This is a genomic window from Bacillus sp. OV322, assembly GCF_900112495.1.
GTDB lineage: Bacteria > Bacillota > Bacilli > Bacillales > DSM-1321 > Peribacillus.
Window position 1 is genome coordinate 115,343 of sequence record NZ_FOMA01000001.1, and the last position, 57,671, is coordinate 173,013.

A 57,671-nucleotide genomic window follows, 5' to 3' on the forward strand; every position below is an offset into this window, starting at 1 on the left:
CAGGAAAAAGCAGGTATAAGAATGTCCTGATCATACCTTATCTCCTGTTCACTGGAATATTAATGAAAACCATCCGCAGGTCAATCAGCACTCTATCACGAGATGCTGGCAAGCAGTTTATCCTTTGCAATTATCTCGGATATCATCCGAGGATTGGGGATATCCTGCAGCAGCGGGCAGCAGAGCGTTCGGAAGGAGCCTCACATGTTTCCAGTCATGCTTAATATATCCGGCAAGGAATGTGTGATTATAGGAGGAGGCCAAATAGCGTATCGAAAAGCGCTGCCTCTTGTTTTAGAAGGCGCCATAGTAACAGTAATCAGCCCGGGGCTGTGCGATGACATGAAAGAGCTGTTGAGCAGGGGGAAAATAAAGGTGCTGCACAAGGAAGCAGTAAAGGAAGATTATTATCATGCCTTCTTGTTAGTGGCTGCAACAAATTCAAAAATCTTAAATGAAGAAATCCTTTCGAACGCTCAGGAAAATCAGCTTGTGTCGTCTGTAAGCGATCATGAACTTGGCAATTTCCATATCCCTGCTTCTATCCATCGGGGGAAGCTTACGATTGGTATATCAACAAGCGGAGCAAGTCCTCATCTTGCTAAAAAAATAAAAAAAGATTTGCTGGACAGATTTGATGAATCCTATATTGAATATACGGATTTTCTGTGGAAAGCGCGCAAGAAAATTAATCAAAGCGAATTGGGTCATAAGGAAAAATCGGAGCTGCTTCAAAGCATAGCATGTGAAGAATATAAACATTCAGTACTGAAGAGGAAGGCTTTTATGGAGCTTTTTAAGAGCAAATGAGGGGAAGATATTGTGATAAAACCAATTATTAGGGTAGGTAAAGGAGGTATAACATGAAGAAACTTTTGATTTTAGCGTTTATCGGATTGCTTGCACAATTAATAGACGGGTCGTTAGGTATGGCATATGGAGTAACTTCATCTTCGCTGCTATTGGCATTTGGCATCACTCCTGCAGTTGCCTCAGCATCAGTCCATTTGTCAGAGGTTGTGACAACTGCAGCCTCAGGAATCTCGCATATCCGATTTGGAAATGTAGATAAAAAAATGGTTTTTCGCCTTATCATTCCTGGATCAATCGGGGCATTCACTGGTGCCTGTTTTTTAAGCAGCCTGCCGGGAGATGCTGTGAAACCATATGTTTCAGCCTTTTTATTGATCCTGGGAGCCTATATTATCATTCGTTTTCTGTTTCTGTTTAAGCCATCAGAAGAAAGGGAATTGCCTCCTTTGCCCTATAAGCAATCCATTCCCCTCGGTTTGATTGCCGGTTTTGCCGACGCTACAGGAGGCGGCGGCTGGGGGCCAATCTCCACACCAATCCTTCTCTCAAAGAAAGGGATGACGGCCCGCAAGGTAATCGGCACTGTTGATACCAGTGAATTTGCTGTTTCTATTTCAGCAACATTAGGATTTATTATTTCATTGGGCTGGGATCAGGTCAATTGGCTGTGGGTTGGTGCTTTAATGCTTGGAGGCATCCTTGCTGCACCGATTGCTGCCTGGCTGGTCAGAATTATTCCAGCACAGCTGATGGGAGTCTTTGTTGGAGGCTTTATCATAATCTTGAATGCAAGAACCCTCTTGAATACCTGGCTGCCGAACTATTCGAGCCATTATCCTTCCATTTATACTGGTTTTATCATTCTATGGGCGGCAGCTTTAATTATATCCATCAGAAAATTGATGACCTTTAATAAAAATAATGTCAGCAGCACGAATTAGAGAAACGAGTCCGAAACCGGGCTCTTTTTTTTATCCTCAAAAGAAAAAATGGAACTTTTCTACGAAAGTTGGCAGGATACAGGGTAGCAAGGCGCGAAAATAACAGATGAATTGCATCTTCAGAAGATTAAGGAGGCTAACAATGAATCAATTAAATAATGTAATTGCACTTAGATTTTATAATGAAAGATATAGGAGTGAAATAGAAAGTTTTTATTTGGATGGGGAGCAGCACCAATTTACAGCATTGCCCGCAGAGGCCTTGCAAATATGCGAAACTGACCATGAAAGATACCCGGTTATGATCATGGATGGCTCCACCCCAGCCGGTTTTTTCGTGCTTCATGAAAAGGAAGGGGTCAAACAGTACAGTAAAAATCAGGATAGCATTTTGCTTCGGGCCTATTCAATTAACACTCCGCATCAGGGCAAAGGAATAGCCAAAACGTCCATTAAGCTATTACCATCCTTTGTGAAGGAAAACTTCCCTGATAAAAATGAAATAGTACTGGCTGTAAATCACAGCAATCATGCTGCCCAGCATGTTTATAAAGCATGCGGTTTCGAAGATAGAGGAAATCGGGTGATGGGAAAAAAAGGGGAACAATTCATCATGCATATGGATCTGTAATCTTAAACAGGCTTAAAAAGGGAGGCTACGCCCCCCTTGGCCAGCTGTTTAATCCTTTAGAGAATTAAGAGCTCGTACACTTCATTCAGCTGCCCTGCTCTTTCGCTGTCTCCCTCTTGCTCGGAATAATCAATTGCTTCTTTAAGTACCTTATTCAAATAATCTCCTTCTGAACTTGATAAATCCCTGACGAATGCTTCTTCATCCTTATAGTTGTTTTTCACAAGTTTATGGTAAAGAATCTTTCCTGCATGGTCACTGTCTGTATGGCCGGACAAAATTTCTCTTAGATATCCTAGGGTTTGATCCATTGATACTCCTCCTTCTGCTTCATGTTATTGTGTTTAATTAATGCAAATACATACATGACTTTTTTAGCAGACTTTCCTGTTTTATAATTCACTGAAATTTCGATATGTTAAAATAAATACAAAAACACCTGGAGGGAAAAATGGAGTTTACCATCAGACAGGAAGTAATGCTAAAAGCCATCGCCGATGTGGGCAAGGCGGTTTCCGCTTCTTCTGTTCATCCTATAATAACCGGCATTAAGATATCTGCCGGACAGAAAGGCCTTACTCTCATAAGCAGCGATTTTGATATTTTCATCTCAAGATTTATCAATCAGACAATAGAGGCGCTGGAGATAGTGGAAATAGGAGAAATCATTGTGCCATTCAAACATTTTTCTGAGCTGTTCAAGAGATTGCCCGATGGTAATGTTTGGATCAAGAGTGATGGATTATCAATTGTTTTAAAAGCAGGTGAAATAGAAGTGAAATGGAAGGGAATGAATGCTGGCGACTTTCCGGAGTTGCCGGAGATGGACCCGGATTATTCTGTATCCATGGAAGAAAAAGTGCTTGCACGGCTTTTTAAACAAACAAAGTTTGCTGTAGCCAGTCAAATTAGAAACCCTGTTCTGGCAGGAGTGAACCTGATATTTAAAGATGGTTTTCTATATTGTGCAGCTACCAATTCCCACAGATTGGCACTGAAGAAAATTAAAATAAATGAACAGCAAATTGAAGGCTCATATATTATCCCAGGAACCAGTGTACATGAACTGTTAAAGCTGCTGGGGCGTGAAGACAGGATGATCATCATCCATATTTCACAGCAGTATATCAGGTTTGAAGCAGGCGGGCTCATGGTGTATACAAGACTTATTTCAGGGAGATTCCCGGATGTGCATCAGCTGGTTCCAGATCATCCTGAAACAGAAATTGCACTGAATGCGAAGCTGCTCCTGATGGGTATCGAGAGGTCTTATTTCCTGTCTTCAGATTCGCATAACCATAATGTTAAGCTGGAAGTTCAGGGACCATCGAGTTTGATGCTATCCGCAGCCGGTCCGCAGCTGGGAGAAATCATCGAAAAACAGCCATTGCTTGGCAGCAGCGGGATATGCAGGCTGAAAATAACAATGGATGGAAAGTACCTGCTTGATGCATTAAAAGAAATTGAAGAAGAAAATGTGAAGTTCTGTTTTTACGGAAATCTGAAACCGATAGTCATCCGCCCTCTGGAAAATGATACATACTTACATGTTATCTCTCAAGTCCGCGATTATTGAGCATACACATTTTTAATGCCTGGAGGTGTGCAGGCTGCAGCTTTGGACTGTTCAAAAAAGGTGAACGATATTTTAAGCAGAAAAGGTACAATGCAAATTAGGCAAAGGTGGATGGGGCACATTGTCCATATGAGAGGAAGGAATATAAAATGTTTAAAGAGCTAAAAACCGAACGGCTTGTGCTTAGAGAAATAAAGGAAAGTGATGCAAATGATTTGTTTGCCAGCTTTTCAAGAGACGATGTTACAAAATTTTATGGGCAGGACAGCATGAGGGAAATAGAACAAGCTAGAAAACTCATTGAATTTTTTGCAGAAAGCAGGAGAAATAAACGGGGAATACGCTGGGGCATCCAGCGGAAGGGTCAGAATGGACTTATAGGCTCCATAGGATTTAACAATATAGCCCTGTCGCATAAAAGAGCAGAAATCGGATATGAAATCCACCCTGATTTCTGGAGGATGGGTTTTGCTTCAGAAGCAATAGAAGCTGTCCTTTCGTATGGTTTCTTCCATATGGAGTTAAATAGAATTGGGGCGATTGTTTACATAGAAAATGATGCCTCAAACAGGCTATTACAGAAGCTTGGTTTTGAAAAGGAAGGTGTATTGAAGGAATATATGCATCAAAACAACCGTTTTTATGATGTTACTATGTATGGTTTATTGAAAGATCAATTTGAGGAAATCGGGAAGGTTCAGCATGAGAGAAACGCTAAGTTAGATTATGAGCATTTTAAATTGCTTCAGGATCGGTGATTACGTTAATTGATTTTCCATTCCTTCTTAATTTGTTTTATCCTATTTCGGGTCTTCAGGCCAAAAAGTGCCAGCGGGAAATTCACTTGGCGGAAGTGCTGTATTTCCTGTACCTGAGTCTTTGCCTCAAAGTTAACCTTTAGGATATGGGGAGGAACACGGATATAGCAAGGATGGTTGGACAAAAGAAGGATAATAACACAAAAAGCTGTTTTCTTAAAATGGAAATATCTTTTTGTTTGGCAGCAGTGATTTATGTTTATTTTAACCTCAAAGTAATAGGGAGGAAGCCGGAAACAAACAAGCTTAACAGAGCGTTTGTTCGAATAGCTTAGAGTATCGGACAGCGGGTGAAGGAGATTATTAAACATGATTATGGGGGATAAAGAAAGTAATCCATAGATAGGCAGCAAGTAAATTTTGCATGCTGCCTGAATCAAGATTAAAAGAAGGAAGGGACTTTCATGGATTATAAAAATAAGACCGTTATTGTTACTGGAGCTGCAAACGGCATTGGCCGCGGAATTGCTATAGCTTATGGGGAGAAGGGTGCAAATGTTGTCATTGCTGATGTAGAAGAAGCAATGGGTGAAGAGACAGCTGAAGAAATCCGCCAAAATGGCGGGGAAGCCAGATTCATTAAAACAGATGTGCGAAAAGAAAGTGAACTGGCCAGCATGATGGAGGAAGTGAAAAAATCTTATCAAACTATCGATATTTTAATCAATAATGCCGGAAAAGCTGCGTTTAAATCTCTTTATGAATTATCCATTGAAGAATGGGATGATGTAATAAATACGAATCTGCGGAGTGTATTTTTGGCATCACGCGAGGCATCCAAATATTTTAGGGAAAATGAGGATGGCGGATCTATTGTGAATTTGGCCTCCACCCGTGCTATGATGTCGGAGCCGGATTCAGAAGCATATGCAGCAACAAAAGGCGGAATAGTAGCTTTGACACATGCTCTTGCTGCGTCACTAAGCGAATTCAAGATTACTGTGAATGCCATTTCCCCGGGATGGATAGAGACAGGAGACTATTCAAGGCTCCGAGAAAAAGACCATGAACAGCATTTTTCCGGGCGTGTCGGAAAGCCGGACGATATAGCACGGGCCTGCCTGTATCTGACAGCTCATGAAAATAACTTTGTTACAGGAATTAACATGGTGATAGACGGAGGAATGACAAGGAAGATGATTTACGAGGAGTGAAAAAGGAAAGGATGCTGGCGGGGAATGGATTTGCCTACAACCTTTATTGATAATGTAATTTCCTCTCATGGTGAAAAGGGGCGAAAGTGGCTGGATGATCTTGATGGCTTATTGCAGGAATGTGAACGGCGCTGGTCCCTTAGGATTACCGGGATTTTTGATTTATCATATAACTATGTGGCATCTGCCGAATTTAAGAACGGAAAGGAAGCAGTTGTAAAGCTGGCCGTGCCGGGAGGTGAGGTTGTCAGTGAGCTGCATGCTCTTCAATACCTGAGGGGTCCTTATATAGCTGAGCTGAAGGGTTATGACGAAGACGGGGGCATACTCATTCTGGAAAAAATTACACCCGGCATTTCCTTAGCAGCCGCTTGTATGGATGATGATCAAAAGACTGAAATTGCAGCGGGTCTCCTTAAACAGCTTTGGAGAGCCGCTGAGCCAGTGTGGAAGGTAAATGCTGTGAGGGACAGAGAAAAAGAATTGATCATGGAGAGCAAGAAGCATAGTGGTGGTTTTGGAGAGATTTCCGCAGAAACTATTAAGGAAGCTTTACAGGTTTTTGCTTATATGAATACAACGGCGGGAGGATTATATTTTCTTCATGGAGATTTGCATCATGGAAATATATTGAAGAGAGAAAACGGAAGCTGGGCAGCAATAGATCCAAAAGGACTTTCTGGAGAAAGGGAATATGATACCATTCAGTTTCTGATCAATGAACTGCCATCAGTCAATGCTGAATTCACCATCAGGAAAAGGATAGATATATTTACGGAAAAACTGAACTTGAACAGGGAAAGAATCTTACTATGGGGATTCTGCCATGCTGTGCTGGCTTCCTGCTGGTCCATAGGCAGTTCCGGAATACCGGAAGATGGATTTATACGCAGTGCAAGGGTTTTTCAGAATCTGATTAGAGAAGACAACATTTGCTTTGAAAATACGATTTAAAAGTCGCCGGACTAATCCATCTTTTTGGATTTCCGGTTTTTATAACCCTCCTCAAAACCCAATTCCTGATTAAGCAAAAGTTCCATTTCCCTTAATTCTGCTTCATTTACAGCCGGATCGGGATAGGACCATTGGACATTATAAACAAAGTAGTAATTTCTGATTCGCCGGAATATCACAGGGGAATGAGGATAGATGTCAAAGCTTGTCTTTATCGTATTCCTCCTGAGGTATGACCATTTAAGCAGCTTCAATCTTACTCCTCCCGTTAGGCAATATATACACATATACCCTTTAAAACATGGACAAAAACAAGAGGACAGCATCCTGAAAATGAGCTGTCCTCTTGTTTTTACTGACGGGCATTTATGTTCATTATTGGAAAAGGCACCCGGATTCTTTACCATAATTCACAGCAGAATTGCAGGCAAGCTGTGCCAATATCTTCAATCTCCATCCAAAAGGTTGAATAATCCTTTAGCGATGCTCCCTTCATCTTTTGTGCCGCCATTATGCGGCATAGCTGCAAATACACGGCTTGCGAGCCTGCTGAATGGAAGAGATTGAATCCAGACAGCTCCTGGACCTTGCATTGTAGCCAAAAACAATCCTTCTCCGCCAAATAATGCTGTTTTAACACCTTTCACCATTTCAATGCTATAGCTGACATCTGATGTCATGGCAACAAGGCAGCCGGTATCGACCCGAAGTGTTTCGCCTTCCTGCAATTCTTTTTTCTGAATGGTTCCGCCGGCATGGACGAACGCCATTCCATCTCCCTCAAGCTTTTGCATAATGAAGCCTTCTCCGCCAAAGAAACCTGTTCCCAGTTTCTTCTGAAATTCGATGCCTACAGAAACCCCTTTGGCAGCAGCTAAAAAGGCATCCTTCTGGCAAATTATCTTTCCGCCTAGTTCACTCAAATCCATTGGGATAATTTTTCCTGGATAAGGTGAAGCAAATGAAACGTGTTTTTTCTCTGTGCCCTCATTGGTAAAGGCAGTCATGAAAAGGCTTTCTCCAGTCAGCATTCTTTTGCCTGCACTGAAAAGCTTGCCCATTAATCCGGTTGTTCCAGCTCCGTCGCCAAAGATGGTTTCCATGGCTATACGGTCATCCATCATCATAAAGCTCCCAGCCTCAGCTACCACTGTTTCCTCGGGATCTAACTCCACTTCAACAAATTGCATATCGTCTCCATAGATTCTGTAATCAATTTTGTGATTATTCAAATAAATACCTCCATTCCATTAGTTGAGTTATTTCTCTATTGTAAGATAAAAACAATCATTCTTCTATTACAATTCCATTATACTGGCAAATGTAAACCTGACGCCCGTTTTGAATGCCTTGCGTTTTGATAAAACTCTTAAATTAATGGAATACTATCTGTCAATCTTAAAGAATATGTTAAAATGAATATCAGCAAGTTTTTCAAATATCTGTAAAGGAAGATGAGTTTTTTGAAAAAAAATCCTGTTTTTGACGAAGTGCTTTCCTGGATTAAATCGGCGCTGATCGCTCTTATTATTGTAGTTATTTGCCGCACATATATTTTTACCCCAACTTTGGTAAAGGGAGAATCCATGATGCCCAATCTGCAGGATGGAAACTGTCTGATCATCAGTAAAATCGGTGAGCCTAAGCGGTTTGATGAAGTAGTGTTTCATGCAACAGACTCAAAGGACGATTATATAAAAAGGGTAATCGGCCTGCCTGGAGACACTGTGGAGATGAAAAACGATACGTTATATGTTAATGGTGTTGTCTATAAAGAACCATATCTCAAACTGGGAAAGAAAAAACTTCCTTTTAAAGAGAAATACACCGGTGATTTTACTCTAAAAGAAATAACAGGACGGACAAAGGTTCCCAAGGATTCGCTTTTTGTGCTTGGGGATAATCGGCCAATCAGCAATGATAGCCGGATCTTCGGCTTTATTCCCCAGAAGGCTGTAATTGGAAAGGTGAAATTGCAGGTGTGGCCATTAAGCGAAATAGGAATCCCGAAATAATACTCTTGTACTTGATCTCCTGCAGGGAAAAAGGCAGAGCTAAGGAGTATAATGGATATAGAAGGGGTGATTAGTATGCTAGTAAATGAAATTATGATTAAAAATGTGTTTACGGCACATCCTGAACAAACCATTAAAGAGTTGTTAACTATCATGATTGAAAATAAAATCGGGGGAGTTCCTGTAATAGATGAAAACGGGAAACTTCTTGGAATGATCAGTGATGGCGATATCCTAAGGCATATCTCTCCCAGGAAACAGACCATACATGATTACTTCCTGCACATCACCGTCATTCCTGATGTAACCTTGAGCACGGCTGTAAAAACCAGCTTGCAGCAGCCTGTCTCCCGGCTTTTAAAAAACAGAAAAATTGTCACGCTCTCACAGGAGGACGACCTGAGCGAAGCTGTATCCCTGATATCAAAGCACCATTTCAAGAAGATACCTGTCGTTGACACCGAAAACAGGGTGGTCGGGGTCGTAAGCCGGGGAGATGCCATACGTATGATTTATAAAGATATTATTGAAAAAATATAGATGATGGCCAAGACAGCTTTTTCAGTGTCTTGGCTGTTTCTCGTTCTGTTTTTGAAAGGCTGTTTTCGTAAACTTTGCTGCTACGGAACAAGGGGGTGATTTCCGCTCCAGGATGCTCGCTTTCCGTGGGGCGGGCGGTGAACCTCTAAAGCAAAGCTGGCGGGGTCTCATCTTCCCGCTAATCCCACAGGATCTCGCACCTTACACTCCAATCCCCGGCTTAACAACGGGATCGCTTCACAGAACATGTAAAAAACAACAATCTTTAAGAAAAGAGCCTTTTGTAGAAAACAAAAATAGCACTTAATACCGCAGCAGAGCAGGAATTATCATAGTTATGGGGCAGCGGAATGGGAAACGGGCAAAGACTCCGAAAGAAAGACAATCTTTCCAAAGCAGTGTTTAAGCTGTTCCCATTTTTCCGGATAAAGATCAGCAAATCGTTCAATGACAGAGTAAGAGTAGATAACGAGAATATCCAGGCTGTTTAGGCCAGACTTTTGGAGATCATAAAGCAGCGCATGAGGAATCGTGTAATAGCTATAAACCTGGTAAGGATTCAATTTAATTTCTTTGATGCGATATTCCTTGAGATAAGCAGCAGTAAGTATTTTTTGTATTTCGAAGAATTCTTCTTTTGTTGCTGTACTGTGAGAGCAGTTTGGGTTAATTAGTGAAAGGCCCCGCATAGTTCACCTGGTTTCCATTTTTAACTTCATCTTCGGCAAAAATTATTCGATATATACCAGCTTAATTTCAAGTGGAATGAATAGCTGGATGCAACATAAATTAGATTGTGTACGTTCAGCTTTTTCATGCACAGTTAGGGGTTCCTGTGTTTCGAATAATTTGAATAGTGTAAAAATGTAATTGACAATAACTTCTAATTGGGGTAATCTTACAAATATCTTGAAATTTAAAAGGGAGGCGAACGTTATGATTTTAGCAGATGTGAAAGATAACATTCTACAGTCCAAACATCAAATTCATACCGCAGCCTTGCAGCATTCAGCCTGAGTAAAGCCAGGGGAAGCTTAATTACCGCTTGAGTTTCAAGCGCAGGCTGCGTTTTGATGCAGCATGCGCTTTATATATGGGTTCATCTCAGTTAATGGGGTGGAAAACATAAAAAGCCTCCGCATGTTAGCGGAGGCTTTTTATGTTTTGGTGAAGCTTCATGCTAAATGGAGAGGAAAGTGAGCTCCTGACATGGCAACCCTCAGAACCTTATGTGAATAAAAACTTTTCAAGATGCAGCAGCTTCAGGGAATTAGGATGCATCATCATCCTTTCCAAATAATCAAAAGCAATGGAGGAATGAACGATGAAAAAGTTAAACACTGACAGGATGTTTCTAAATTTTACAGAACCAGAGAGCGGCTAGTGATAATGAAATGTTGACTTAAGGAGGAGAAACCATGTTTTCGATATTTAAAAAGCTATCATGGTTCTTTAAAGAACAATGGAAGCGCTATTTGTTTGCAATCATTTGTTTATGCATCGTAAATATCCTGGAAGTCATTCCGCCCAAGCTGGTGGGAATGGCAATCGATGATATCAATACAGGAACACTTACGAAAGAAAGTGTTGTTAAATATGCAGTCTATTTGGCTGCAGTAGGGATTTCCACCTACACATTCGGCTATTTATGGAGTTACCAGCTCTTTGGAGGGGCATTTTTAGTAGAGAGAAAAATGAGGTCCAGCTATATGGGGCACTTGCTGAAGATGACACCCTCTTTCTTTGAAAAAAATAAAACCGGCGATTTGATGGCCCGGGCAACTAATGATTTAAAGGCTATTTCAAACACCGCAGGATTCGGAATCCTGACACTTGCCGATTCCATCCTGTATACATGCACAATTCTGCTGATGATGGGAACGACCATAAGCTGGACGCTTACGATAACAGCTATTCTTCCTTTGCCAGTCATGGCAGTCATGATGCAGGTATACGGAAAGAAAATCCATAAGCGGTTTACTGAGGCACAAGATGCTTTCGGCGAACTGAATGATAAAGTTCTTGAATCAGTTTCCGGCGTCAGGGTCATAAGGGCTTACGTGCAGGAACGGCAGGATGAAACAAACTTCGATAGGATGACAGAAGATGTATATAAGAAAAACATTGAAGTTGCAAAAATAGATGCGCTATTCGATCCCACTATCAGCATCCTGATCGGAATCAGCTATTTAATTGGTTTAGGATATGGAGCTTATCTTGTTTTCCATCAGGTTATTTCGCTCGGAAGCCTGGTATCATTCAATGTTTATCTTGGAATGCTGATATGGCCTATGATTGCCATGGGAGAGCTTATCAATGTCCTGCAGAGGGGAAATGCTTCTCTTGACCGTGTACAGGAAACTCTTTCATATGAACAGGATGTCAAAAATGCTCCTGTAACAGAACATATTATTCAGCCAGAAGATATAGTTTTTGATTCTGTGAACTTCACCTATCCATCCTCTAAAGTGCCAAATCTAAAGGATATAACAGTAACGATTAAGCGTGGAGAGACTCTTGGTGTGGTCGGGAAAACAGGAAGCGGAAAGACCACTTTTGTTAAACAGCTCCTGCGTGAGTATCCTCTTGGCTCAGGCATTATTTCTGTAGCCGGCGTAGAAGCGGGCAGGCTGCCGGTTGAGGAGATGAGGGATTGGGTTGGATATGTCCCTCAGGATCATTTCCTATTTTCAAGGACAGTCAGAGAAAATATTTATTTCGGGAAGATTGAAGCAACAGATCAAGAATTGATGAAGGCAATCAGGCTAGCTGATTTTGAAAAAGATCTGGCCATGCTGCCAGATAAGCTTGAAACACTTGTCGGTGAAAAAGGAGTGGCATTGTCAGGAGGGCAAAAACAGCGGATTTCCATCGCAAGGGCGCTCATCAAAGATCCTGAAATTCTGATATTGGATGACTCTCTTTCTGCGGTGGATGCAAAAACAGAAACAAATATCATCAGCAATATCCAAAGAGAAAGAGCGGGAAAAACGACCATAATCACTACTCACCGTTTATCAGGTGTTATGCATGCCAATCATATCATCGTACTGGATCAGGGGAAAATCATTGAAGAAGGAAACCATGATGAACTTTTGAACCGCCATGGATGGTATTATGAACAATTTGAAAGGCAGCAAGTGGAAAATGGGCCGGAGGTGAGCGCATGAAAATCGTTAAAAAACTAAGCCAATATGCGTGGATGTATAAAAAGTTAATTATCGCGGCCCTAATCATGCTTTCTATTTCAGTAGCTGCAGATCTGACTGGCCCATTTGTGGCCAAAAATATAATTGACTCCCATATACTAGGAATACAATCTAAATGGCATCAAACGTCAAAGGGGAAGGATGCAGTATACTACCAGGGATCATGGTATAAAAGAGAAAGCTATTTTGCCAGACACGAGGAGAAGGGAAAAGAAGTGCGGATCATCCAGGCTGGAAATCATTTTGTTTTCACCGGTCAGCGCGTCCCGTTTGAAGGAAGCAAGAAATTAAAAAACAATACACTGCTAGTTGAAAATAAAGGGAAAAAGGAACAGTACACGGTAAAAGTTCTGACGACTAAAGAGCTGCTGAAGTTTTACCAGCCTGAAACGCCAAAAATCCTTAAATTGGTCTTTTTGTATTTTGGGCTTGTTATCTTATCAGCCATTTTTCAGTACGGACAGAGCTTTACCCTTCAGAAATCTGCCCACCGCATCATTCAGAGAATGCGCAATGATGCTTTTACACATATATCAAAGCTGCCTATCAAATACTTCGATAATCTTCCTGCCGGTAAGGTTGTATCACGCATAACCAATGATACAGAAGCGATACGCGACTTATATGTACAGGTGCTGGCTAATTTCTTTTCCAGCTCCATCAACATCATTGGGGTCGTAATTGCCCTGTATATTCTGTATCCTAAAATCGCGCTGCTTTCGCTCGCGCTGATTCCAATCTTAGTGCTATGGACCATTGTCTATCGCAAGTTCGCATCAGGGTACAATCAGATTATCCGGGCGAGAATCAGTGACATTAACGGAATCATTAACGAGTCGATTCAGGGGATGAATGTGATACAGGCTTTCAGGCGTGAAAAAGATACAAAGGAAAGATTTGAAAAGCTGAATCAGGAGCATTTTTCCTATCAGAATAAAATATTAAACCTAAACAGCCTTACAAGCCATAACTTAATCGGTGTTCTTAAAAATACGGCTTTTGTATCGTTCATCTGGTATTTCGGAAATATGTCACTTACAGCATCCTCTGTAATCTCTCTCGGAATGCTGTACGCCATTGTTGACTTCATCAGCAGGCTGCTGCAGCCTGTCCAGGGTATTGTCAATCAATTTGCAAACCTGGAGCAGGCGCTGGTCGCCGGGGAGCGTGTTTTCAGTTTGCTCGATGAGCCTGGCGCAGATGTCAGTGATAAGGAAATTCCACGATATAATGGAAACGTAGAGTTCAAATCAGTTTCCTTTGGCTACAAGGAAGATGAGTATGTTCTGAAGGATCTTACCTTCACAGCCAGACAGGGAGAGACGGTGGCCCTTGTCGGCCATACAGGATCCGGGAAAAGTTCAATCATGAATCTCCTTTTCCGATTTTATGATTCAAATAAAGGAGAAATTTTGATTGATGGCATGAATATTACAGAAATTCCCCATCAGACACTGAGAAAGCATATGGGGATTGTACTTCAGGATCCTTACTTATTTTCCGGGACCATTGCCTCTAACATCAGCCTGAACAGCAGTAGCATCACCAGGGAAATGATTGAGAAAGCATTGAAAGATGTCGGCGGGGACCGGGTCTTGAGCCATCTGGAAGAAGGAATTGATGCACCGGTAATTGAAAAGGGGAGCACCCTCTCATCCGGCCAAAGACAGCTCATTTCTTTTGCAAGGGCGCTTGCCTTTAACCCGGCGATTTTAATCCTGGATGAAGCGACCTCAAGCATTGATACTGAAACAGAGGCAATCATTCAACAAGCAATGGATGTTCTTAAGAAAGGAAGAACCACCTTCATTATCGCCCACCGCCTTTCTACAATCAAAAATGCCGACCAGATTCTTGTACTGGATAAAGGAACGATTGCTGAAAAAGGAAGGCATGAGGAGTTAATGCGCTTAAAAGGAAAATACTATCAAATGTATGAACTCCAGCAAGGACAGCAAAAGGGCATGGCAGTTTAATAAAACTGCCGAAGCTCATTTCAAAGAAAAAGTCCTCTATTTTGAAAATGGAGGACTTTTTTTGCTGGAATTTATTAATTTCTTCAATTTAGAAGGGATGGCGGGTGTTAAGGCAGAACAAGAATGTAAAACAGTTTGTAGGAGGGAATAGATGATACTGAGCAGAAATGAAACCTTTAAGGAATATATTTCTTTATATCCTGTCACATGCCTGATTGTTGCAGCAAATACGCTGGTTATGATCTTTTCTCTAAGTGCTGATGGCGGATTAACTCAAAGGGGGGGAATCAGCCAATCTGCCTTTGTAGAGGGTGAGTATTATCGTTTAGTGACGTATTCTTTCATACATAATGGCTTTTCACACTATTTTATGAATATGACGGCGACCATACTTTTGGCGCCGCCGATAGAAAGGATACTGGGCAAAGCAAGGTATTTTCTGCTGTTTGCCTTATCCGTTATACTATCAGGTCTGGCAATTGTCCTGCTGGCTTTTAACGTGAATTTAATGAACGCAGGTGAGTCAGGGTTCGGTTATGCCCTTTTGGGATATTATTTATATCTCATTTTGTTTGATAAAAGAAAAATAGATCCCGGTTCAGCTAAGGCAATCATGGTGCTGATTGCAGCTGGATGGATTACAACTTTTATATTTAGCAATATCAGTATTTTGGGGCATGCAGGCGGCTTTGTTTCTGGTTTTCTATTAGCGCCTGTTCTGCAATATACACAGAAAAATGGAAAACACCCTTTTAAAAGGCTGTTTACGTAAACCTTCCTGCTGTGGAACAAGGTGGCGACTTCTGTTCAGGGATGGGGGGCTGCATTAAGCTTTTTCTGCTGCACCTGCAGGTCTAGGGCCACCCTCCAATTCAGTATAATAACTGGATTTTTACCCAGAACACAGTTCTCGGTTGGAACCTATGTACCAATTCTTTCACCGGACAGTTTATCATTGGTTGAATTATGTTAAAATGTAAAAAAATACATAATTCTGGAAGGCTGAATATCATTGAAGATATGGAGATTAAGCGAAATAGCATCTGATATTAGTGACACAATACCGTATTACTTTTTATGTTTATCGTTCTCTAGTATCTCTTTTTCTGTTGCTATGATTATTTTAATTAGAGAACCATCTTGGCTGCGGCCAATGCCTATTGCTATTTATTCTTTTTATGTTTTTTTATCGTATTTGCTTTTTGCAGTGCCGCTGCAGGCTTTTTTCAATAAACACCCCAAAAAGTTCAGCTTTTTGTACTTATTATTTTATATTCTTTTTTCTTTTATTGCCTTGTTCATAGTTTATATATTAATAAATTTAGACTTTACTATGAATGTAGTAAAAATGGCAAAGTACTATGAATTCAGCCTTGCCGCAGCGGTTATTTATTGGATCTGGGACTCCGTTTTTTTACAAAAGAAAATTAATGATTATTGAATTATAGACAGCTCAATAACGCAGGGCTGTTTAGGCACTTTTTACTCCATTATATGTACATATTAAATGAAAGTAGTTCCCTTCAAATACAGTACAACATCCTAGCTTCCATGGTACATTGGACAGCATTGCAGGAAGAGGACTGCACCTGCTAAATGAAATCATTAAAAGCCTATCAAAGGTTGTTCTAAAGACTGCTAAGGTAACCAGGGATTTTGAAAACTACTAAAACGAGAAAGAACAAAAAGAAAAAGGATTGAGTGTTTTCTCTATCCTTTTAAGTTATAAAAAAATAAAACTAATAGAGAAGACAATAAAAAAATGAAAAAAAGTAAATGAGTAATTTCCTATTCCCCTCTATATATTGAGTATGTAAACTAACGAATCGTTAATCCAGGTGGAATTAACGCTTTTTTTTGGATTATCAAAAAAAATACTGCCGTAAACAAGATTTAATTTCAAAATAAAACACTATTCGAAATCAAATGAGCAGTAATTTAGAAAGCGAACAAGCTTCACAAAAGAACAGTACAACATACTAATACTTTAGAGATAATTAAAGGATAAGGTGATGATCTTTTTAAATGTATAATCCGACAGTTTACTCCTTTATAGACTATGATCAGCAATTGGTGCGTCAATTTCCAAGTTTACAAATGCCATCCTTTCCTGCACAATCAGGTTTCCCGGGTTTCCCAGGACCTGATTTTACGGGACCATCAGGTTTCCCGGGTCTACCCGGATCCCAAACTCAACAAGCTCCAACTGCTCCTCCTCCAGCATTTATTCCACAACAAGCAGCAGCTGCGCCATTTGCTGTTGACCCAGGGGCAATTAGATTGTGTATGTTTCGTAATACTTTTATATGGCTCAATAATGGAGATGGGTTTTGGTTTTATCCCATTTTCGTAGGTCCAAGATCTGTTGCTGGTTTTAGATGGAATGGCAGGTTTTGGACGATTTTTGGTATTGATACAAGGAGAATAGTTTCGTTTACTTGTTCATAGGAATATTGTTTTCGTGGGTGATACTTATAAAGGGTATCGCCTTTTGTTGTTGGATTACTAAGCAGATTTGTGAAGAATTATACGTATAGTCGTTCTTCTTATTTATAGAGGGATGCAGCCAAGTGAAAGCGGGGATCAAGCCTTTTTAGACAGAGATAAGCCTTTTGAATTTCAGACATAACAAGCTGGATTTAGATTTCTTTGTTTTCTCTCTAGAGAGGAATAGAAAAAAAGACTTGCATTCGACCAGCTGTAATACTTGAATTCCAGGACATTACCATACACCAAATATTTAATGTCTCGAAGGGAATCATTTTAACTTTATGGACCAAAGGTAAATAGCACCTTCGAGGGGACATACCGCGGGCTTCATAAGGTTACTTTATTGTAAAAACCTACACTCTCCCTAATTTAATTATAGCATATAAAAAATGGCAAAAATAGACTTTTTGTTCTCGTTTACAACTGCTAAAATGCAATAGAACTTTACTGAAATTTCTTGGGGAGGGAAATAGTATGAATTCTTTAGTTCTCGGTTTTCAGGAAATGGAAAAATTGCAGCTTATGCTCATTGGAGGAAAAGGGCTAAATCTAGGAGAATTGTCAAAAATTCAAGGAATACAAGTACCCGAAGGATTTTGCGTTACAACGGCTGGATATCAAATAGCCATTGAACAAAACAAAACATATCAAACATTGTTGGATCAACTAACAATGCTTAAGGTAGAGGATCGGGATCAAATTGATGAAATCAGCAGGAAGCTTCGGCAAATCCTGATAGAAGCAGAAATTCCTTCCGATGTTGATAGTGCAGTTACTAACTATCTTTTGAAATTTGGTGAAAAACATGCTTATGCAGTGCGTTCTAGTGCGACTGCTGAGGATTTGCCATATGCCTCATTTGCTGGTCAACATGATACCTATTTAAATATCATTGGAAAAGAAGCAATCATGCGGCATATTAAAAAATGCTGGGCTTCTCTATTTACGGAACGGGCGGTAATATACCGTATACAAAATAAAATTGACCACAGACAAGTTTATTTATCCGTAATCGTTCAAAAGATGGTTTTCCCCGAGGCTTCAGGGGTTTTATTTACTGCTGATCCGATTACTTCTAACCGTAAGCTGCTGTCAATTGAAGCCAGTTTTGGACTTGGAGAAGCACTTGTCTCAGGCTTGGCAGCTTCCGATTGCTACAAGGTACGTGATCAGAATATCGTTGAAATGAGGATAGCAACAAAAAAATTGGCTGTCTATGAGCGAAAAGAAGGCGGAACAGAAAGAAAGTTAATCAGCATTGACCAGCAAAAGACACAAGCACTTACTGAACAGCAAATTTTACAATTGGCACGAATCGGAAGACATATCGAAGGCTATTTTGGCTGTCCGCAAGATATTGAATGGTGTTTGGCTGATCATACATTTTATATTGTCCAGAGCCGTCCAATCACCACACTTTTTCCTGCCCCTGAAGTGAATGACCAAGGAAATCATGTCTATATATCTGTTGGTCATCAACAAATGATGACAGACCCCATAAAACCATTAGGATTGTCTTTTTTTCTGTTAACGACTCCCGCCCCCATGCGTAAAGCAGGCGGAAGGCTTTTTGTTGATGTCACACAACAACTGGCTTCACCTGCCAGCAGAAACATTTTTTTAAATGCTATGGGGCAACACGATCCGCTCATGAAGGATGCAATTATGAACATCATTGATCGGGGTGACTTCATCAAATCGCTGCCAAATGATCATATACCACCAAGTCCCCGCAGAGGAAATACAGATATGCCGGCAAACGTCGAACATAATCCATCTATTGTTTCTGAATTGATTGAGCGCAGTCAAATATCGATTAAAGAGTTAAAACAAAAAATTAATTACAAATCAGGATTAGATTTATTTGAATTCATCCTGGAAGATATCCAAGAATTAAAGAGAATTTTATTTGACCCGCAAAGTTCTGCTGTATTTATGGCTGCTATAAATGCTACAACCTGGATTAATGAAAAAATGAATGAGTGGTTAGGTGAAAAAAATGCAGCAGACACGCTTTCTCAATCTGTACCGAACAATATTACTTCAGAAATGGGTCTTGCACTCTTGGACGTTGCAGATATAATTCGTCCTTATCCGGAAGTAATTGAATATTTACATCAAGTAAATGATGATCACTTTTTGGATGAACTGGTAAAGTTTGATGGCGGTAAGGAAGCTAGAGAGGCTTTTAATGCTTTTCTCAGCAAATATGGAATGCGGTGTGCCGGAGAAATCGATATCACAAAAAACCGCTGGAGTGAAAAGCCAGTTACCCTTGTCCCTATGATTCTCAGTAACATCAAAAACTTTGAACCTAATGCCGGAAAGTGCAAATTCGAGCAAGGCCGGCATGCTGCTTTGAAAAAAGAACAAGAGTTATTAGAACGTTTGAACCAATTAACCGATGGTGAACAAAAAGCCAAAGAAGCAAAGCGAATGATCAGGCTTATCCGGAATTTCATCGGGTATCGTGAATATCCCAAATACGGCATGATTAACCGCTACTTCGTTTATAAGCAGGCTTTACTGAAAGAAGCTGAACAACTGGTGCAATCGGGCGTTATTCATGAAAAAGAAGATATATATTATCTCACATTTGAAGAATTCAGCGAAGCCGTACGCACAAAAAAGCTGGACCGCCAGAAAATCATAAAGCGGAAAGATGATTATAAATTATATGAAAAACTGACTCCTCCGCGTGTTATTACATCGGATGGTGAAATTATTACAGGTAAGTATCAAAGAGAAAACCTTCCAGCCGAAGCGATTGCAGGTTTGCCTGTTTCTTCCGGAGTGGTAGAGGGAAGGGCGCGTGTCATCTTAAACATGGAAGATGCTGATCTTGAAGAAGGAGATATATTAGTTACCGCCTTTACTGACCCCAGCTGGACACCATTGTTTGTATCCATAAGAGGCTTAGTCACTGAAGTGGGCGGATTGATGACACATGGAGCAGTGATCGCACGTGAATATGGCCTGCCAGCAGTGGTAGGAGTGGAAAATGCTACTAAACTGATTAAAGATGGACAACGAATCCGCGTTCATGGAACAGAAGGGTTTATTGAACGATTGTAATCGCTGAATACGTGAAATTGCACCTTTGCGCTGCTTTTAAAAGGAGACTTTTTAACAGTTTGTTAGTCCTCATGGAGGAATGTTAGAATGTCCATTTTGAATTCCAAAATATAGGGGAGCGAATTTTATATAATTTTAGAATGCTGGAAGTTCATTTATTGGATACGATTGTTCAGAGATGTATGGCTGCCTTATGCAGCCTTTTTTTGTACAAAAAGCCCTCATAAAAGAATACTGCATATGCTGCAGTATTCTAGGTCCTGTTATATTCAGCCTTCAATAACAGCTGTCTGTAAATACTCCTTTTCGCTTTGCTGCAGGGCTAAAGTGAAATCGCAGATTAAATCATCACAGTTTTCAAGTCCCAGGGATAACCGCAAAAGGCTTTTTGAGATTCCGCGCCTTTCTCTTTCCTCATCAGGCATTGCTGCGTGTGACATTTTTGCAGGATAGGAAAGGATGGTTTCAACAGCTCCAAGGCTTACAGCAAAAACGGGCAGCTGGAGCTGATTGACGAAGGAACGAAGCAGGCTTTCATTTTGCAGTTCGAATGATAACACGGCTCCTGCTCCCCTGGCCTGTTCGCTTTGAATTTTGTACTGAGGATGATCCGGGAGGCCTGGGTAATGGACAGCTTTAACAGAAGGCAGAGAAGTTAGAAATTCAGCCATTTTGTGTGCGGACTTCATGGAATGCGCCATTCTTACATGGAGGGTTTTGATTCCCCTCATGACCAGCCATGCATCCTGGACACCCAGAATTGCTCCAAATGAATTCTGCAAAAATGAAAGCTTTTCACCTATTTCCGGGTCTTTGACGGCCGCAAGTCCTGCAACAACATCGCTATGGCCTGAAAGAAACTTCGTTGCACTATGGAGAACAATATCAGCACCAAGTGAAAGAGGCTTTTGCAGAGCTGGAGTTAAAAATGTATTATCCACATATGTTAAGGCGCCAATTTCCCTGGCAATGGCACTGATTTCCCTTATATCGCTGACCTTAAGCAAAGGATTAGAAGGTGTTTCAATATAAAAAGCCCTTGTATTATGCTGGATTGCAGATCTGATGCTTTCAAGATTCGTCATATCGGCAAAAGTGTGCTGGATTCCAAACCGGTTCAAAACGTTTGTCACCATCCGGTAGGTCCCGCCGTATACATCTTCTGAAATGATGACATGGTCTCCTGAAGATAATAAAAGAAACGCAGTTGAAATGGCCGCCATTCCGGATGAGAAAGCAAAGCCTCTGGTTCCTTCCTCTAATTCAGCAATAATCTCTTCAAGTGCCTCCCGTGTCGGATTCAGGCTTCTGCTGTAATCATATTTGCCGAATTGATCAATATCGAATTGATGATAAGTTGAGGCATGCTGAATCGGAACACAGACTGCACCTGTTGCCGGATCAATTTTATGACGATTATGAATCAAAGAAGTTTCAAAAGCAAAATTTTCAGATGTCATAATAGGGCCTCCTGTTTTACATAGTTTAAAGAGTAATCCAAATCACTTATTAAATCGCTGGGATCTTCTATTCCGACTGAAAAACGCAATAACCTATTACAAACCCCATTCGCTGTTCTAATTTCTTCTGGAATGTCTGCATGGGTTTGTGTTGCAGGATACGTTATAAAGCTCTCAACTCCGCCGAGGCTCTCTGCAAAAGAGATAAGGGAAAGTCCTTTTAAGAAAGGATTGATCCATGACTCATCATTTAACCTGAAAGAAAGCATACCGCCTCTGCCGGGATAAAGGACCTCTGAAACGGACTCGTGATTGGACAGATATTCAGCAAGGATTTTTGCATTGGATTCATGGCGGGCCATCCGAAGAGACAGTGTTTTCATGCCTCTCATTAAAAGCCAGGAATCAAATGGGCTCAGCACAGCTCCTGCCCCATTATGATGAAGGGCGAGAGAATTGCAAAGATCTCTGCCTTTAGCAACGATCAGTCCTGCCAGCACGTCGTTGTGTCCGCCAAGATATTTTGTAGCGCTATGGATGACGATATGAGCTCCAAGCGGGATAGGTTTTTGGATCAGCGGTGTATAAAAGGTATTGTCGACGATTAAAAGCAAACCGTGCTGTTTCGCCAGCTGGCCGATAGCTTCAATATCCGCTGTTTCCATTAGAGGATTAGTGGGCGATTCTATAAAAATGGCTTTAGTCTTTGGTGTAATTGAATGTTCAATGCTCTGCAGACAGCTTGTATCTTTGTATTTACAGACTAACCCCCATTTTTTGAACCCCTGTTCCAATAATCGATATGTTCCTCCATATAAATCCTTAGATAAAATCCACTCATCCCCGGATTGGAATAATGACAATACCGTCAATATTGCTGCCATGCCTGAACTGCATGCAAAGCCTTGATCGCCGTCTTCAAGTTCAGCTATGGTCTTTTCTAGAATCTGCCTAGTGGGATTTCCGGTACGGGAATAATCGAATCCAGTGGACTGCCCAATTCCTTCATGGCGGTAAGCTGTTGAAAGGTAAATGGGAGCATTCACAGTTCCTGTTTCTTTTTCGCTTCGATTTCCGATCTGTGCCAGATATGTGTCAATATTGTACATAAGTTCACCACTCCTTAAGCTGAATAAAAATAAAAAAGCCTTCTTAAAGAAGAAGACTTTTAACAGTACATGGAAAGCCATTCTTCTTATCTTTCAAGTTATTAAAACTTGATGGAGTTAGCACCTTTTCATTGTTCCGGACAATGAAGGTTGCTGAGGCATCAACGGGCCAATTCCCTAAACCTCTCTTGATAAGAAATAAATTCTAATTATTCTATTAGTTTAGAATTTACTACACAAATGAAGTAGTGTCAACTAATATTGATAGTATATATTGCCTGTAATATAGTAAAGCGAATTCAGGCACTAATGCGGATTTTAAGTTTAACAGAAGGATGCAGATAGAAAGATTGAAAGGAGCGGGTTTTATTGAAAATTGTCATTGCCCCTGATTCATTCAAGGAAAGCATGACTGCAATGCAGGCGGCAGACTCTATTGAAAAGGGGTTCCGCCGCGTTTTTAGATCTGCTGAAATTATTAAGGTCCCATTAGCAGATGGCGGGGAAGGGACGGTACAGGCACTTGTCAATGCAACAGGAGGGAACATTATTGAAAAAGAGGTCACCGGGCCGCTAGGTGAAAGGGTGAATGCCAAATTCGGGATTTCCGGAAATGGAGAAAAAGCAGTAATCGAAATGGCTGCAGCTTCAGGCATCCATCTTGTTCCTTATGAAAAAAGAAACCCGCTGTATACGACCACCAGAGGTACTGGTGAATTGATACTGGCTGCCCTGGACGCGGGAGTAAAGCATATCATTCTTGGCATTGGCGGAAGTGCCACGAATGATGGCGGGGCAGGGATGGCAAAAGCGCTTGGAATAAAGCTTATGGATGAGAGGGGCAGGGAAATTGGAGACGGAGGTGGAGCTCTCGGAAAGCTTTGCTCCATTGATTTAAGCAATGCAGATCCAAGATTGCAGCATATCAAGGTGGAAGCGGCATGTGATGTAGACATTCCCTTAACAGGAGAAAAAGGTGCTTCTGCAATTTTTGGACCGCAAAAAGGGGCAGATCGGGAAATGGTTTCCCTTCTTGATAAAAATCTAGAAAGATATGCTGCGGTCATTGAAAAGGAGCTTGGAAAAAAGGTAAAGGATGTGCCTGGTTCCGGTGCAGCCGGAGGCCTTGGAGCAGGATTGCTTGCCTTTTTGCCTGCTGAGCTTAAAAGAGGCAGTAAAATCATAATAGAAGCGGTCAATCTGATGGAACACATAAGAGATGCTTCAATCCTTATAACAGGTGAAGGCAAGATTGACAATCAAACCCTGCTCGGAAAAACACCAATCGGTGCAGCTCGTCTTGCCAGAACTTTTAACGTTCCTGTGATTGCAATTGCCGGCAATGTTTCATTTAGCAGCGAGGAGTTTACTCAGCATGGAATAAATGCCGTTTTCAGTATAGTTCCGGGAATTATCAGCAGAGAAGATGCCTTTATAAAGGCAGAGAGGCATCTTGAAGAAACTGCAGCCAATATTGCAGCAGTGTTAAAAATGTCAGAAGCATGCAGCCGGTTTAACTAATGATGTTTTTTATAGGCTCTTTTTTTAGAGATTGATGTTTTTTAATAAGTTTTGCAAGGCTATCCTATTGTTAAGCCAGGCTGATTAGAGTGTAAGGTGCGAGACTCCTGCTTAGATTAGCGGGATAGGTGAGATCCCGTCAAAGCGAGCATCCTTGAGCGGAAATCAACCATCTTGTTCCATAGCAGCAAAGTTTACGAAAAAAGCCTTTTTATACAATAATGGAAGTGAGAAGACAGGGTGTAGCTTTGAAATGTAAAATACATGTTCGTTTATGCTTATTTTTGGGAAAATAAGTAGAGTAACTTTTTTTGGCAGGATATATATAAATTATTTAACAGTGGAGACGGGAGGAAGTTCTATGAAGTTCAGAACAGAGAAAGACACTATGGGTGAAGTACAGGTTCCTTATGATAAATATTGGGGAGCACAGACTGAAAGAAGCAGAAATAATTTCAAAATCGGGAATGAAAGAATGCCGATAGAGCTCATCCAGGCTTTTGCATATGTAAAACAAGCCTCAGCTAAGGTCAATCATGAGCTGGGAGATTTATCGCAGGCAAAAATGAAAGCGATTGTAAAAGTCAGCGGTGAAATTCTAGAGGGAGCACTTGATGACCACTTTCCCCTTGTTGTCTGGCAGACTGGAAGCGGCACTCAAAGCAATATGAATGTGAATGAAGTAATTGCTAACAAAGGGAATGAGTGGCTGCGGGAAAACGGCGGAAATGAGCAGGAAATCCTGCATCCTAATGACGATGTCAACAAGGCTCAAAGCTCCAATGACTCATTTCCAGCGGCGATGCATATAGCGGCATACCTGGCAGTTGCAGACATCCTGCTGCCGTCTATTTCTGCATTAAGAGATACTTTGCTTGAAAAGGAAAAGGAGTTCATGAATATTGTAAAAATCGGCCGCACCCATTTGCAGGATGCTACACCGCTCACACTAGGGCAGGAAATCAGCGGATGGAGGGCAATGCTTGATAAAGATCTTCAAATGATTGAAGAAAGCAGCAAGCATTTAAAAAGCCTTGCACTTGGAGGAACAGCGGTAGGCACCGGAATTAATACAAAACCGGCATTCGGCCATATGGCCGCAGAACAAATAAGCAAGGATACCGGACATTCATTCCATACATCACCGAACAAGTTTCATGCGCTTACCAGCCATAATGAAATTGTGCACGTGCATGGTGCTATGAAAGCTCTTGCTGCAGATTTGATGAAAATTGCCAATGATGTCAGATGGCTTGCAAGCGGACCCAGAAGCGGTATAGGCGAGCTCTCTATTCCGGCAAATGAACCTGGAAGCTCAATCATGCCTGGTAAAGTAAATCCCACACAATGTGAAGCATTGACGATGATTTCCGTTCAGGTATTCGGAAATGACTCCACTATTGCTTTCGCAGCCAGCCAGGGGAATTTTGAGCTAAATGTATTTAAGCCTGTTATCATTTATAACTTCCTGCAGTCTGTAAAGCTTTTGAGTGAAGGAATACAATCATTTAATGAGCATACTGCAAAAGGAATCATGGCAAACACTGAAAAAATCAAGGAAAATGTTGAGCGCTCTCTAATGCTTGTGACTGCCCTAAATCCGCATATCGGCTATGAAAAAGCAGCAGAAATTGCAAAACTGGCCTTCAGCGAACACACAACCCTAAAAGAAGCCGCCCTAAAACTCGGATACCTGACACCCGATGAATTCGAAAAATGGGTGAACCCGGAAAAAATGGTTAACCTATAAAAAAAGCGGAAGCGACTGTTTAGCTCGTGAAGCAAATAGGGTTTGATCCTCAGAAGGCGTTCTTTGTCTTCAGAGGATCAAACATCTTTTGCACAGCGAGCTAGGAGCTGAAGCTGGATTGGAAAAAAGCGGAAGCGACTGTTTATAGGATCAAAGACTAAGAACGCCGCGTCCTGCGGCAACGTCTTTGTGACCCCCGTCCTGGGGGCCAAAGCAAATAGGGTTTGATCCTCAGAAGGCGTTCTTTGCCTTCAATTCTTGGGTGGCTTATGACCTCGAGGGGCTAGGAGCTGAAGCTGGATTAAAAAAGCGGAAGGCGGTGAAGCAGCATGGATGTATGTCCGCTTTGCAACGGATTAAGGGGTCTTAGTGCATCCTGTCCAAGCTGTACAGCAAAAATGGAGGATAAGGGAAAGGTCATGGATTATTATGACGAATATAGCGCGTATATGGATACAGATACATTAAAACAAATTGATGGTTTTCCCCGTTCATTTCAACAGGGGAAATGCCCTCATTTAATAAACTGTCCAACCTGCGGGCATGATGAAATTATCCTGGTTCAAGAGTAAATAAAAGGCGAGTACAGTATTTGTAACGGGTTCTCTTTTGGAGTACAAAATCAAAAATAACATCACATATAGGGTACAAAATCGCATATGATTTTGTACCCTTATTTTTGTTGTTCATGAACATTAATAGTGTTTTAGCAAATGAATTCGCATATAAAACCGCAAGTTGATTAATATTCTCCAACGAAACTTGATAAAAGATGAACAATTTATCGAGTGGATTAAGTCCAAACAGAGTAATAAACGTATGCTCAAAACCATCGGAATAGAGGAATAGGTTGGAGGTGTATTTATGTCCAAATTAAAAGATATTGGAATATGACCTTAAACCAAAAGAGAACACATTATGGTACAGGGATGACCATGTAGATTCATTTTGTCGTAAGAATGACCGATTACGTTTTTCAAATTATCCAATCGAACCTACTAAAGAAGACGACCAAGATTATGCCAGTTATAGCAATGAATTATTAAAGGTAAGAGAACGTGAAAATTTTGCTGATGGACTGCATGTAAAATCACAGTATACTTCTATCGCCCATTTTTGGTTGATTCAACAAATGATAAATGCAAAGGAATGGCGTTTTGTTACTGATGAAGACCATTCACTTATGAATGGTATGTATCGAGTTTTTTTAAAAGATTTTCGTTTGTATAATGCCCATCATTTTGTTTGCAAAATGGACAAAACTAAATCAAGAAAACAGACATATGAAGAACATAAAGAGGCAAAGAAGATCTTAAAAGATTGGGGAGATGCTAAAGGAATCCACTCTTCATTGTACGGAATAGCCAGAGTCAATTTAACTGAAAGACTAAAGACTCACCGTTTTTGTGAGGAAATTATTCTTCCAGATAAACGAGCAATGGTTTGGCTCAATAACCCCATACAACATCCGCTACCGCCAATTGATAAAGGGGATGTGACGATTGACTGTAGAACTGATGTAAGTGCATTTGAAAATGATGAATTAGCAGATATGATACTTTCAGTAAATGACCATGCGACTAACAGTTTTATTCAACAAATAAGAAGACGTATATCTATTTTGGATCGCTCATTGGTTACAGCAAGAGGTAAAGGGAAAAGTTATATCTACGCCAATTTCAATCCAAAATACGCTCAATATGCTATCACTATCCTACGTACATATTACAATTTTTGTTTGCCATACAAAGGTAGTGATACGAAGATGTTGACTCCAGCTCAACGGATTGGACTAACAGATAAAGTGTTTGATTTAAAAGATATTATTTATATGTCCTAAAAACTATAATTAGCACACAAACCAATTGGTTGAGATGTTCCAAACGGTTTGTGTGTGCTAAATAATATTAACAAACAAATCATAAAATGAATGCAATAATACAACCGACCATAATGAACCTGTCTTTTTATAAACAAATCCAAAGATTAGCCCAAGTAGAAAAATATAAACGTGAGTCCAAAAATGAAAAAATTCTCCGTTATGAATCCAAATCGGATAGTGTATAAGCAAGAATAAAAATGATGTGATTCCATTTGCTTTCCAAAAAGACATTCGTTTATTAAACTCTTTAAGTAGAAACCCTCTAAACACCATTTCTTCCGTAATTCCAACCACAAGAAACCCATCAAGATAGCTGTCTAATGGCAGTACAAAGTGAAATGATTCTTTATTAACGAGATATATTTCAATAAAAAAACGCAAACCAACGAGTGTAGAAAGAATGATACCCCAGAATAATCCTTTTCTTACATTGATGTTCATATTAAAGTAACTCATAGGGCTTGTATTTAGATAGTATTTTACATAAATCCAAATTGGAACTATCCAGAGCAAGACCTTTACTAATGCTTCCAGTAAGGCATAGGTTGTCTCACCAAATGATTGAAAGAAATTAATTAACCACAACTCTTTTAAAGTCCAAATAAAGTAAAAGAAAAGAAGATATAAGATAAGTGTTTGCATGTTACAAATTATAGTGTTGTTTTCAGTCTTTAAATTTAATTCCATCTCTCCTCCTAATATCGCAGATTTACTCATTTTACATTACTAATTTATTTCCTATTAGAGAAACATCAGTGGTTTCACGTTGTTACTAAATCCCATTATACTAGTATAAAAACATTTGACATACCACTTTTTGGCTTTATATGGGTTAAAAGAAATACAAAAAGCATGGTGAATTCCTTTGCGAATTACCATGCTTTTTTGTATGTTATTTACTGTGCTTTTTTACTTTTTGTACCTTAAAAGAGAACCTGTTACAGTATTTGTGCTCGCCTTTTGTTTTGCTTAATTATTCACCTTTTGCGCGAATGCGGAATTCTGTTTCTTTATCGAAGAAATGAGCTTTGTTCATATCAATTGCCATTCCTAAAGTGTCACCTGGCTTCACGATAGTACGGGCATCTACACGGGCAACAAAGTCCTGGCCGCCAATTGTAGAATAAAGCATAAACTCAGCACCCATTAATTCTGCAACATCGATGTGGGCAGCGATTGTTGTATCAGGAGATGTTTCAAGGAATAATGGTTCATCATGGAAATCTTCAGGACGCACTCCAAGGATGATATCCTTGCCTATATAGCCCTGATCGCGAAGAACCTTCATTTTTCCTTCCGGCACTGCAATGGACTGGCTGCCAATTAGGACTGTACCATCCTGAAGCTGTCCGGATAAGAAGTTCATAGCTGGTGATCCAATGAAACCGCCTACGAAAACATTTTCAGGCTTTTCATAAACTTCCTTAGGGGCACCAACCTGCTGAACGATTCCATCTTTCATAACGACAAGACGTGTTGCCATTGTCATGGCTTCTGTCTGGTCATGTGTTACATAAATGGTAGTTGTATTCAGGCGTTTGTGAAGCTTTGCAATTTCAGCACGCATTTGTACGCGAAGTTTTGCATCCAGGTTGGATAATGGTTCATCCATCAAGAATACCTTAGCGTCACGCACGATTGCGCGCCCAAGAGCAACACGCTGGCGCTGACCGCCTGATAATGCTTTAGGTTTACGGTCAAGATACGGCTCAAGACCAAGGATTTTTGCAGCTTCCTTAACGCGTGTATCTATTTCTGATTTCGGCATTTTTCTCAATTTTAACCCAAATGCCATATTATCATATACAGACATATGCGGATAAAGTGCATAGTTTTGGAAAACCATTGCGATATCACGGTCTTTTGGAGGTACATCATTTACACGCTTGCCGTCGATGAAGAAGTCTCCATCTGAAATTTCTTCCAGGCCGGCAATCATTCTTAGAGTTGTTGATTTCCCGCAGCCTGATGGGCCAACGAAAACGATGAATTCTTTATCTGCAATATTTAAATTGAAATCTTCTACAGCAGTAACTTTATTGTCATAGACTTTATAAATATGATCGAGTACTAACTCTGCCATTTGTAAAAACCTCCATTACAATATGTATTTCATGCTTTTATTGTAGCTTTTGATCCGCAAAAAGAACATGTACACCCTGCACAAAAATGAAAGCGTTTTACTGTGCAGGGTGTACATGCTCCATTATTCTTCCTTTTTTAATAAACACAAATAGGCAGGAAAGGCATGCTGAAAGGTCCTTATGTCGAGTCCTGTCTTTTCTATAAATTTATCAATGCGGTACTGGAGGCTGTTCCGGTGGATATAGAGTTTTTTAGCGGCAAGGCTGGCATTTGAATTGCACTCAATATACGTTTTAACAGTGCCGATCAGCTCTTCATCTTTTCCGGCATCACCGAGCAGCTCCTCACAAAACCAAGTAAATTCTTCAGGAGCGAGTCCATCAAGTACTGCAAAAGGAAACACATCCGGCAATGTGAACATCCGAGTATCAAGAGAATGCTTTTTAGCCAGTTCAAAGCTCTTCTGTTCCATCTGAAAGTGTGTTTGGAGATTTTCATCCATAAGATGATAATGTCCGCTGAAAGCCTGTATTTTCACATAAAAATCACTTTCAAGTGTTTGGACAATGGAAAAAAAGTCAGGATCATCTAAGCTGCTGTCTGATTCGCCCTCAATAATCGCCCCTCTATTTTCATCCTCCCAAACAATCACGGAATCCCCCGAAACAAGAGAAGTGAACGCTTCTTCAAAGTCCAGGTAAGAAAAATCAGAAGTTGGGCTGCTGAAGTGAATAAACCGCACCTTCTTCCAGCTTGTTACAGGCAAACTGCGGTCATTTTGATATAAAAATTCACTCCACTGCCTTTTCATTTCTGATGCGTTTCTGCTTAGGAAAACTTCTTCATTGTGAGGGAATAGAAGCTGAAGGAGGGATGCTTCCGCTGAACTGATTTCCTCTTTAGGAATTCCGATTGTCCCGCTGCTGTCACGGAACCAAAAAAATTCCCCGTCGCTTTGCCGCGGCTCGTTTCCAGAAACCGCGTTTGGATATTTTACCTTCAATTTATCTAACATGAATGATTTCCTTCTTTTCAATTATTTGTTTTGATTATACCGAAATGATTCTCTGATAACTATTATGAGCTTTTTTGCAGGAAAAGGCAGTGCACATTCAAAGCACTCAGATAGTTTAGTGCAGATAGGGAAGGGTAAGTTAGTAAAATGTACATCTACTAAACTATTTAAAAGGGAGTGGTGATTTTCATGGAAAACAGCCAAAAAACAGCCATTATCACTGGAGCAAGCAGCGGGATCGGACAGGCGACAGCCAAAGAATTGGCAAGCAAGGGAATTTCAGTCATGCTTGCTGCACGCCGGGAGGAACGCTTGCAGGAGCTAAAAAGGGAAATCGAAGAAAGCGGAGGAAAAGCGGAATATAAGGTTACGGATGTGACATCCGCAGAAGAAATGGAGGAATTGGCAAAAGCAGCAGCAGAAAAATTCGGAGCCATTCATATTTTAGTGAATAATGCAGGACTAATGCCGCTTTCCTACTTGAATAAAAAGAAGACGGATGAATGGAATAAAATGGTGGACGTTAACATTAAAGGAGTATTGAACGGAATAGCAGCTGTGCTTCCATACATGGAAAAACAGAAACAAGGGCATATCGTAAATATTTCTTCAGTAGCCGGCCATGTGATTTCCCCGGGAAGTGCAGTTTATAGCGGAACAAAATTTGCGGTCCGCGCAATTACTGAAGGACTTAGAAAGGAAATCGATCCTGAGCTGAACATCCGTGCAACAATCATATCGCCGGGAGCTGTGGCTACAGAACTAACCAATACCATTACAGATGAAGATATCCTGAATAAATTCAAAGGGTCCAATATGAAGCCTTTAGACAGCGAGGACATCGCAAGAGCCATTGCATACGCCGTTGAACAGCCGGAACATGTGGATGTTAACGAAATTATCATCCGTCCGACCCAGCAAAAGGGATAATCCATACTCCTTTTGACATTAGCTATATTAGAATGGAGGAATGTTTGCATGAATACAGACTTCACTAAAATTTATATAAATGGCGAGTGGCGCAAGGGAAAAAGCGATAAGGAATTGATTGATAGTAATCCTTTTACAGGTGAAGAGCTGCTTCGCATTCAAGCTGCAAGCAAGGAAGAGCTGGATGAAGCCTATAAATCTGCAGCACAGGCACAGGTTAAATGGGAAAAGGAGCTTCCGCAGGCAAAGCGCGCTGTCATTGAAAAAGCAGCTTCTATCATGGAGGAACAAAAAGAAACCATTATCGATTGGCTGATCAAGGAAGCAGGAAGCACTTTTATAAAAGCTTCTGCCGAATTTCAGGCTTCTGTGAATATACTAAAGGAAGCTGCAACCTTTCCGTTCCGTCTCGAAGGAAAGATTCTTCCGTCGCAGACTCCAGGCAAAGAAAATAGAGTGTACCGCAAACCGCTGGGTGTTATTGGGGTAATTTCTCCTTGGAATTTCCCGCTTCATTTGACCATCCGCTCTGTTGGCGCAGCACTTGCCATCGGAAACGCAGTGGTTGTTAAGCCATCTACAGAGACACCTGTGACAGGCGGCCTGATTTTTGCAAGCATCTTTGAAGCGGCCGGCCTTCCTAAAGGCTTATTAAATATAGTGGCGGGCAAGGGTTCGGAAATTGGCGATGACATGGTAACCAACCCGATTCCGCGCCTTATCTCGTTTACAGGGTCAACCGAAGTGGGCCGGCATATAGCAGAGCTTGCAGGCGGATCCCTGAAAAAAGCAGCACTTGAGCTCGGCGGCAACAATGTCTTCATTGTTAGAGAAGATGCAGATATTGAAAAGGCAGCTGAATCGGCAATCTTCGGCAAATTTTATCATCAGGGACAAATTTGCATGGCGATAAACAGAATTTTTGTTCATCGCAATATCAGCCAGGAATTTACCGATGCCTTTAAAAGGATCACTGAATCGTTAAAGTACGGAAATCCTGAGGAAAAGGACACCAATGTTGGTCCGCTTATCAATGAGAATCAGTCAAAACGGATTCAAGAGGATATTGAAAAAAGCATCAGCCAGGGAGCAAAATTAGTATACGGAGGGAATATTGAAGGAAACGTCCTTCAGCCGGCTATCTTGACAGATGTTACAAATGACATGCCGATTGCTAAGAACGAAATATTCGGACCCGTTGCAGCCATTATTACTTATGATTCTGAAGAAGAGGCTGTGGAAATGGCGAACGCCCATCCTTATGGATTAAGCGGTGCGGTGCATACTTCTGATATCGAAAAAGGAACCCTGCTTGCCCACAATATTGACACAGGGATGATTCATGTGAATGATCAGCCAGTCAATGATGAAGCGATTATGCCATTTGGCGGGGAAAAGAATTCAGGCTTGGGCCGTTTTAACGGTGAATGGGTCCTTGAGGAATTCACTACAGTGAAATGGCTATCTGTTCAGCATCAGCCCCGGTCATACGATCCTTTTATCAAGAAATAAACACAAGGCCCGGGTCACTGACTCCGGGCCATTTCTCTGTCTCTTGACCTATCATTGAATGATTGGCGGGAAGGAGGGTTTTAGGCATGTAAAAGAGAATCAAATAAAGAAAGGAGGGAGAATATGATTGAACTTACATCTGTGCACGATGTGACATGTGCTAAAGGAATTGTTTCTTATGGTGATGTCAAAATGAATATTTATGCCTATTTAATTGATGCGCTCCTGATAGATTCAGGGCCAGCTTCGCTTCTTAAGGATTTCATTCCTTTTTTTGAGAAGGAGGATATTCAGCAAGCGGCAATGACTCATTATCATGAAGACCACACAGGAGGTGGACGCTTTCTTAGTGAAAATAAACATATTCCCGTCTTTATTCATCCTATGTCCATGGAAATTTGCTCAGAGAATGCAGAGTATCTTCCATACCGCCATCAGCTATGGGGAGATAGGGAAGGATTTCAGGCGAAGCCATTGGAAGCAGAGCTGCATTCAGAGAATTACTCCTGGGAGGTTCTCCATACCCCTGGCCATTCGAAGGACCATATGGTCTTTTTGAACCGTGAAAAGGGGATGCTTTTTTCCGGCGACCTATATGTTTCCCCTAAAACAAGGCTTATCCTCAAGGAAGAATCAATTCCTGACATCATTCAGTCCATCAAACATGTGCTGAGATATGACTTTCAGGAAGTATTTTGCGGCCATGCAGGCTATGTCAGACATGGAAAGAAAATGTTTCAGAAGAAACTTGATTATCTCGAAACACTAAAAGGAGACATTCTTTATCATAGCAGCAAAGGGCTTAGTGAAGAAGAAGTCCATTCCCTGCTTTTTTCAAAAAAATATCCTCTTATTGAAATTTCGCAGCATGAATGGGATACCATGCATATTGTTTCTTCTGTTATAAGGGACAAATATACGCAGGTTCCCAAGTAAAAAAAAGAGAGCGGACATTAATGCCGCCTCTCTGATCTGACTTGTGTTTAATTATTCTGCTCTTCGCCGTCGATATCATGTGATTCCTCAATGTTCACTTCATGCTCTGCCTGAAAAACATTTCCTCCAGCAAGACCTTCATTTATAATGCGGTCTATTATCCAAATAGGCTGAATTTTTTCCTTCGTTTGGTGTATCTGGAATAAAAGATGCTTTTTTATCTTTCATGGAAGTACCTCCTGCATTTGTTTTTCTTACTTTGGCTCTGTTAAGCTCTGCTGCTTTCATCTCCGGCAAGGGAGCCTGGCGGGCTCAGATATTCCTGCCTCTATGACGCTGTCCGCTTCAATGAGCAAAGAGCTTTAATAGAACTATTATTTTAAGCAAAATAAAGCAGGATGATGTAAGCGATTCATGTTATATCTGTCATGATTCATAAACATGATATAACATAAGCTCATGAATCAAGGCTGAAATATTCTTTTCCTCTTCTTCATCAGGGTGTGATCCGGTCCATTCAATTCTGCCTTCAGGATGATAAATCCCCTGAAAATGCTGTTTTTTATAATAAAACGAAATCCGCCATCCTGGCAGTTTTTCATCCTCGAATAACGGTTTCCATTGAAAGTGTGTAATCACGGCTAGCCCTCCATTTTTTTCTATTATCACAAGTATAATGGAAAAATGGGAAGCTGCGATAGTTCAATTATCGCTGTACTTAGAAATATCTTTAAATAGGGAGCTTAACTGCTTGAGCCGTTTCTTTTCAATAGCTGTTTCATCAAATTGCATAGGCTTGGAATTGACTTCATATAAGTATATATTTCCTGTCTCATCTTCACCAAGATCCATTGAAAATTCTCCGAAAAAACCAAAATGCTCTGATAATATTGTCCCGCACCTCTGTGCTATATCTTGAATCGTTGCATCCAGCTTACCCGTCCGCAGCAATTTATAGGGGTATAGCTTGCCGCCGTTTGGCACATGTGTCGTAATTTCTTGGGATTGGGACATACGGACAGTTTTGCCGCTGATCGAATAAACACCAAAGCTGTAATGTACAAGCACCCGAAAATCGTATCGGTGGCCATCAATTTTTTTCGACATAATGGCTTGCTGGGCAAGATAGTTTTTCTTTTTAAACTGCTTTGAATAATGTTTCCAAAAAGCTTCGAAACTTTCATAAGATGTACTGCAATGAGGTTCATTGGCTGTAATGCAGCCATCATGATGCAGGGCAGCTAGGAAAATCCCGCTTCCTCTATTGCCTTTTTTGGGTTTCAGATAGATGGTTTTATGATTTTCGATAAACTTTTGAAGCCTTGTTTCGCTTCCAGCCATGATTGTATCCGGTAAAAAACATTGCAATGCGGGATCTTTGCTGAATGTTGTATGCATCTCATACTTATCAAGGAAGCAAGGATTAAACATAACAATGGATTGGGAACCAAACCATTCTTTAACCTTTTTAAAGCGGGAAGTTGCCTCGATGGAGCGGGAAGGTATGCGGTTATAAACAATATCAGGAAGCGGAACTTGGACTTCCTCCCATTTTCCTGTATGGGGTACAATGATATATCCTTTATTGTTTTTTAATAAAACATCTTCAATTGTCATAACAAAGGAAAAAATCCCTTCTTCAGCAAGATGCTTATGAAGCTCGCAGAATAAGGGGACATTTCCTCCGATACTGGTCTCATGTTTATTGTTTTTGCATGTTAAGATTCCGATGGATAGTACATTAGTTTTTTTGAAGGGCACAACATGGACCGGATAATTTTCTGCACTGTCAATGTGCTCACTATAAAGGATCTCAGCAGAATCCTTGCTGAAATATAGCTTTTGATTTCCTTCCTGGTGAAGCCAGGCCCTTTTTTCAGGAACATAATAGATGTTCATTCCCTGTTGCCTGCAGAAGTAGTGAAATATTGTTCAGCAAGATAAACGGCGTAATCCAGGCTCAGCTTGCGTGTGAGCAGTTCAAATTCCTTTAATTTTGGATGAGAGAAGATGGACCGGCCTGGTTTCGAATTTGCTTCAAACATCCAGATTCGGCCTTTTTTATCGATTCCGAGATCAAAACCAATCTCCGCAATGATGCCATCCAAATGCTGCTCGATACAATCGCTGAGGACCAGTGCGGCATATGAGAGCTTTTCCTGTACTTCCTGAGATACTTGCGGATTTTCAAAGAGCTCATCGACTGTCCTGATTTCTCCGCCATTTTTCACATGTGTGGTTACACTTCCTTCACCGCCCACTTTAGCTGCAATCGCGGTAACCTGCCAGGCTCCATGCTGGTCTTTATTCGTATGCACACGAAAATCAATTGCCCGGTTATTGGACCGCAGAAGGGAAATGCCTTGCTGGACAATCAGGTTTTGTACTTTTTTGTTTTTAAAAACATAATCAAACATAGATTCAAGAGAAGGAAAACGCTGGAGCTTATTTTCTTTTTCATCGTTTTTATAGCGGCAATAGTAAGCATTGCTGTGTTTATCATAAAGGATTTGATGAATGCCAAGACCAAGGCTGCCATGGACGGGCTTTATGAAGACCTGCCTGTATTTAGAAAGCAAGGCCTCAATGGCAGATAAAGATTGAAAAGGATACGTTTCCGGGAGATACGGAATGGCCCGCTGGTCATCTGTCAGCCTCTGATAGATATCCCATTTGTTGAAAAAACCAGGATTATACCAGGGAATCATGTACTCCTCCTGGAATTTTCTTTTGACTTCCTTCGGCCCTGATTTATTTTCAGTTTTTCTATTCGGCAGCCGGTCATAGACTACATCGGGGAAGGGAAACTCCTCGACACTCCATTGATTATCCTGGAAGATATACCCTTTAATCCTTTCCTTTTCCCAGTCTATTTGATTTTCTCCAAACACAAACGGTATGCATCCTGTTGTTTCATTCAAAGAAAGCAGCCTGGAAAAAAACTGCGATCGTTCCCCGAGAGGTTTATTGAAGAATGTAGTGAAGCCAGATGTGAAGATGCCCACAAGCGGCCCGATATGGATGCTATTTCCATATACAAAAAGATGAAGGGGAGCAGTGCTTTCGGGAAATTGAAGAGATTCAGCCAAAGACTCTGATAGGATAATCGATTGCCTTTTGAATGGGCTTGGCTTTACTTCAGCATTTTGGCGGCATTTCCCAAAACAGATTTGTTCGATTTTATCCAGATTTCCCATCTGGGAAGGATATAACAAGGTGTGACTCTTCATGACGACTATTTCTGCAGGATAGGTTTTTTTCATTTATTCACCTGCTTTCATTTTTTCTGCAGTCCGGGCCAGATACCCGGAGTACACGACAGGTGCTTCGTACAGGGCTTTCATTTTTTCCGGGTAAAGCTTTTCAATAATTTTTCTGCCGGGTTTTGAGTTAATATCCAAAATCCATACCTGCCCTTTTTTGTCTATGCCAAGATCCAGCCCTATTTCAAACAGCCTTTGGAAGTTTGCTTCAAGTTCTCCTGGCAGCTGAGTGATAATCGTCTGGATTTTTTGTTCATATTGATCCTGCAGCGAAGGGGGGATGGTCATATTAAAGGTTTGAAAGGCTTCAGCTTTTCCGCCGGATGCAAGATTTGCCGTTATGGATTCCTTCATCCCCGTTCGTATTCCTCTCCCTATTTCTTCCCAGTCATTCTCTTTGTTTTTTTGAAGAAGAATCCGGACATCAAAAGGTTCATTATTGTCATTTGACAGTTCAAGATAAGGCTGGACAAGAAGGGTGTATTTTCTCATTATAGAATCAAGCCAGAAAAGGCTGTCTCTCTTAGTTTCAATCAGTCTGTCATATCTCTTTCCTTCTTTGTTCATTGAGATGTTAATTCCTTCTGCTGTCTGCTCCAAAAGATAAATTCCTGCGCCTCTTGATCCGAATTCTGGTTTGATTATTACTTTTTTATAGGTTTCAAGGCTCCTCCATATGTCTCCTGGTCCATACGCTTTTTCAGTAGGAGGCAAAAAGGCGGACAGGCGCGGGTGGTTTTTTAAAGTGTCATAGACATCCTTCTTTCCCGGAAGGCCATAGCCAAGGAATTCAGATCCTTCCTTTAGCCAGTTGATGTTCTGCCTTGCTCGTGTATTGGACCGTGAAAGACCATGAAAGCTGCGGTCATATACATAGGCAGGAGGCGGGAAAAGGGCAGGAAGCCATCTGCCTTCGCTGTGAACATACGATTCACCTTGAATCATTCCAGAATTCGCATCAATACCTTCTGGGCAAAATTTCACAATCTTTGCCTGGAGATTTTTTGCGCTTTTGGCAATTTCGGAAAAGTATTTCTGTTCCTTGGATATATGTGATGTTAAAATTCCAATTGATAGCATACGGCATCTCCTTTCAGGTTTCATGTAATTCTCCCTTGGTGCACAGGTAATTCATATATTCAATGACAGACTTTACTGAGGGACGGAACTTTTCATAATTTCCCTGGAATTTTTTTGACGGCTTAGAATTCACTTCAATGATCCATGGATGGCTTTCGGTATCAAGGGCAAGGTCTATGCCGAGTTCCCCGAAAAGATCTTCCCGGCTGTCAGAAAGTGTATGAGCTGTCTTGAGGGCAATCTCCTTCAGTATCCTGCACAGCCTTCTTGCTTCTGTTTGTTCGAATATGGAAGATAAAAATTCCATGCCATTTTTCATTTCTCCGCCTCTTGAGAGATTGGAAACGATATGCCCGGCATAACCAATTCGTGCGACCATGGAAGTCACTTTCCACATGCCATGTTTATTTTTATTCATAAGAACCCTGAAATCGACTTTCTTATCATCAATTTCAAGCAGTGAAATCCCTTTTTGGGCAATATAAGAAGTTTTCCTGCTGATTTTACTAAGCATGCGAAATAATTCTTCAGCTTCTGCCAAATAAGTATCCTTAATGCCGTCTGAATGCTCAACAACCCATCCTTCTTCAGTTTTTGAAAGCTTAATAATGTTTTTGCCCTGGCTTCCGAAGGCAGGTTTGACATATACACTAGAAAATTTCTGCAGAAAGGATGCAAAGCTTTCTTCCTCCTTTAAAGGAATGCAGTCAGGAAGATTTGGAAGCAGGTCTGCGTTACATCTCAAAAGCTCATGAACCTCCCATTTTGAAAGGAAACAGCCGTTAAACATTGGAATTCTCCTCTTTTTAAGCTGATCGGAAAAATCCTGGAACAGGGCAGAGCGTTCAAGCTTCCTCGATCCTATCCGGTTATATACAGCGTCAGGCAAGGGGAATTGGGAGGTCTCCCATTTGCCGTTGAACCAATAACCTTCCAATGTTTCTCCAGGGGTTATTCTTTGAAGCTTTGCTGCATAAAAGGGATATCCATGTTCCTTGCAATATTCGGCCATTTCTCTCAGAAAATCTCCATATTCTCCAAAGGGTTCTGGTCCGCTGCTTGAGGAACTGGTAAGAATGGCTAAATAAGGCCCTATTGAAAGAGTTTTTCCTTTCGGGCAGTAAGCCATTTGAACAGGAAAGCCGAAAGGGGCCAAACAAAGAATCTGAGCAGAGTTTTCGGATATCAAGGCAGTGCTGCTGCTGCCAGATAATGTGCGGACTGTTAATGTTACTTTTTTGCAGCCGGCTATTAGGTTCAATGAATCCCCCTCTTGAATTTCCCAGTGTTTAAGCAAATTATTATCAATGAAAATAACTGAAGAATTCTGGTTTTTGACGAAATGCATGGTCACTTTGCGGTAAATTGCCTTCATTGTCATTCCCCGTTCGTGCAAGGCTTCATGTATATAAAAGAGGATATTAGCTGATACTAGCATGATATGCCCATATTCGGCGGAAAGTGTTTGACTTATGCAATTCATTATTTTTAAGGAATGAATCTGCATTAATTTTAAACATATTAAGACACGGTAAAGAATATTTTAAAAGGGTGAATGCAGAGAGCAGAAAATCCTTTAATCAGCATCTGAAATATATAAGGGATTTAAGTGTAATTGCAGCTGTGTTTTGTTATAGTTGAAAAGATATGGCATGCCAAAGCATTTCCAGCGCATTTACCGGCCCGCAAGCATCCGCTTGGGAGTCAGGAACGATGAAGCTTGCAAGGCAGTGCCCAGTTCATCCAGCGGACCAGCAGTACGGGATGAAAACCCCTGCTGCACGAAGCTTTACATTTAGGAGGGAAAAAATATGAGTGGAAATTTATATGATGTAGCATACGAAATGGAAAGAGCTATCCGAAACAGCAAGGAGTATGCGGATTTGCGCAGCCTGTATGACCAGGTCAATGCAGATCCTTCCGCACGCGGAATGTTTGATAATTTCCGCCAGCTTCAAATGGGGCTGCAGCAAAAGCAGATGATGGGACAGGAAATTACCCAGGAGGAAGTGGATCAGGCACAGAAAACTGTAGCACTTGTACAGCAGCATCCAGCCATTTCGCGATTAATGGAAAGTGAACAAAGAATGAGCATGGTAATTGCGGAATTAAATAAAATTATCATGAAGCCACTAGAAGACTTATATGGAATGCCTGAACAGGGATAATAATGAATGTTTGCTCTGCCGATACTGGCAGGGCATTTTTTTATACTGGCAGAACTTATTAGGCATAGCTGATTCCTGAATTGATGCAAGGCTGTCACTTGAGTTCTATTATCCGCTTATTCTTCATAAGTTGGAATAGGACACTACAGATAGGAGAGATCAGCATGGTATATCGTTTACTGGCAGTCAATATCGACGGAACCTTGCTTCAATCTAATGGCCGTCTAAATAAATTAACCAAAGAAGCGATTGAATATGTCCATCATAAAGGTGTCAATGTAACGCTCGTAACATCCAGAAGCTTTCATTCGGCTAAAAAGGTTGCCAAGGCTTTAAAAATAGATCCCATGATAATTGCACACCATGGAGGATATATAGGCACAGCTTCAGGAAAGCCTGTTTTTGTTAAAAGGATACCAGAAAAGCTGACATTGGAAATTGTGCAGCTGCTTGAAAAAACATCTTGCCAAATTTCACTCGTCCATGAAAAATATATGCTTGGAAACAGGGTGGATTTGCCGGAAAATCTGCTTGGGAAAGCTGTGCTGCATCATAATGAGCAAAATTTTTACTCGCAAAGCTTCGTGGATTCGATCAGCGGGGAATTAAACAATCACCCTATTGCTCCAACAAAAATCACAGCGTTGTTTCAAAATGAACGTGATAAGAGGGACATCATGAAGCTAATCAAGGAACTTTTCCCTGAAGTGATGCTTTCAGGACACAATGCTCAGGGATTAACCATTCTTCCTAAGGGTGTATCCAAATGGAACGGAATTTTGTATCTGGCCGAACAGCTTGGCGTCAAGAGAAACGAAATCGTAGCAATAGGCGACGAATACGATGATGTGGAAATGATTGAAAGAAGCGGACTTGGAGTTGCTATGGGCAATGCGCCGGCTGAAGTTAAAATCGCTGCCAAATGGGTTACCAGGACTAATGATGAAAACGGAGTAGCATATATGCTCAAGGAATTTTTCAGAAAACAGCATCCACTAGAGTTTTTAGAAAAAATGAACATGCTTAAATAATGTTAAAAGGCTTCCTGCGACTGCGCATGAAGTCTTTTCTTCGTGGCTGCCTCATAATAATTCATTTAAAAGGCAGACTAATAAAAAGCCTGAGAGGATGAAGAAAATGGACACGATAGATCCCAAAGATGTAAAAGCTGGAGATGAGGTATATGTGATTTACAATAATCCGCATACTCCGAGCGTTTCAAATGTGCGTGCCGCAGAGATTGTGCAGCATCCTAAAGATCCGGATGCAGTAGCGTTATTTCTTAATGAAACTTTCCATGTAATTGAAGATGACGATGCGCTATTCAGCTCAGAAGAAGCAGCTGAACGGGCATACAGCGAACATTTTTTGACTGAATAGCACGAGCTGCGGGCCGTTTCCTGAGATGGAGACGGCTTTTGCTGTCCGTTTTATGCAAAGGCTCTATTCTTAAGGCTCTTTTCTTAAAGGTTGTTGTTATTTAATAAGTTTTCAAGGCAAATCTATTGTTTAAGCAGGTTGATTGGAGCGAAAGGTGCGAAGACTTCAGTGGGGTTAGCGTGACAGATGAGACCCCGCAGACGCAAGTCGAGGAGGCTCAGCGCACGCCCCGCGGAAAGCGGAGCATTTGTAGCGGAAATCAACCCCTTGTTCCATAGCAACAAAGTTATGAAAACACCCTTTCTTAAAGATTGTTGGTTATTATTGTGTTATGTGAGGCGATCTTTGTTAGTCCAGGCTGATTGGAACGTAAGGTGCGAGACTCCTGCTTAGATTAGCGGGAAGGTGAGACCTAAGCAGGCGCAGCAGAGGATGCTAACCGCCTGCGTGGAAAGCGAGCATCATTGAGAGAGAAAATGCCGCCTTGTTTCATAGCAGCAAATTTTACGAACATAGCTATTATGCAAAAAAAGCAATAAATCAATGTTTGTTCTTCATTCATCTGTAAGATTGACCGCAGGATGCCAATTGGTTACACTTATAGTGATATTTTTGAAAGTATAAAAATCAGCATACAGATGGGTGATTATCTTGCACATAGAAATAACAGGGATAGAAGATGAGCGGTTCCACAGACCGCTTCAAAATATAGCAAATTTGTTTTTTGAAGAATCCAATGTGAAATTGGGTGGCGATGCTTCAGGAGACCTTCACATACACATGACCTGGAGTGCTTCAGAACATATTGCAGCATCGGCCACCCTGACGGAAAAAGCATCTCAAAAAACCTTTAAAGCGAGCCATCAAGAAGCATCGATGCTGCATGGCAGTGAAAAGGAGCTTTTTAAACAGGTAAAAAGAGCTGTGTCACACGTTTATCTTGAAGTACTTCAGAAGCTTACCGGTATAAATCAGAAATGGGGCATATTGACGGGTATAAGGCCAACAAAGCTGCTGCACAAAAAGCTGCAGCAGGGGATGGAAGAACATATTGCCCATCAGGAGCTGAGGCAGGATTATCTGATTTCGGATGAAAAAATAAATTTGATGCAATCCATTGTTTCCCGTCAATTAGCGGTTGTCCCGGATCTATATGAATTAAAGAATGAAGTGAGCATTTATATAGGCATTCCGTTTTGCCCGACTAAATGCGCGTATTGCACGTTTCCAGCTTATGCGATAAACGGGAGGCAGGGCTCTGTGACTTCTTTCCTTGGCGGGCTTCATTATGAAATAAGGGAAATTGGCAAGTGGCTGAAGGAAAAGGATATTAAAATTACGTCCATTTACTATGGAGGGGGAACCCCGACAAGCATTACGGCTGAAGAAATGGATATGCTGTATGAAGAAATGTATGCCTCATTTCCCGATACAGAGAATGTGAGAGAAGTAACGGTTGAAGCAGGGCGGCCAGATACAATTACCCCTGAAAAATTAGAAGTCATGAAAAAATGGAACATTGATAGGATCAGCGTGAACCCGCAGTCTTATATTCAGGAGACTCTAAAGGCAATTGGCAGGCATCATACCGTTGAAGAAACCATTGAGAAATTCCATCTTTCCAGAAATATGGGGATGAATAATATCAATATGGACTTGATTATTGGTCTTCCCGGGGAAGAGCTGCCGGAGTTTCAAACAACGCTGTCGGAAACAGAAAAGCTTATGCCGGAATCCCTGACTGTCCATACACTATCTTTCAAACGGGCTTCCGAGATGACAAGGCATAAAAACAAATATAAAGTGGCTTCAAGAGAAGAAGTGGAGAAAATGATGTCAGCAGCTGAAGAGTGGACAGCTGGACATGGGTATCATCCGTATTATCTGTACCGCCAAAAAAATATCCTTGGCAACCTGGAGAATGTAGGGTATTCCATTCCAGGGCAGGAAAGCATCTACAATATCATGATTATGGAAGAGCAGCAGTCAATTATTGGCCTTGGCTGCGGGGCAGCCTCCAAATTCCTGCATCCTGTTACAGGGAAAATTGAGCATTTTGCAAACCCTAAAGATCCTAAATCTTATAATGACAATTTTGTTTCGTACACAAATAGGAAAATCGAGATATTAGAGGAACTATTTGCGAAAAGCAGTTCTGGACAATGAGATAAAAAAAGGCAGCCTGAAAGGGGGATATGTCCCGTTCAGGCTGCCTTTTTTCTTTATGCTTGGTCTGGTTCACGGAATAACGGCATGGTGCAGCAGCGGAAGGAGCCGCCTGATTTAATGATTTCCGTAATATCTACCTCGATGACATCATATCCGCGCCTGCGAAGCTCTTTATTTACGTTTTTATTGACAGGCAAGCTCAGCACCTTTTTATTTCCGATGGAGAGGACATTCGTTCCTAGCGTAAACTGCTCTTCTTCTGAAATTTCAATTAAATCATACCTCTTTGACAGAAGTTCTCTTTCGGTCTTTGAGATTACATTAGGAAAAATAATCGCTTCATCCTGAGACAAAACATTAAAAACACAATCCAGATGCAAGTATTTGGCTGCAAATGGAACAGGCATGACTTCTTTTCCCGGAAGAAGTGATTGCAGATGGCGGATAGACGCTTCATGCGTTCTATTTGATACTCCGACATAAATTGTATTGCGGTCAACCACTACATCTCCGCCTTCAATGCGCTCTTTGGTCAAGTTATGATATTGCACGGAGCGGTCTTGAAGCCATGATTGAAGGATGGTTTCTTCACCCTGACGGATGGGGCTTGCCATTTCTGCAACAAAAACGGTATCTCCGATTGTAAACCCGATATCCCTTGTGAATACCTGCTCAGGATAGGCAGAAAGCGACGGCAGCTTAATCACATTAATTCCCTGTGACTCCATTACTTCAACAAATTCATTATGCTGTTTCATGGCACGTTCGATATGGATATTTTCATTTTTAAAATGCTTTTGTGTTTCATTAATTACTTCCCGGATGCTCATGTACTGCGGTTCGCAGACGATTACTTCCTTCAATGTATCATACTCGCTGGCACAAAATGCCTTGGCATCATTTTTAGGTGCATTTATCATAATTATCCCCCTGAATATTCATTTATTTATCTTTTTCCCTTTTTTCTATAACTCTATGTAATAAAGCCGCTGTTTTTTTAAGTCCGCAAAGCTTGCCAGTTGTTTTCAGAGCCGCTGGTGCTGCACTCCAATCAACTGAAAAATCCAGCCATGAACTTAACCAAAACTTATTTAGGTATAATACCCTCTCAAAATTATGCGAAAACCAGAAAATCATCGATTTAATTATTAAATAACGGGATGGGTGAAGGTATTTGCAATTGATAATCGAACATATTAATGAGAAATATTACCTAAAAACTCCGGGAGGTTTTGTATATGATGAATACACCTTTAACCATGCCGCAGATGATGGAAAGGGCAGAGAGGTATTTTCCTTCTAAAGAGGTGGTTTCAAGGACAGAAAGCGGGACACAAACATTTACATATGCACAGATTGCCCAAAGGACCCGCAGGCTTTCAAGCGTCTTTGAGCGGCTGGGGCTAAAACAAGGGGAGAGGGTCGGCACTCTTGCGTGGAATCATCATAGACATCTCGAAGCCTATTTTGCCATCCCATGTTACGGAGCAGTCCTGCATACCATCAATCTTAGGCTTTCCCCCCAGCATATCTCATTCATCATCAATAACGCCGAGGATCAGCTTCTGCTTATTGATCCAGATGTAATCCCCCTGATTGAAAAAATCCAGCATGAGCTGAAAACTGTCCAGGGATATATAATCATGACGGATGCTGAGAATCTTCCGGAGACTAGCCTTTTCCCCGTTTATCATTATGAGAAACTGCTTGCTGAAGGAGACCCGGAATTTTCTTTCAGGCATGATTTGGATGAAAATTCGCCTGCAGGCATGTGCTATACATCCGCTACAACAGGAAATCCAAAGGGTGTGCAATATTCGCACCGCGGAATCGTCCTGCACAGCATGGCCCTTGGACTTGCTGACAGTACGGCCATAAGTGAAAGGGATACAGCCATGCCTGTTGTGCCTATGTTTCATGTGAATGCCTGGGGCCTTCCGTTTGCAGGTGTATGGTTCGGGGCGAAGCTTGTCCTTCCCGGTCCCTACTTCACACCGCAAATTCTTTGTGAGCTGATTCAATCTGAAAAAGTTACCATCTCTGCAGGTGTGCCTACCATCTGGATGGGCTTATTGAATGAACTGTCTGAAAAGCAATATGATACGAGCAGCCTGCGGGCAGTTTTATGCGGAGGATCTGCAGCCCCAAAAAGCATGATAGAAACCTTTGAAAAAAAACATGGAATTCCATTTTTGCATGCCTATGGTATGACAGAAACGAGTCCACTGGTATTTGTTTCTTCGCTTAAAAGCTTCCACGATAACCTGCCGGAAGAAGAACGCTATGAAATCAAGGCAAAGCAGGGAATGGCTGTGCCAGGTGTGGAAATAAAAATACTCGGTCAGAATGGTGAAGTGAAGGCGGATGGCCGGGAGATGGGCGAGCTTCTGATCAGGGGCCCCTGGATTGCAGATGAGTATTTCCGGGATGAGCGTTCCGGACAGGCGTTTGAGGATGGATGGTTATATACCGGGGATGTTGCCACTATTGACCAGGAAGGTTATGTGAAGATTGTGGACAGGACAAAGGATCTGATTAAGAGCGGAGGAGAATGGATTTCGTCTGTAGATCTGGAAAACGCACTAATGGCCCATGATGCTGTATTGGAAGCGGCGGTAATAGCAGTCCCGCATGAAAGATGGCAGGAAAGGCCGGTTGCATGTGTTGTTTTGAAAGATAAATATAAAAATGAGATACCAAAAGAAGAGATTATTGAATTTCTGAAGCCTCTATTTGCCAAGTGGTGGCTGCCGGATGATGTAATATTTATGGATGAAATACCAAAAACTTCAGTAGGAAAATTTCTTAAAATGGCGTTAAGGAACTCATTGCAGGACAAATATCTGAATTCGGGAAAATAACGATAAACCTGCAATTCTGATATTTCTGTTTTTTGCTTTTAATTTGTTTAAGGAAACATGTATAATAGACTAATAGTTAACCAAGGAGGCAGGACACATTGGTATATGAAACAACTTCAGCAGAGCAAAAAACGGTATTGGCAGCATATTCCGGCCGTACAGCAACAATAGAATTAAACCGTCCGGATGCTATGAATGCAATGAATCTGGAAATGCTTCAGGAACTAGTCAGCATCCTGAAAGAGATTACAGTCAATGAAGAGGTCGATATCGTCATTTTGCGCGGTAAAGGGAAAGCGTTTTCAGCTGGTGGAGATATCAAAATGATGCTTTCTGCATCAAATGAGAATGAGTTCCATTGTGTCATGGATTGCATCAGTGAACTGGTTTCTGTCCTGTATTTCATGCCAAAGCTTGTAATATGTGCGATTCATGGTGCAGCAGCAGGACTCGGCCTAAGCGTTGCCCTTGCAGCCGATTATATAATTGCTGATCCCGAGAGCAAGATTGCGATGAATTTTATTGGCATCGGACTCATTCCTGACGGAGGGGGACATTTCTTTCTTGAACGAAGATTGGGAGAAGTAAAAGCAAAAGAACTGATTTGGGAAGGAAAGGTACTGGATGCCCGCCAGGCCCTCGAAAAAGGCCTGATCCATGAAGTCGCAGGTGAAACCCTGGACAAAGCAGCAGATAGAAAAAGGCAGGAGTGGCTTGCCAGCCCTATTCAGGCTATGATTAAAACAAAAAAAATTCTCAGTGAAAATAACAGGCCAACGCTATTGAAAATCTTAGAACTCGAAAAAAATGCTCAGCTGAAAATGAGAAAAACGAATGACCACAAAGAAGGCGTCAAGGCATTTCTGGAAAAAAGAAAACCTGTGTTTACAGGGAAATAAAGATATAAATATTTAAGAGGCGTTTTTTGTTTGCGCTTTCTTTTGCAAGCGGAATGCCTTTTCAGGATTTCAAAGCGGTATTGGAGTAAGTTTTTTGCTCTTATAAGATGTTTCGGCCACAGAAGGCAAAGAGCCGGCTGTGGCCGAAATCCTATTTGCTTAGGCCCCCAGGACAGGTTCACAAAGACGCCGCAGGACGCGGCATTATTAGTCTTTGATCCTCTGAACAGGCGATTTCGCTTTTTATTGAATCCAGCTATAGCGCCTAGCTCGCTGTGCAAAAGATGTTTCGGCCACAGAAGGCAAAGAGCGCCTTCCATGGCCGAAACCCTATTTGCTTAGGCCCCCAGGAAGGGGGTCACGAAGACGTTGCCGCAGGACGCGGCATTATTAGTCTTTGATCCTCTGAACAGGTGATTTCGCTTTTTATTGAATCCAGCTGCAGCGCCTAGCCCCTCGAGGTCATAAGTCACCTAAGAATTAAAGGCAAAGAGCGCCTTTTATTCTTAGGCGCCTTATGCTGGTCGAGGCTGAACAGGCGATTTCGCTTCTTATTACCGGTGGAATAGTATTAGTTTTCCTGTTGGCGAGGTGCAGCGGTGTGTTTGTTCTAAGAGATTTTTTTCTTTTAATAAAGATTCACCTGTTATTTTTGCCTGCTGATCATTTTCCGCGCTAATGGATTCATCGAGAAGTTTTTCTCCAGAAGCAGCAAATGCCGTTACTTTATAGACTTTGCCCATCATCATTCTCCTTCTATTTATACTCAAACAAACATAGCTTTTGAACTGTCTTTCAAGTTGTCCCTTATCCCGCTTTAGCAGGCAGCAAAGCCTTCCTGAGGGAAGTTTCACCTTATCATTATTTTTACATAATATTCAATCTTTTGTAAAGATTTAATCTTTCATAGAATATATATAATTTGTCCTTGAAGCAGCTTGATGAATGACCTATGATTAATGAGATTGCTAATTAATTCCAAATAATATTTTGGGGATTAAAGAGGAGGAATGAAATTTGGCATTGCAAATTAATCATGTTACGAAGCGTTTTGGGGAATTTACAGCAGTTGACTCCCTGGACTTTACAATTCCTGAGAAGGAAATGTTCGGTTTTTTAGGTGCGAATGGAGCAGGGAAGACCACTACGTTCCGGATGATCCTTGGACTATTGAACCCGACAGAAGGCCAAATACTATGGAATGGAAATAAAATTGGCTATTCCTCCAGTTCAGCTATAGGCTATTTGCCGGAAGAGCGGGGACTTTATCCTAAGCTTAAGGTGCGCGATCAGATTGTATACCTCGCAAGGCTGAGAGGGATGAATAAGCATGATGCGCTTACTGAGCTTGAATATTGGCTAAATCGATTTAAGGTGCCTGAATACCTGGATAAAAAAGTGGAGGATCTTTCCAAGGGTAATCAGCAGAAAATCCAGCTTATTGCTTCTGTTATACATAAACCGTCATTGCTTATATTAGATGAGCCATTTAGCGGTCTGGATCCAGTGAATGTAGAAATGCTAAAGGAAGCAGTCATTGAGCTTCGCGACAGAGGAACGACTATTGTATTCTCCAGCCATAGAATGGAGCATGTAGAGGAGATGTGCGAGCACTTGTGTATTATGCATAGGGGAAAACCAGTCGTCTCAGGAAAACTAAGAGAGATTAAACGGTCCTTTGGCAAAAAGAATGTTGCCATCCATGCAGATTTTGATTTGAGCTTTTTGGACGGCTACGAGGGTGTAACAAAAGTGAAGACAGTGACTGAAGGAAGGATTGTGCAGGTTACAGGTGAGGATATTGCCCAAAATATCCTTCAGGATCTTGTTCCCAGGGGATTTGTCAGGAAATTCGAACTTGAAGAACCTTCCTTAAATGATATTTTCATAGAAAGGGTAGGTGCTGAATATGAATAAATTCTGGATTGTTTTATTCCATACATACCTCACGAAGCTAAGAACAAAATCCTTCATAATTTCTACCATTGTAATGCTTCTATTAACCATAGGGCTTACAAATCTTCCAAAATTGCTGGACCTATTCGATAAGAAAGACAGCGATGTGATAGGAGTCATCGACCTTAAGGGAAGTTTATATGAACCATTCAAGGCACAGGTTAATACCGTCAATCATGATTTGAAGCTGAAGGTGATTGAAGATGAGACAAAAGCCAAAAAACTTGTGGCTGATAAAAAACTGACAGGCTTTATCATTCTTGATCAAGATGCTTCAAATATGCCTCAAGGGTTTTATAAAGCAAATTCACTATCGGATTTATCTATAAGCAATGATCTGGCTTCAGCCCTTACTGGAGTGAAAAGTAACTTGGCAGCAAGGGAATTGAAGCTTACTCCTCAGCAAATAGCAAATATAAGCTCACCTGCAGGTTTCAAAAAAGCAGCACTGGAGAAAGATGCAAAAACAGAGGAAGAATTGAATCAGGCCAGGGGGCTTGTGTATATCCTGCTGTTTGTTATTTACTTTAGCGTGCTTATGTACTCGAATATGATTGCAATGGAAGTGGCAACAGAAAAAACATCCAGAGTCATGGAAATCTTAATATCCAGCGTTTCGCCAGTACAGCAGATGTTTGCGAAAATCATTGGAATTGCCCTGCTGAGCATTACACAGATGATTTTGTTTTTTGGAGTGGGGTATTTCTTCATCAAACAAAATCTTGGAGATCTTAATGGGGGTTTCTTTTCGTTCTTTGGATTTGGCAGCACAAGTATTTCAACGGTCATATACGCTATTATTTTCGTATTGCTTGGGTACTTTCTATATGCCACACTTGCTGCGTTTTTAGGATCAATGGTAAGCAGGATAGAAGATGTCCAGCAAATGACATTCCCGATGACCATTCTAGTGGTGATTGCGTTTATGATTGCTATGTCGGGGCTTAGTAATCCATCGGCAAGTTATGTGACCGTTACATCTTTTATACCATTTTTCAGCCCGATGATCATGTTTTTGAGGGTGGGAATGATTTCCGTGCCTTTTTGGCAGGTTGCTGTAAGCATTCTTATCCTGATCGTTTCGATTGCCGTTCTTGCGATTTTTGGAGGACGTGTTTATCGCGGGGGAGTTCTTATGTATGGAAGCTCTAAATCTCTAAAAGATATCAAAAAGGCCATTCAGATAACAAAAAATACGTAAGCCAACAAAGGATCACTCCACAGGTGATCCTTTTTTAGCGAAGAAGAAAGGTTCCTCCCTCACTAATTATTTACGGGAAAGTATGTTCTGTTTATGCTAAAATGGTTAAAAAGAAATCAGTGAAAGAGGGATGCTCATGGGCAGGATCGTATTTTTGCATGCAGCTGATCTTCACCTGGATAGCCCTTATTCAGGCTTGAAAATGCTGCCGGCAGCTATACTTGAAAAAGTAAGAGAAAGTGCTTTTCAGTCGTTTCAAGGAATGATCGATGCCGCGATAAGACATGAGGCGGAATTTATTTTGCTGGCCGGTGACTTATATGATGGAGAAAATAGAAGTTTACAGACTCAGGTACGGTTCAGGTCTGAGATGGAAAGGCTTAAAAAGGCTGGGATATCGGCCTATATCATCCATGGGAATCACGATCATTTGGGAGGATCCTGGATACAGGTCGAATATCCGGAAAATGTACATGTTTTTGCAGGCAGCACGGAAATGAAAATTCATATAACAAAAGACGGCACTGCCGTTTCCATATATGGATGCAGTTACTCCAAACGGCATGTACTGGAAAAACTTGTTAATACATACCAGAAAATCCAGGGCGCTGATTATCATATAGGAATGCTGCATGGAAATCTTGAAGGATCAAGCGGGCATAGTCCCTATGCACCATTCAGTTTAACAGACCTTGAGGAGAAAGATTTTGATTACTGGGCGCTTGGACACATTCATAAACGGATGGTGATATCAAAAAATCCCTTGGCTATATATCCAGGCAGCATGCAAGGCAGAAACAGAAAAGAAACGGGTAAGAAGGGCTGTTACCTGATCAGGATGGAGGGCGAAGCAAGATCATATTCCTTTATTGAAACATCTCAATTGAACTGGGAGTCTGCTAAGTTTCATATAGGAGAAGATGATAACTTTGATAGTTTATTGAAGTCATGCCGCGCCCACATTGAAGAAAAAAGGTCGGCTGGCAGGAACGTGCTGCTGAATTTGGTGCTGGAGCCAGCCTGTACTGCGGCAGAAATCATGTTAAAAGATGAAATTTTGACTGGTCTGACTGACATCTTGCAGGAAGGCGAAGAAGATATGCAGCCATTCATCTGGACAGCTGGCATACAGGTAAAGGAAACACAGCGTGCGGATTCTTTTTCATTGAATTCTCCTTTTCTTGCAGAGCTCCTGAAATCAGAACCTGATGAAGACGATTTTGAAAAAGCCCTTGAACAGCTTTTTAAGCATAAGCATGCAAGGCGATATCTGGAATATCCCGATAAAGAAGAACGGCAAAGCCTGCTGGAGGATTCAAGAAGGCTTCTTCATCAAATATTGTATTCTAAATGACTTTAAGGGCGTGTGAAAATATTGGAGATAAAAGAATTACATGTTTATGGGTATGGAAGGCTTGAAAATGTCCGTTTTGAAAACTTGGAACAGCTTCAGATTTTCTATGGTGAAAACGAAACAGGGAAATCCACCATAATGTCATTTATCCATAGCATATTATTCGGTTTTCCTACAAGGGTCCAAAATGAGCTTCGCTATGAACCTAAGCTTCATGCGAAATATGGCGGAATGCTTACGCTTCAAACTAAAGAATATGGAGCAGTCAGAATTGAACGTGTGAAAGGAAAAGCAGCAGGAGATGTTTCCCTTATCTTTGAAGACGGCCAGCAAGGCGGTGAATCAGAGCTAAGGGACGTTTTGCAGGGAATCGATAAGAACTTCTTTTTATCCGTTTTTTCTTTTAATTTGGACGGCCTTCAAGGCCTTCATACACTAACAGAAGGAACAATCGGAAAGTATCTTTTGTCGGCAGGATTAATCGGGAACGACAAGCTGATGGAGGCAGAGGCCAGACTCCAAGGCGAACTGGATGCAAGATTTAAACCATCAGGCCAAAAGCCCTTTATGAATGTCAGACTTGAAAATCTCAGGCTGCTTCAAACACAGCTTAAGAAGGCAGATGCAGACCAATCTGAATATGAACAGCTCTTACTCAGGCAAAAAGATGGTACACAGGAACTCGCAGCAGTGCAAAGCGAAATAAAAGCTGAAGAAAACCAGCTGATGCAAATCGGGGAGTTCCTGAGATTGAAACCGCTCGCAAAAGAAAAGAGATTGTATGAAACCAGATTATCGGAGCTTGGGAATTCCCCGTTTCCGGCCGATGGGCTGAAGCTGCTGGATCAGTTTAATGGAAGGCTTATGCCTTTGAAAGCTCACATTTCCTCACTTCTTGAAAAAGCCGGGGAAAATCAAAAAAAAGCGGCCGCAATGGAAGTCCACCCCTTTTTGAGCAGCAAGCGGACGCATATTGAATTTGATATTCAGTCAGCCTCCCTCCTTGAAAAATTGATTATTGATCAAAATAAAATGCAGCAGCTGCTTGAACGGAAAGAGGGGGAAGTACAGCGTATGAAAAGAGCTGTATCGCTGCCGCTTCAAGAAGCCGAAATTCTTCAGCTGGATACAAGCATTTTTGCCAAAGAACGGATTAAATCCTTAGAAAAAGAAAGACAGCGCCTGAGAAACCAAAAGGAACATCTGGATAGCAGTTATAAGGAAGAAAAGGAGAGGCTTGAAGCTGCAGAAGACAGGATCAGAGTACTTAAAGAAAGAGCTATGCCTTCAGAAAAAAGAAGAGAGCTGGAAAATGAACACAGAAACATGAATCAAGATTACCTGGAAGGGCAAAAGACAGTTTTAGATGAACAAATAGCTGATTTGCAGAATAAATACCATGAAGAAGAAGAAGCTGTTAACAGCAAGAAAAGCAGGACACGCCTTGTCTCCCTCTTTTCATTTATCCTTTTGATTTCCCTTGCACTATACTGCTTTTTCAGGGATTCACTGTTTCCTGCTATATCTTTTGTATTAATTGGGGTGCTGATCAGCACTTTTCCGTTGATATTCAAAAGTGCCAATAAGCTTTCTGCACTGACAGCCCAGCTGAAAGAAGCTAAAAGGAAAAGGGTGGAATTCGAAAGAAAATGCACAGGAACAGAAAGTGAAGCAAGGCATCTCACCCGGCTTCTTGATCAGGAGCGGGAGCTGCAAACGCTCCTGGAAGGAGAAAAGTATTCTTATAGGGAAAGGGAAAAATCATTTGATGAAATTATTAATGAATATGAAAATTGGGAAAGAGATTGGAAGCTCATTTCTGAGAAATTGGGGAGGTTTGTCAGTCAATGGAATATTCCACAGCAAATTGATTCGATTTCTTTAGATGAAGCATTAAATTCCATTGAACAATTAAAGGATACCATTGAAGAAAAAGATGCAATACACCGTCAGCTAACGGATATGACGAATGAAATTGAAGCAAGGAAGAAGAGGCTTTTGGAATATGCAGATGCATGCGGGCTTACTCCTGCAAATTGGCAGGATGCAATAATTGGGTTAAAACATGCACTGAATGACCATAACGAAAGGACGGGATTGATCAGGCAGCTTCAGACAGAGCACAGTAAGATCAATGATGAGCTGGATCTTCTTTACGCCAAGCAGCATTACCTCGAACAGGAAATAAGGAAACTGCTGCAGTCTGCACTGGCAGAGAGTGAAGAAGAATTCAGGCAAAAAGCAAGCATTGCTCAAGAAATCTCGGAATTGCGAAAAAAGCATGAATGGATATGTATTCAGCTTCAGCAGTCAAATGTGTCTTCAGAGATGCTTGAAGAATATATGGAACAAGGCATCAGTGTATACAGCCAGGAGGCATTGGAGGCAAAAAGAAAAACAGATCTCAAGAAGCAGTCTCTTCTCCTGGAAACTCTTTCAGATATTAAGCATAGCATCAGAGTGCTTGAGGAAGGAGGAACATATGAACAGTTGCTTCATAGCTTTCACGAAGAAAAGGAAGCATTCAGAGAAGAGGCAAGAGTCTGGGCTAAATACGCACTGGCAAAGAGGATGCTTGATGGAACCATTGAAAGCTTTAAAAGAGAGCGGCTTCCTAAAGTGCTGCTGACGGCAGGAGGATTCCTGGAAATTCTGACAGAAGGTTCTTATGTCAAGCTCATTATGAATGAAAAAGGAGACAATCTGCTGTTAAGAAGATATGATGGCGTGTTGTTTAAGGCAGAAGAGGTAAGCCGGGGCACGGCCGAAGGAGTGTATATTTCCCTTAGGCTCGCCCTGGCGGAGTATATATTTAGAGAAGATCCTTTTCCCCTTATTATAGATGACAGCTTTGTTAATCTTGATGCGAGGAGAACGCGGTCCATGGTGAAGCTGCTCAGGAAAATTTCAGCTGAGCGGCAAATTATCTTCTTCACATGCCATGACCATCTGCTTAAGGAATTTGAAAACATTGATATAATTACTTTAACAAAAGAAAAAGCAGTAAATTAACAAAAAGAAGCCGGAGCAAGCTGTATCCTTGTTCCGGCTTCTTTTTGGCTTTCAGTGAGTATTTTGAACTATATACAAAACAGAACTTAAAGAATAAACTGTTTTACTAGAATAATTTAAAGATTAATCTTAGAATCAAGTTTTAAAAAATTGCCAATAATCATATTATATAGAGATTGACTATTTTGTTGTAAAGAGAGTGAACGTATTGAATCTATATTATTTTATTACCCAGCACGATCCAACATTAAACCTGATTATAGAAAAAGAATTTCCCGATAAGCGCTGTGTGGGAGGAAAATACTCAATGGAAACTCATAGTATTACTCTATTTCAGCGAGATATCCAAATTCAGTGTAAAAGAGCACTGGGTTCACTGGATAGGCTGCAGGAATATTCCTTAATTGTTTGTTCACACGAACTTGGCCATGCCTTGGATAAGACTCTCCCGCATTTAAGTGAAGAATTAGCCTTAACGGGGAATCTGGATATCTTATACAAAATTGAAGTGAACGCATGGAATATTGCTGAGAAGCTGATTCCTTTCACTTCTCGAGAATTATTTTTGAAGATCAGGGAAGAGTCTCTTTTCCATTGCAGAAAAAGACCGCTTGTCAGCTGATTCAGCCGGCGCCTGCAGAAATCCTTTTGCGGGTTTTTTCTTTTGTAAGCACACATCTTTGATTCAGGTTCTTTTCTTATTTTAAGGAGTGTCTGTAAGATCCCGTTGTTAAATCAGGTTAATTGGGGCTAAGGTTTAGGCTCCTCGGGGATTAGAGGCTCACCGTCCGCCCGCAGAAAGCGAACACCTGGCAGCCATATTTCATAGCAGCAAAGGTTTGCGAATACAGTCTTGATTTAATAATAGAAGATGGAGCTATGTCTTCTTCTGAGGCTTTATTATAGTACATATAATGAACTTTTCAGCGGCTGAATTACGGGTTGAACCCATTTTTTGCATCAGGGAGAAATCAATCATCTGAGAAAGGTTTTATAAAGCTCTGTATGATATAATATTTATACTTAATCCTACGGAGGTACCTTTACATGCAAAACGGAATTATACACTACGGCATTGGTGAATCGATAGATACATATATGTATATAAAAACAAGCACAAAGGCTGTTGCTAGCAACGGCAAACCTTTCCTGACGCTTATCCTTACCGATAAAACAGGGGAAATAGAAGCAAAGCTGTGGGATGTTTCTGAGGATGATGAAAGAAACTACTCTGCGGAAAGAGCTGTTAAGATACAAGGCGATATTCAAAATTATCGCGGAAGAAGCCAATTGAAAATCCGCAATATCCGGTTAACTACAGATCTGGATGGGATTAAAACTTCTGATTTGATCCAAACTGCACCGCTTAGCCAGGAAGAAATGATGGATAAAATAACTAAATATATATTTGAAATGACCAATCCTAATATTCAGCGCATCACAAGGCACTTGCTGAAGAAATTTCAAAATGAATTCCTCACGTATCCTGCTGCCACTAAAAATCACCATGAATTTATGTCCGGTTTAGCATTCCATGTCGTCTCAATGCTGGACTTAGCTAAAGCAATCGCTGGACTTTATCCTAAACTTGATAAAGACTTACTGTATGCAGGTGTTATTCTTCATGACCTTGGCAAAGTCATTGAACTTTCCGGCCCGGTATCGACAGCATATACGGTGGAAGGCAATTTGCTGGGCCATATTACTATCATGGTCAATGAACTGGGGAAGGCAGCCGATGAACTTGGCATTGATACAGAGGAAATTATGATACTTAAACATATGGTGCTTTCACATCATGGTAAGGCGGAATGGGGCAGCCCGAAACCTCCCCTTGTCCGCGAAGCAGAGGTATTGCATTATATAGATAATATCGATGCTAAAATCAATATGATGGACAGGGCGCTCGAGAAGGTGAAACCCGGTGAATTTACGG

General features: G+C 41.1%; 52 protein-coding genes and 1 riboswitch (2 of these 53 running past the window's edge). Of the genes, 35 read left to right on the plus strand and 17 right to left on the minus strand.

Features of this window, described 5'->3' with window-relative positions; all coding sequences use genetic code 11:
- The 4 genes from BM126_RS00555 to BM126_RS00570 form a co-directional block, all read left to right on the plus strand.
- Positions 1-224: the end of a sirohydrochlorin chelatase gene (locus tag BM126_RS00555; protein WP_090987220.1), read on the plus strand. The gene continues 538 nt to the left of window position 1, outside the view; only the last 224 of its 762 coding nucleotides appear in the window; its start codon lies beyond the left edge, outside the window; it ends in the stop codon at positions 222-224.
- Positions 205-810 carry an NAD(P)-dependent oxidoreductase gene (locus BM126_RS00560; RefSeq protein WP_090987221.1) on the plus strand — a complete coding sequence of 202 codons (606 nt, stop codon included), beginning with the start codon at positions 205-207 and terminating at the stop codon, positions 808-810. Before BM126_RS00555 ends, BM126_RS00560 begins: the two co-directional genes overlap by 20 nt.
- Positions 811-863: 53 nt before the next feature.
- Positions 864-1,754, plus strand: a complete 891-nt coding sequence (locus tag BM126_RS00565; RefSeq protein ID WP_090987223.1) for a sulfite exporter TauE/SafE family protein — start codon at positions 864-866, stop codon at positions 1,752-1,754.
- A 142-nt stretch (positions 1,755-1,896) separates the two neighbouring features.
- Positions 1,897-2,385, plus strand: coding sequence for a GNAT family N-acetyltransferase (locus BM126_RS00570; RefSeq protein WP_090987225.1), 489 nt, complete (start codon positions 1,897-1,899; stop codon positions 2,383-2,385).
- 56 nt (positions 2,386-2,441) lie between these two features.
- Here the strand turns inward: BM126_RS00570 and BM126_RS00575 are convergent, their stop codons facing one another.
- Positions 2,442-2,696 carry a sigma-G-dependent sporulation-specific acid-soluble spore protein CsgA gene (locus tag BM126_RS00575; RefSeq protein ID WP_090987227.1) on the minus strand — a complete coding sequence of 85 codons (255 nt, stop codon included), beginning with the start codon at positions 2,694-2,696 and terminating at the stop codon, positions 2,442-2,444.
- Positions 2,697-2,836: 140 nt separating this feature from the next.
- Here BM126_RS00575 and dnaN point away from each other — a divergent pair, with 140 nt between their 5' ends.
- The 4 genes from dnaN (at position 2,837) to BM126_RS00595 (ending at position 6,887) form a co-directional block, all read left to right on the plus strand.
- Positions 2,837-3,961 (plus strand): DNA polymerase III subunit beta, encoded by a 1,125-nt coding sequence (dnaN, locus tag BM126_RS00580; protein ID WP_090987229.1) that lies wholly within the window; start codon positions 2,837-2,839, stop codon positions 3,959-3,961.
- A gap of 149 nt (positions 3,962-4,110) precedes the next feature.
- Positions 4,111-4,719 (plus strand): GNAT family N-acetyltransferase, encoded by a 609-nt coding sequence (locus tag BM126_RS00585; RefSeq protein ID WP_090987231.1) that lies wholly within the window; start codon positions 4,111-4,113, stop codon positions 4,717-4,719.
- A gap of 464 nt (positions 4,720-5,183) precedes the next feature.
- Positions 5,184-5,933 carry a glucose 1-dehydrogenase gene (locus BM126_RS00590; RefSeq protein WP_090987232.1) on the plus strand — a complete coding sequence of 250 codons (750 nt, stop codon included), beginning with the start codon at positions 5,184-5,186 and terminating at the stop codon, positions 5,931-5,933.
- Between the two features lie 24 nt (positions 5,934-5,957).
- Positions 5,958-6,887: an aminoglycoside phosphotransferase family protein gene (locus BM126_RS00595; RefSeq protein WP_090987234.1), complete on the plus strand. Its 930-nt coding sequence runs from the start codon at positions 5,958-5,960 to the stop codon at positions 6,885-6,887.
- Between the two features lie 11 nt (positions 6,888-6,898).
- Here the strand turns inward: BM126_RS00595 and BM126_RS00600 are convergent, their stop codons facing one another.
- Together BM126_RS00600 and BM126_RS00605 are read right to left on the minus strand one after the other, a co-directional pair.
- Positions 6,899-7,141, minus strand: coding sequence for a hypothetical protein (locus BM126_RS00600; protein WP_090987237.1), 243 nt, complete (start codon positions 7,139-7,141; stop codon positions 6,899-6,901).
- Positions 7,142-7,333: 192 nt separating this feature from the next.
- Positions 7,334-8,119 (minus strand): TIGR00266 family protein, encoded by a 786-nt coding sequence (locus BM126_RS00605; RefSeq protein ID WP_071353106.1) that lies wholly within the window; start codon positions 8,117-8,119, stop codon positions 7,334-7,336.
- Positions 8,120-8,341: 222 nt separating this feature from the next.
- Here BM126_RS00605 and lepB point away from each other — a divergent pair, with 222 nt between their 5' ends.
- Entirely contained in the window at positions 8,342-8,902 is a 561-nt protein-coding gene (gene lepB / locus BM126_RS00610) for a signal peptidase I (protein WP_141770013.1), read from the plus strand.
- Between the two features lie 75 nt (positions 8,903-8,977).
- Positions 8,978-9,442 carry a CBS domain-containing protein gene (locus BM126_RS00615; RefSeq protein ID WP_177201256.1) on the plus strand — a complete coding sequence of 155 codons (465 nt, stop codon included), beginning with the start codon at positions 8,978-8,980 and terminating at the stop codon, positions 9,440-9,442.
- A 335-nt stretch (positions 9,443-9,777) separates the two neighbouring features.
- On the opposite strand, the gene BM126_RS00625 is transcribed toward BM126_RS00615, so the two are convergent.
- On the minus strand, positions 9,778-10,131 hold the full coding sequence (locus BM126_RS00625; RefSeq protein ID WP_090987244.1) for a hypothetical protein: 354 nt from the start codon (positions 10,129-10,131) through the stop codon (positions 9,778-9,780).
- A 729-nt stretch (positions 10,132-10,860) separates the two neighbouring features.
- Here BM126_RS00625 and BM126_RS00630 point away from each other — a divergent pair.
- The 6 genes from BM126_RS00630 to ppsA all read left to right on the plus strand — a co-directional run bounded on the left by BM126_RS00630 (position 10,861) and on the right by ppsA (position 20,192).
- Positions 10,861-12,612 (plus strand): ABC transporter ATP-binding protein, encoded by a 1,752-nt coding sequence (locus tag BM126_RS00630; protein WP_090987246.1) that lies wholly within the window; start codon positions 10,861-10,863, stop codon positions 12,610-12,612.
- On the plus strand, positions 12,609-14,627 hold the full coding sequence (locus tag BM126_RS00635; RefSeq protein WP_090987248.1) for an ABC transporter ATP-binding protein: 2,019 nt from the start codon (positions 12,609-12,611) through the stop codon (positions 14,625-14,627). Before BM126_RS00630 ends, BM126_RS00635 begins: the two co-directional genes overlap by 4 nt.
- Positions 14,628-14,778: 151 nt before the next feature.
- Entirely contained in the window at positions 14,779-15,399 is a 621-nt protein-coding gene (locus BM126_RS00645; RefSeq protein WP_090987252.1) for a rhomboid family intramembrane serine protease, read from the plus strand.
- Positions 15,400-15,639: 240 nt separating this feature from the next.
- The gene (locus tag BM126_RS23190) at positions 15,640-16,068 is read left to right on the plus strand and encodes a UPF0715 family protein (protein ID WP_090987254.1); all 429 of its coding nucleotides are present in this window, start codon (positions 15,640-15,642) and stop codon (positions 16,066-16,068) included.
- Between the two features lie 584 nt (positions 16,069-16,652).
- Positions 16,653-17,075 carry a transporter gene (locus tag BM126_RS00655; protein WP_090987256.1) on the plus strand — a complete coding sequence of 141 codons (423 nt, stop codon included), beginning with the start codon at positions 16,653-16,655 and terminating at the stop codon, positions 17,073-17,075.
- 516 nt (positions 17,076-17,591) lie between these two features.
- Complete coding sequence (ppsA, locus tag BM126_RS00660; protein WP_090987258.1) at positions 17,592-20,192, plus strand: phosphoenolpyruvate synthase; 2,601 nt, start codon at positions 17,592-17,594, stop codon at positions 20,190-20,192.
- Positions 20,193-20,461: 269 nt separating this feature from the next.
- Here ppsA and metC read toward each other — a convergent pair whose 3' ends face one another.
- On the minus strand, positions 20,462-21,652 hold the full coding sequence (gene metC / locus BM126_RS00665) for a cystathionine beta-lyase (RefSeq protein ID WP_090987260.1): 1,191 nt from the start codon (positions 21,650-21,652) through the stop codon (positions 20,462-20,464).
- Positions 21,649-22,761, minus strand: coding sequence for a methionine biosynthesis PLP-dependent protein (locus BM126_RS00670; RefSeq protein ID WP_090987262.1), 1,113 nt, complete (start codon positions 22,759-22,761; stop codon positions 21,649-21,651). Before BM126_RS00670 ends, metC begins: the two co-directional genes overlap by 4 nt.
- An 83-nt stretch (positions 22,762-22,844) precedes the next feature.
- Positions 22,845-22,959: riboswitch (SAM riboswitch) on the minus strand.
- Between the two features lie 171 nt (positions 22,960-23,130).
- On the opposite strand from BM126_RS00670, the gene BM126_RS00675 reads away from it, so the two are divergent.
- The 4 genes from BM126_RS00675 to BM126_RS00690 all read left to right on the plus strand — a co-directional run bounded on the left by BM126_RS00675 (position 23,131) and on the right by BM126_RS00690 (position 27,872).
- On the plus strand, positions 23,131-24,282 hold the full coding sequence (locus tag BM126_RS00675; protein ID WP_090987264.1) for a glycerate kinase family protein: 1,152 nt from the start codon (positions 23,131-23,133) through the stop codon (positions 24,280-24,282).
- Positions 24,283-24,643: 361 nt separating this feature from the next.
- A complete protein-coding gene (gene fumC / locus BM126_RS00680) occupies positions 24,644-26,032 on the plus strand; it encodes a class II fumarate hydratase (RefSeq protein ID WP_090987266.1) in 1,389 nt (462 codons plus the stop codon).
- Between the two features lie 329 nt (positions 26,033-26,361).
- Positions 26,362-26,604 carry a hypothetical protein gene (locus tag BM126_RS00685; protein WP_090987267.1) on the plus strand — a complete coding sequence of 81 codons (243 nt, stop codon included), beginning with the start codon at positions 26,362-26,364 and terminating at the stop codon, positions 26,602-26,604.
- Positions 26,605-26,915: 311 nt separating this feature from the next.
- Positions 26,916-27,872, plus strand: a complete 957-nt coding sequence (locus tag BM126_RS00690) for a hypothetical protein (protein ID WP_090987269.1) — start codon at positions 26,916-26,918, stop codon at positions 27,870-27,872.
- A gap of 57 nt (positions 27,873-27,929) precedes the next feature.
- Here the strand turns inward: BM126_RS00690 and BM126_RS00695 are convergent, their stop codons facing one another.
- The 3 genes from BM126_RS00695 to BM126_RS00705 all read right to left on the minus strand — a co-directional run bounded on the left by BM126_RS00695 (position 27,930) and on the right by BM126_RS00705 (position 31,014).
- Positions 27,930-28,631: a CPBP family intramembrane glutamic endopeptidase gene (locus BM126_RS00695; RefSeq protein WP_256212932.1), complete on the minus strand. Its 702-nt coding sequence runs from the start codon at positions 28,629-28,631 to the stop codon at positions 27,930-27,932.
- A 256-nt stretch (positions 28,632-28,887) separates the two neighbouring features.
- Complete coding sequence (locus BM126_RS00700; RefSeq protein WP_090987273.1) at positions 28,888-29,997, minus strand: ABC transporter ATP-binding protein; 1,110 nt, start codon at positions 29,995-29,997, stop codon at positions 28,888-28,890.
- A 123-nt stretch (positions 29,998-30,120) separates the two neighbouring features.
- Positions 30,121-31,014, minus strand: a complete 894-nt coding sequence (locus BM126_RS00705; RefSeq protein WP_090987274.1) for a PucR family transcriptional regulator — start codon at positions 31,012-31,014, stop codon at positions 30,121-30,123.
- A 189-nt stretch (positions 31,015-31,203) separates the two neighbouring features.
- Between BM126_RS00705 and BM126_RS00710 the strand changes: the two genes are divergently transcribed.
- The 3 genes from BM126_RS00710 to BM126_RS00720 all read left to right on the plus strand — a co-directional run bounded on the left by BM126_RS00710 (position 31,204) and on the right by BM126_RS00720 (position 34,392).
- The gene (locus BM126_RS00710) at positions 31,204-31,944 is read left to right on the plus strand and encodes an SDR family oxidoreductase (RefSeq protein ID WP_090987276.1); all 741 of its coding nucleotides are present in this window, start codon (positions 31,204-31,206) and stop codon (positions 31,942-31,944) included.
- Positions 31,945-31,992: 48 nt separating this feature from the next.
- Complete coding sequence (locus BM126_RS00715) at positions 31,993-33,456, plus strand: aldehyde dehydrogenase family protein (RefSeq protein WP_090987278.1); 1,464 nt, start codon at positions 31,993-31,995, stop codon at positions 33,454-33,456.
- A 123-nt stretch (positions 33,457-33,579) separates the two neighbouring features.
- On the plus strand, positions 33,580-34,392 hold the full coding sequence (locus BM126_RS00720; protein WP_090987280.1) for an MBL fold metallo-hydrolase: 813 nt from the start codon (positions 33,580-33,582) through the stop codon (positions 34,390-34,392).
- Positions 34,393-34,530: 138 nt separating this feature from the next.
- On the opposite strand, the gene BM126_RS22665 is transcribed toward BM126_RS00720, so the two are convergent.
- From BM126_RS22665 to BM126_RS00745, 6 genes are all read right to left on the minus strand, one after another.
- Positions 34,531-34,680 (minus strand): hypothetical protein, encoded by a 150-nt coding sequence (locus BM126_RS22665; RefSeq protein WP_256212933.1) that lies wholly within the window; start codon positions 34,678-34,680, stop codon positions 34,531-34,533.
- A gap of 138 nt (positions 34,681-34,818) precedes the next feature.
- A complete protein-coding gene (locus tag BM126_RS00725; RefSeq protein WP_090987282.1) occupies positions 34,819-35,031 on the minus strand; it encodes a YheE family protein in 213 nt (70 codons plus the stop codon).
- Between the two features lie 63 nt (positions 35,032-35,094).
- Positions 35,095-36,291: a YheC/YheD family endospore coat-associated protein gene (locus BM126_RS00730; RefSeq protein WP_090987284.1), complete on the minus strand. Its 1,197-nt coding sequence runs from the start codon at positions 36,289-36,291 to the stop codon at positions 35,095-35,097.
- Positions 36,288-37,655 (minus strand): YheC/YheD family endospore coat-associated protein, encoded by a 1,368-nt coding sequence (locus tag BM126_RS00735; RefSeq protein ID WP_090987286.1) that lies wholly within the window; start codon positions 37,653-37,655, stop codon positions 36,288-36,290. The genes BM126_RS00730 and BM126_RS00735 overlap by 4 nt, the downstream gene beginning before the upstream one ends.
- The gene (locus BM126_RS00740) at positions 37,656-38,735 is read right to left on the minus strand and encodes a YheC/YheD family endospore coat-associated protein (RefSeq protein WP_177201257.1); all 1,080 of its coding nucleotides are present in this window, start codon (positions 38,733-38,735) and stop codon (positions 37,656-37,658) included.
- 13 nt (positions 38,736-38,748) lie between these two features.
- Positions 38,749-40,218, minus strand: a complete 1,470-nt coding sequence (locus tag BM126_RS00745; RefSeq protein WP_177201258.1) for a YheC/YheD family endospore coat-associated protein — start codon at positions 40,216-40,218, stop codon at positions 38,749-38,751.
- Positions 40,219-40,546: 328 nt separating this feature from the next.
- Between BM126_RS00745 and BM126_RS00750 the strand changes: the two genes are divergently transcribed.
- The 4 genes from BM126_RS00750 to BM126_RS00765 all read left to right on the plus strand — a co-directional run bounded on the left by BM126_RS00750 (position 40,547) and on the right by BM126_RS00765 (position 44,449).
- The gene (locus BM126_RS00750) at positions 40,547-40,903 is read left to right on the plus strand and encodes a YlbF/YmcA family competence regulator (protein WP_071352528.1); all 357 of its coding nucleotides are present in this window, start codon (positions 40,547-40,549) and stop codon (positions 40,901-40,903) included.
- A 164-nt stretch (positions 40,904-41,067) separates the two neighbouring features.
- Positions 41,068-41,934 carry a Cof-type HAD-IIB family hydrolase gene (locus BM126_RS00755; protein ID WP_090987290.1) on the plus strand — a complete coding sequence of 289 codons (867 nt, stop codon included), beginning with the start codon at positions 41,068-41,070 and terminating at the stop codon, positions 41,932-41,934.
- Between the two features lie 106 nt (positions 41,935-42,040).
- Positions 42,041-42,283: a transcriptional regulator SplA domain-containing protein gene (locus tag BM126_RS00760; protein ID WP_071352542.1), complete on the plus strand. Its 243-nt coding sequence runs from the start codon at positions 42,041-42,043 to the stop codon at positions 42,281-42,283.
- Positions 42,284-42,934: 651 nt separating this feature from the next.
- Positions 42,935-44,449, plus strand: coding sequence for a coproporphyrinogen III oxidase (locus tag BM126_RS00765; RefSeq protein ID WP_090987291.1), 1,515 nt, complete (start codon positions 42,935-42,937; stop codon positions 44,447-44,449).
- A gap of 56 nt (positions 44,450-44,505) precedes the next feature.
- Here the strand turns inward: BM126_RS00765 and BM126_RS00770 are convergent, their stop codons facing one another.
- Positions 44,506-45,372: a dimethylarginine dimethylaminohydrolase family protein gene (locus BM126_RS00770; RefSeq protein ID WP_090987293.1), complete on the minus strand. Its 867-nt coding sequence runs from the start codon at positions 45,370-45,372 to the stop codon at positions 44,506-44,508.
- Between the two features lie 318 nt (positions 45,373-45,690).
- Between BM126_RS00770 and BM126_RS00775 the strand changes: the two genes are divergently transcribed.
- Both BM126_RS00775 and BM126_RS00780 read left to right on the plus strand, forming a co-directional pair.
- Positions 45,691-47,313 carry a long-chain fatty acid--CoA ligase gene (locus BM126_RS00775; protein WP_090987295.1) on the plus strand — a complete coding sequence of 541 codons (1,623 nt, stop codon included), beginning with the start codon at positions 45,691-45,693 and terminating at the stop codon, positions 47,311-47,313.
- Between the two features lie 98 nt (positions 47,314-47,411).
- Entirely contained in the window at positions 47,412-48,212 is an 801-nt protein-coding gene (locus BM126_RS00780; protein WP_177201259.1) for an enoyl-CoA hydratase, read from the plus strand.
- Positions 48,213-48,766: 554 nt separating this feature from the next.
- Here BM126_RS00780 and BM126_RS00785 read toward each other — a convergent pair.
- Entirely contained in the window at positions 48,767-48,955 is a 189-nt protein-coding gene (locus tag BM126_RS00785) for a YhzD family protein (RefSeq protein WP_090987297.1), read from the minus strand.
- A gap of 274 nt (positions 48,956-49,229) precedes the next feature.
- On the opposite strand from BM126_RS00785, the gene BM126_RS00790 reads away from it, so the two are divergent.
- The 6 genes from BM126_RS00790 to yhaM all read left to right on the plus strand — a co-directional run.
- Positions 49,230-50,129, plus strand: coding sequence for an ABC transporter ATP-binding protein (locus tag BM126_RS00790; protein WP_090987299.1), 900 nt, complete (start codon positions 49,230-49,232; stop codon positions 50,127-50,129).
- Positions 50,122-51,369 carry an ABC transporter permease gene (locus BM126_RS00795; protein ID WP_090987301.1) on the plus strand — a complete coding sequence of 416 codons (1,248 nt, stop codon included), beginning with the start codon at positions 50,122-50,124 and terminating at the stop codon, positions 51,367-51,369. Before BM126_RS00790 ends, BM126_RS00795 begins: the two co-directional genes overlap by 8 nt.
- Before the next feature lie 136 nt (positions 51,370-51,505).
- Positions 51,506-52,723, plus strand: coding sequence for a metallophosphoesterase family protein (locus BM126_RS00800; RefSeq protein ID WP_177201260.1), 1,218 nt, complete (start codon positions 51,506-51,508; stop codon positions 52,721-52,723).
- Positions 52,724-52,744: 21 nt separating this feature from the next.
- Positions 52,745-55,735 (plus strand): AAA family ATPase, encoded by a 2,991-nt coding sequence (locus BM126_RS00805; protein WP_177201261.1) that lies wholly within the window; start codon positions 52,745-52,747, stop codon positions 55,733-55,735.
- 307 nt (positions 55,736-56,042) lie between these two features.
- A complete protein-coding gene (locus BM126_RS00810; RefSeq protein ID WP_256212934.1) occupies positions 56,043-56,357 on the plus strand; it encodes a hypothetical protein in 315 nt (104 codons plus the stop codon).
- A 425-nt stretch (positions 56,358-56,782) separates the two neighbouring features.
- On the plus strand, positions 56,783-57,671 hold the 5' portion of the coding sequence (yhaM, locus tag BM126_RS00815) for a 3'-5' exoribonuclease YhaM (RefSeq protein ID WP_090987309.1). It continues 50 nt past the right edge of the window; 889 of the gene's 939 nt are visible here — the first part of the coding sequence; the start codon lies at positions 56,783-56,785; its stop codon lies beyond the right edge, outside the window.

Bases quoted from the DNA above. Each gene is read 5' to 3' on its own strand.
- BM126_RS22665 (WP_256212933.1), bottom strand. From the start codon at position 34,680: ATGAAAGCAGCAGAGCTTAACAGAGCCAAAGTAAGAAAAACAAATGCA.
- BM126_RS00775 (WP_090987295.1), top strand. From the start codon at position 45,691: ATGATGAATACACCTTTAACCATGCCGCAGATGATGGAAAGGGCAGAG.
- BM126_RS00720 (WP_090987280.1), top strand. From the start codon at position 33,580: ATGATTGAACTTACATCTGTGCACGATGTGACATGTGCTAAAGGAATT.
- BM126_RS00635 (WP_090987248.1), top strand. From the start codon at position 12,609: ATGAAAATCGTTAAAAAACTAAGCCAATATGCGTGGATGTATAAAAAG.
- BM126_RS00745 (WP_177201258.1), bottom strand. From the start codon at position 40,218: ATGAATTGCATAAGTCAAACACTTTCCGCCGAATATGGGCATATCATG.
- BM126_RS00585 (WP_090987231.1), top strand. From the start codon at position 4,111: ATGTTTAAAGAGCTAAAAACCGAACGGCTTGTGCTTAGAGAAATAAAG.
- dnaN (WP_090987229.1), top strand. From the start codon at position 2,837: ATGGAGTTTACCATCAGACAGGAAGTAATGCTAAAAGCCATCGCCGAT.
- BM126_RS00750 (WP_071352528.1), top strand. From the start codon at position 40,547: ATGAGTGGAAATTTATATGATGTAGCATACGAAATGGAAAGAGCTATC.
- ppsA (WP_090987258.1), top strand. From the start codon at position 17,592: ATGAATTCTTTAGTTCTCGGTTTTCAGGAAATGGAAAAATTGCAGCTT.
- lepB (WP_141770013.1), top strand. From the start codon at position 8,342: ATGAGTTTTTTGAAAAAAAATCCTGTTTTTGACGAAGTGCTTTCCTGG.
- BM126_RS00670 (WP_090987262.1), bottom strand. From the start codon at position 22,761: ATGTACAATATTGACACATATCTGGCACAGATCGGAAATCGAAGCGAA.
- BM126_RS00730 (WP_090987284.1), bottom strand. From the start codon at position 36,291: ATGAACATCTATTATGTTCCTGAAAAAAGGGCCTGGCTTCACCAGGAA.
- BM126_RS00755 (WP_090987290.1), top strand. From the start codon at position 41,068: ATGGTATATCGTTTACTGGCAGTCAATATCGACGGAACCTTGCTTCAA.
- metC (WP_090987260.1), bottom strand. From the start codon at position 21,652: ATGACATCTGAAAATTTTGCTTTTGAAACTTCTTTGATTCATAATCGT.
- BM126_RS00685 (WP_090987267.1), top strand. From the start codon at position 26,362: ATGGATGTATGTCCGCTTTGCAACGGATTAAGGGGTCTTAGTGCATCC.
- BM126_RS00655 (WP_090987256.1), top strand. From the start codon at position 16,653: ATGTATAATCCGACAGTTTACTCCTTTATAGACTATGATCAGCAATTG.
- BM126_RS00630 (WP_090987246.1), top strand. From the start codon at position 10,861: ATGTTTTCGATATTTAAAAAGCTATCATGGTTCTTTAAAGAACAATGG.
- BM126_RS00595 (WP_090987234.1), top strand. From the start codon at position 5,958: ATGGATTTGCCTACAACCTTTATTGATAATGTAATTTCCTCTCATGGT.
- BM126_RS00710 (WP_090987276.1), top strand. From the start codon at position 31,204: ATGGAAAACAGCCAAAAAACAGCCATTATCACTGGAGCAAGCAGCGGG.
- BM126_RS00575 (WP_090987227.1), bottom strand. From the start codon at position 2,696: ATGGATCAAACCCTAGGATATCTAAGAGAAATTTTGTCCGGCCATACA.
- BM126_RS00625 (WP_090987244.1), bottom strand. From the start codon at position 10,131: ATGCGGGGCCTTTCACTAATTAACCCAAACTGCTCTCACAGTACAGCA.
- BM126_RS00705 (WP_090987274.1), bottom strand. From the start codon at position 31,014: ATGTTAGATAAATTGAAGGTAAAATATCCAAACGCGGTTTCTGGAAAC.
- BM126_RS00800 (WP_177201260.1), top strand. From the start codon at position 51,506: ATGGGCAGGATCGTATTTTTGCATGCAGCTGATCTTCACCTGGATAGC.
- BM126_RS00590 (WP_090987232.1), top strand. From the start codon at position 5,184: ATGGATTATAAAAATAAGACCGTTATTGTTACTGGAGCTGCAAACGGC.
- BM126_RS00615 (WP_177201256.1), top strand. From the start codon at position 8,978: ATGCTAGTAAATGAAATTATGATTAAAAATGTGTTTACGGCACATCCT.
- BM126_RS00810 (WP_256212934.1), top strand. From the start codon at position 56,043: ATGGAAACTCATAGTATTACTCTATTTCAGCGAGATATCCAAATTCAG.
- fumC (WP_090987266.1), top strand. From the start codon at position 24,644: ATGAAGTTCAGAACAGAGAAAGACACTATGGGTGAAGTACAGGTTCCT.
- BM126_RS00695 (WP_256212932.1), bottom strand. From the start codon at position 28,631: ATGAGTAAATCTGCGATATTAGGAGGAGAGATGGAATTAAATTTAAAG.
- BM126_RS00740 (WP_177201257.1), bottom strand. From the start codon at position 38,735: ATGCTATCAATTGGAATTTTAACATCACATATATCCAAGGAACAGAAA.
- BM126_RS00760 (WP_071352542.1), top strand. From the start codon at position 42,041: ATGGACACGATAGATCCCAAAGATGTAAAAGCTGGAGATGAGGTATAT.
- BM126_RS00645 (WP_090987252.1), top strand. From the start codon at position 14,779: ATGATACTGAGCAGAAATGAAACCTTTAAGGAATATATTTCTTTATAT.
- BM126_RS00565 (WP_090987223.1), top strand. From the start codon at position 864: ATGAAGAAACTTTTGATTTTAGCGTTTATCGGATTGCTTGCACAATTA.
- BM126_RS00560 (WP_090987221.1), top strand. From the start codon at position 205: ATGTTTCCAGTCATGCTTAATATATCCGGCAAGGAATGTGTGATTATA.
- BM126_RS00570 (WP_090987225.1), top strand. From the start codon at position 1,897: ATGAATCAATTAAATAATGTAATTGCACTTAGATTTTATAATGAAAGA.
- BM126_RS00715 (WP_090987278.1), top strand. From the start codon at position 31,993: ATGAATACAGACTTCACTAAAATTTATATAAATGGCGAGTGGCGCAAG.
- BM126_RS00770 (WP_090987293.1), bottom strand. From the start codon at position 45,372: ATGATAAATGCACCTAAAAATGATGCCAAGGCATTTTGTGCCAGCGAG.
- BM126_RS00785 (WP_090987297.1), bottom strand. From the start codon at position 48,955: ATGGGCAAAGTCTATAAAGTAACGGCATTTGCTGCTTCTGGAGAAAAA.
- BM126_RS00700 (WP_090987273.1), bottom strand. From the start codon at position 29,997: ATGGCAGAGTTAGTACTCGATCATATTTATAAAGTCTATGACAATAAA.
- BM126_RS00795 (WP_090987301.1), top strand. From the start codon at position 50,122: ATGAATAAATTCTGGATTGTTTTATTCCATACATACCTCACGAAGCTA.
- BM126_RS00735 (WP_090987286.1), bottom strand. From the start codon at position 37,655: ATGAAAAAAACCTATCCTGCAGAAATAGTCGTCATGAAGAGTCACACC.